At 74.3% G+C, this 42,593-nt stretch carries 34 protein-coding genes; 17 read left to right on the top strand and 17 right to left on the bottom strand.

The window, feature by feature from the left end; translation table 11 throughout:
* Positions 1–33: 33 nt before the first annotated feature.
* The 3 genes from ACSNOB_RS18055 to ACSNOB_RS18045 all read left to right on the top strand — a co-directional run bounded on the left by ACSNOB_RS18055 (position 34) and on the right by ACSNOB_RS18045 (position 2,853).
* Positions 34–1,671 carry an ABC-F family ATP-binding cassette domain-containing protein gene (locus ACSNOB_RS18055; protein ID WP_436687715.1) on the top strand — a complete coding sequence of 546 codons (1,638 nt, stop codon included), beginning with the start codon at positions 34–36 and terminating at the stop codon, positions 1,669–1,671.
* Between the two features lie 38 nt (positions 1,672–1,709).
* Positions 1,710–2,024: a hypothetical protein gene (locus tag ACSNOB_RS18050; protein WP_393105842.1), complete on the top strand. Its 315-nt coding sequence runs from the start codon at positions 1,710–1,712 to the stop codon at positions 2,022–2,024.
* 103 nt (positions 2,025–2,127) lie between these two features.
* Positions 2,128–2,853, top strand: a complete 726-nt coding sequence (locus tag ACSNOB_RS18045) for a methyltransferase domain-containing protein (protein ID WP_436687714.1) — start codon at positions 2,128–2,130, stop codon at positions 2,851–2,853.
* Positions 2,854–2,980: 127 nt separating this feature from the next.
* On the opposite strand, the gene ACSNOB_RS18040 is transcribed toward ACSNOB_RS18045, so the two are convergent.
* On the bottom strand, positions 2,981–3,988 hold the full coding sequence (locus tag ACSNOB_RS18040) for a LacI family DNA-binding transcriptional regulator (RefSeq protein WP_436687713.1): 1,008 nt from the start codon (positions 3,986–3,988) through the stop codon (positions 2,981–2,983).
* 138 nt (positions 3,989–4,126) lie between these two features.
* Between ACSNOB_RS18040 and ACSNOB_RS18035 the strand changes: the two genes are divergently transcribed.
* Genes ACSNOB_RS18035 through ACSNOB_RS18015 form a run of 5 tightly spaced genes read left to right on the top strand, consistent with a single transcriptional unit; the run spans position 4,127 to position 9,914 of the window.
* The gene (locus ACSNOB_RS18035) at positions 4,127–5,641 is read left to right on the top strand and encodes an alpha-N-arabinofuranosidase (protein WP_436687712.1); all 1,515 of its coding nucleotides are present in this window, start codon (positions 4,127–4,129) and stop codon (positions 5,639–5,641) included.
* A gap of 58 nt (positions 5,642–5,699) precedes the next feature.
* Entirely contained in the window at positions 5,700–7,028 is a 1,329-nt protein-coding gene (locus tag ACSNOB_RS18030; RefSeq protein WP_436687711.1) for an ABC transporter substrate-binding protein, read from the top strand.
* A 6-nt stretch (positions 7,029–7,034) separates the two neighbouring features.
* On the top strand, positions 7,035–8,000 hold the full coding sequence (locus ACSNOB_RS18025) for a carbohydrate ABC transporter permease (RefSeq protein ID WP_393105851.1): 966 nt from the start codon (positions 7,035–7,037) through the stop codon (positions 7,998–8,000).
* Positions 8,001–8,010: 10 nt separating this feature from the next.
* On the top strand, positions 8,011–8,901 hold the full coding sequence (locus ACSNOB_RS18020) for a carbohydrate ABC transporter permease (RefSeq protein ID WP_436687710.1): 891 nt from the start codon (positions 8,011–8,013) through the stop codon (positions 8,899–8,901).
* The gene (locus ACSNOB_RS18015) at positions 8,898–9,914 is read left to right on the top strand and encodes a glycoside hydrolase family 43 protein (protein ID WP_436687709.1); all 1,017 of its coding nucleotides are present in this window, start codon (positions 8,898–8,900) and stop codon (positions 9,912–9,914) included. The genes ACSNOB_RS18020 and ACSNOB_RS18015 overlap by 4 nt, the downstream gene beginning before the upstream one ends.
* A gap of 133 nt (positions 9,915–10,047) precedes the next feature.
* Here ACSNOB_RS18015 and ACSNOB_RS18010 read toward each other — a convergent pair whose 3' ends face one another.
* Positions 10,048–11,541: an amino acid permease gene (locus ACSNOB_RS18010; RefSeq protein ID WP_436687717.1), complete on the bottom strand. Its 1,494-nt coding sequence runs from the start codon at positions 11,539–11,541 to the stop codon at positions 10,048–10,050.
* A 332-nt stretch (positions 11,542–11,873) separates the two neighbouring features.
* Here ACSNOB_RS18010 and ACSNOB_RS18005 point away from each other — a divergent pair, with 332 nt between their 5' ends.
* The gene (locus ACSNOB_RS18005) at positions 11,874–13,535 is read left to right on the top strand and encodes a glycoside hydrolase family 10 protein (RefSeq protein ID WP_436687708.1); all 1,662 of its coding nucleotides are present in this window, start codon (positions 11,874–11,876) and stop codon (positions 13,533–13,535) included.
* 117 nt (positions 13,536–13,652) lie between these two features.
* Here ACSNOB_RS18005 and ACSNOB_RS18000 read toward each other — a convergent pair whose 3' ends face one another.
* Together ACSNOB_RS18000 and ACSNOB_RS17995 are read right to left on the bottom strand one after the other, a co-directional pair.
* Positions 13,653–16,481 carry an ATP-binding protein gene (locus ACSNOB_RS18000; RefSeq protein ID WP_436687707.1) on the bottom strand — a complete coding sequence of 943 codons (2,829 nt, stop codon included), beginning with the start codon at positions 16,479–16,481 and terminating at the stop codon, positions 13,653–13,655.
* Between the two features lie 154 nt (positions 16,482–16,635).
* A complete protein-coding gene (locus ACSNOB_RS17995; protein WP_436687706.1) occupies positions 16,636–16,863 on the bottom strand; it encodes an FmdB family zinc ribbon protein in 228 nt (75 codons plus the stop codon).
* 38 nt (positions 16,864–16,901) lie between these two features.
* Between ACSNOB_RS17995 and ACSNOB_RS17990 the strand changes: the two genes are divergently transcribed.
* The 3 genes from ACSNOB_RS17990 to ACSNOB_RS17980 all read left to right on the top strand — a co-directional run bounded on the left by ACSNOB_RS17990 (position 16,902) and on the right by ACSNOB_RS17980 (position 22,956).
* The gene (locus tag ACSNOB_RS17990; protein WP_436687705.1) at positions 16,902–18,491 is read left to right on the top strand and encodes a lytic murein transglycosylase; all 1,590 of its coding nucleotides are present in this window, start codon (positions 16,902–16,904) and stop codon (positions 18,489–18,491) included.
* A 72-nt stretch (positions 18,492–18,563) separates the two neighbouring features.
* Positions 18,564–19,580 (top strand): GNAT family N-acetyltransferase, encoded by a 1,017-nt coding sequence (locus ACSNOB_RS17985; protein ID WP_393106260.1) that lies wholly within the window; start codon positions 18,564–18,566, stop codon positions 19,578–19,580.
* Between the two features lie 97 nt (positions 19,581–19,677).
* The gene (locus tag ACSNOB_RS17980) at positions 19,678–22,956 is read left to right on the top strand and encodes a lamin tail domain-containing protein (RefSeq protein ID WP_436687704.1); all 3,279 of its coding nucleotides are present in this window, start codon (positions 19,678–19,680) and stop codon (positions 22,954–22,956) included.
* A 194-nt stretch (positions 22,957–23,150) separates the two neighbouring features.
* Here ACSNOB_RS17980 and hemB read toward each other — a convergent pair whose 3' ends face one another.
* From hemB to ACSNOB_RS17955, 5 genes are read right to left on the bottom strand one after another with little or no spacing between them, the layout of a single operon-like run.
* Complete coding sequence (hemB, locus tag ACSNOB_RS17975) at positions 23,151–24,134, bottom strand: porphobilinogen synthase (protein WP_436687703.1); 984 nt, start codon at positions 24,132–24,134, stop codon at positions 23,151–23,153.
* Positions 24,135–24,156: 22 nt separating this feature from the next.
* The gene (locus tag ACSNOB_RS17970) at positions 24,157–25,737 is read right to left on the bottom strand and encodes a uroporphyrinogen-III synthase (RefSeq protein ID WP_436687702.1); all 1,581 of its coding nucleotides are present in this window, start codon (positions 25,735–25,737) and stop codon (positions 24,157–24,159) included.
* Entirely contained in the window at positions 25,734–26,702 is a 969-nt protein-coding gene (gene hemC, locus ACSNOB_RS17965; protein WP_393105872.1) for a hydroxymethylbilane synthase, read from the bottom strand. Before hemC ends, ACSNOB_RS17970 begins: the two co-directional genes overlap by 4 nt.
* Complete coding sequence (locus tag ACSNOB_RS17960; RefSeq protein WP_393105874.1) at positions 26,699–28,093, bottom strand: glutamyl-tRNA reductase; 1,395 nt, start codon at positions 28,091–28,093, stop codon at positions 26,699–26,701. Before ACSNOB_RS17960 ends, hemC begins: the two co-directional genes overlap by 4 nt.
* On the bottom strand, positions 28,090–28,860 hold the full coding sequence (locus ACSNOB_RS17955) for a redox-sensing transcriptional repressor Rex (protein ID WP_436687701.1): 771 nt from the start codon (positions 28,858–28,860) through the stop codon (positions 28,090–28,092). Before ACSNOB_RS17955 ends, ACSNOB_RS17960 begins: the two co-directional genes overlap by 4 nt.
* Positions 28,861–29,304: 444 nt before the next feature.
* Between ACSNOB_RS17955 and ACSNOB_RS17950 the strand changes: the two genes are divergently transcribed.
* Together ACSNOB_RS17950 and ACSNOB_RS17945 are read left to right on the top strand one after the other, a co-directional pair.
* Positions 29,305–30,603 (top strand): sensor histidine kinase, encoded by a 1,299-nt coding sequence (locus tag ACSNOB_RS17950; RefSeq protein WP_436687700.1) that lies wholly within the window; start codon positions 29,305–29,307, stop codon positions 30,601–30,603.
* 24 nt (positions 30,604–30,627) lie between these two features.
* Positions 30,628–31,281, top strand: a complete 654-nt coding sequence (locus ACSNOB_RS17945) for a response regulator transcription factor (protein WP_436687699.1) — start codon at positions 30,628–30,630, stop codon at positions 31,279–31,281.
* Here ACSNOB_RS17945 and ACSNOB_RS17940 read toward each other — a convergent pair.
* From ACSNOB_RS17940 to ACSNOB_RS17930, 3 genes are read right to left on the bottom strand one after another with little or no spacing between them, the layout of a single operon-like run.
* Positions 31,266–31,943 carry an HAD family hydrolase gene (locus tag ACSNOB_RS17940; protein ID WP_436687698.1) on the bottom strand — a complete coding sequence of 226 codons (678 nt, stop codon included), beginning with the start codon at positions 31,941–31,943 and terminating at the stop codon, positions 31,266–31,268. The two genes, ACSNOB_RS17945 and ACSNOB_RS17940, sit on opposite strands and share 16 nt — an antisense overlap.
* 20 nt (positions 31,944–31,963) lie before the next feature.
* Complete coding sequence (locus ACSNOB_RS17935) at positions 31,964–32,215, bottom strand: glutaredoxin family protein (protein ID WP_350707036.1); 252 nt, start codon at positions 32,213–32,215, stop codon at positions 31,964–31,966.
* Entirely contained in the window at positions 32,208–33,908 is a 1,701-nt protein-coding gene (locus tag ACSNOB_RS17930) for an AMP-binding protein (RefSeq protein WP_436687697.1), read from the bottom strand. Before ACSNOB_RS17930 ends, ACSNOB_RS17935 begins: the two co-directional genes overlap by 8 nt.
* A 600-nt stretch (positions 33,909–34,508) precedes the next feature.
* On the opposite strand from ACSNOB_RS17930, the gene ACSNOB_RS17925 reads away from it, so the two are divergent.
* The 3 genes from ACSNOB_RS17925 (at position 34,509) to ACSNOB_RS17915 (ending at position 37,622) form a co-directional block, all read left to right on the top strand.
* Positions 34,509–35,465, top strand: a complete 957-nt coding sequence (locus ACSNOB_RS17925; RefSeq protein WP_436687696.1) for an ECF subfamily RNA polymerase sigma factor, BldN family — start codon at positions 34,509–34,511, stop codon at positions 35,463–35,465.
* 288 nt (positions 35,466–35,753) lie between these two features.
* Positions 35,754–36,626: a DUF5667 domain-containing protein gene (locus tag ACSNOB_RS17920; protein ID WP_393105887.1), complete on the top strand. Its 873-nt coding sequence runs from the start codon at positions 35,754–35,756 to the stop codon at positions 36,624–36,626.
* Between the two features lie 120 nt (positions 36,627–36,746).
* Entirely contained in the window at positions 36,747–37,622 is an 876-nt protein-coding gene (locus ACSNOB_RS17915) for an HAD family hydrolase (RefSeq protein ID WP_436687695.1), read from the top strand.
* 21 nt (positions 37,623–37,643) lie between these two features.
* On the opposite strand, the gene ACSNOB_RS17910 is transcribed toward ACSNOB_RS17915, so the two are convergent.
* From ACSNOB_RS17910 to ACSNOB_RS17890, 5 genes are all read right to left on the bottom strand, one after another.
* On the bottom strand, positions 37,644–38,525 hold the full coding sequence (locus ACSNOB_RS17910) for a lysophospholipid acyltransferase family protein (RefSeq protein ID WP_436687716.1): 882 nt from the start codon (positions 38,523–38,525) through the stop codon (positions 37,644–37,646).
* Positions 38,526–38,812: 287 nt separating this feature from the next.
* Complete coding sequence (locus ACSNOB_RS17905) at positions 38,813–39,886, bottom strand: NAD-dependent epimerase/dehydratase family protein (RefSeq protein ID WP_436687694.1); 1,074 nt, start codon at positions 39,884–39,886, stop codon at positions 38,813–38,815.
* Positions 39,887–40,006: 120 nt separating this feature from the next.
* Positions 40,007–40,108: a 30S ribosomal protein bS22 gene (locus ACSNOB_RS17900; RefSeq protein ID WP_007465623.1), complete on the bottom strand. Its 102-nt coding sequence runs from the start codon at positions 40,106–40,108 to the stop codon at positions 40,007–40,009.
* 218 nt (positions 40,109–40,326) lie between these two features.
* Complete coding sequence (locus tag ACSNOB_RS17895; RefSeq protein WP_007465625.1) at positions 40,327–40,536, bottom strand: helix-turn-helix domain-containing protein; 210 nt, start codon at positions 40,534–40,536, stop codon at positions 40,327–40,329.
* A 552-nt stretch (positions 40,537–41,088) separates the two neighbouring features.
* A partial coding sequence (locus ACSNOB_RS17890) for a hypothetical protein (protein WP_436687693.1) occupies positions 41,089–42,593 on the bottom strand: 1,505 nt, incomplete at its 5' end.

Below are 42,593 nucleotides of genomic sequence, written 5' to 3'. Positions count from 1 at the left end.
CGTGGGGGCTGGGCGGGATAGGGTCGGGGGTTGATGAGCGCGACGATGATCGTCAAGGGGCTGGCCGCGGGGCACGGGGACCGGGCGCTGTTCGCCGGGCTGGACCTGGTGGTCGCGCCCGGGGACGTGGTGGGGCTGGTCGGGCCGAACGGCGCCGGCAAGTCGACGCTGCTGCGTACCCTCGCCGGGTTGCTGCCGGTGGAGGCCGGGAGCATCGCGCTCAGCCCGCCCACGGCGAGCGTCGGGCACCTGCCGCAGGAGCCCGAGCGACGCGCCGGCGAGACCGTCCGGGACTTCCTGGCCCGGCGCACCGGGGTCACCGCCGCGCAGGCCGCCCTCGACGCGGCGACCACCGCGCTCACCGACGGCAGGCCCGGCGCGGACGACGACTACGCCGACGCGCTGGAGCGCTGGCTCGGCCTGGGCGGGGCGGACCTGGAGGAGCGCGCCGAGCAGGTCGCCGCCGAACTGGGTCTCACGGTCGACCTGGACCACCCGATGACCGGGCTCTCCGGCGGCCAGGCAGCCCGGGCCGGGCTCGCCTCGCTGCTGCTCAGCCGCTACGACGTCTTCCTCCTCGACGAGCCGACCAACGACCTGGACCTGGCCGGGCTGGCGCGGCTGGAGGAGTTCGTCACCGGGCTGCGCGCCGGCACGGTGCTGGTCAGCCACGACCGCGAGTTCCTCGCCCGCACGGTGACCCGGGTGCTGGAGCTGGACCTGCACCAGCAGCAGGTCCGGCACTACGGCGGCGGCTACGCGGGCTACCTGGAGGAGCGCGAGGTGGCCCGCCGGCACGCCCGCGAGGAGTACGAGGAGTACGCCGACACCCGGTCGGCGCTGGAGGCGCGCGCCCGCACCCAGCGGGCCTGGATGGAGAAGGGCGTCAAGAACGCCCGCCGCAAGGCCACCGACAACGACAAGATCGGCCGCAAGTTCCGCGCCGAGGCGACCGAGAAGCAGGCGGCCAAGGCCAAGCAGACCGAGCGGCTGATCGAGCGGCTGGAGGTGGTCGAGGAGCCGCGCAAGGAGTGGGAGCTGCGGATGGAGATCGCCGCCGCGCCCCGCGCCGGCGCCGTCGTGGCCTCGCTGCGGGACGCAGTCGTACGCCGGGGCGGCTTCACCCTCGGCCCGGTGACCCTCCAGGTCGACTGGGCGGACCGGGTGGCGGTGACCGGGGCGAACGGCTCCGGCAAGTCCACCCTGCTCGCCGCCCTGCTGGGCCGGCTTCCCCTCGACTCCGGGCACGCCGCGCTCGGCCCGGGCGTGGTGGTCGGCGAGGTGGACCAGGCCCGCGGGCTCTTCCTCGGCGACGTGCCCCTGATCGACGCGTTCCGCGCCGCCGTACCGGACCTGCCGCCGGCGGACGCGCGGACGCTGCTGGCCAAGTTCGGCCTGCGCGCGGCGCACGTGCTGCGGCCGGCGGCGACCCTGTCGCCGGGCGAGCGGACCCGGGCCGCGCTCGCGCTGCTCCAGGGGCGCGGGGTGAACCTGCTGGTGCTGGACGAACCGACGAACCACCTGGACCTGCCGGCCATCGAGCAGCTCGAGTCGGCCCTGGCGAGCTACCCGGGCACGCTGCTGCTGGTCACCCACGACCGGCGGATGCTCGACGCGGTGGCGACCAACCGGCGGCTGCGCGTCGACGCCGGACGGATCGCCGAGGATTGATCCGTGCCGACCCGCTCGCGGCGGGTGACAATGACTCCATGCTCAAGTGGGAGTACGCGCTGCTGGTCCGCCGCCGCCAGGCGGCCACCAACGACATCGGCTGGGAGGTCGTCTTCGTCTGGTACGGCCCGGACGGCTCCATGGTCGACGTGACGCCCTACGGCGACACCGCGCTGGCCCACCTGAACCGGGCCGGTGACCAGGGCTGGGAGTTGGTCGCGATGAGCGAGGACCCGTCCCTGCCCGGCAACAACGAACTGCACCGCTACCACCTGAAGCGGCCCAAGCCGGCCGCCCCGCCGCCCCGGCAGCGGATGCGCGGCGGTCGCCCCCGGCGGACGATCAGCGGCTGACCGCCGTCCCGGCGCCACCCGCGACGGGCAGCGCCGGCTCGCGGTACGGCGCGGGGCATACCGGGCGCGGATCCGGGTATCGGCCCGCGGGAGGTGGGCCCGGATGGTCGCGCTGGCACAGACCCCGCCCTCGGCCGAGCGGCTGCGGGCGATCGACGTATTCCTCGCCGAGGCGTGGGCCGACGAGGCCCGGCACGACGACCGACTGCGCGACCTCGCGGTGGAGGTGCGCTTCGACCGGGGGGTCGCCCACCTGAGCGGCGAGGTCGCCGAGCAGTCCGACCTGCGCCTGGTCCGGGACCGGGTGGGCCGGCTCGCCGGGGTGTTCGGCGTCTGGTGCCGGGTACGCGTCGCCGGGCGCGACCCGGTGGTGGTCGACCTGGGCTGCGGCGCCACCAAGCAGTGGCCGGGCAACCTGGGGCTGGACATCTTCCCCGCCCCCGGGGTGGACGCCGTGGCGGACCTCTCCGGCTCGCTGCCGCTGGCCGACGACTCGGTGGACGTGCTCTTCGCGGTGCACATCCTGGAGCACCTGGTCGACTTCCTGCCGCTGGTCGACGAGTGCCACCGGGTGCTCCGGCCGGGCGGCGTGCTGCACGTGATGAGCCCGTGGTGGCGGCACGTGAACGCGGTCGCCGATCCCACCCACGTCCGGCTGCTCGACGTGCAGACGGTCAAGGGGATCTGCCTCCAGCGCCCGCCGGGCACCCCGCGCTGGTATCCGCTGCACGTCGGCTGCGACGGGGCCTCGATCTTCGCCGACCTCACCCCGCTCGCCCCGGACGCGGACGGCCCCGCCCCCGCCCACCTGGCCCGCTTCTTCGACTGACCCGTCCCACCCGGCGGAACGCGCGTCCGGGCGAGCACGTGCGCCGGCCGGTGACGCTCCTCGGCGCAGCCGGGCGTCCGGGGTACGCACGTCCGCCGGCCGGTGACGCTTACGGAGCCGGCGGGCGTCAGCGACCCAGGGTGCTCTCGCGGGGCGTCAGGCGCCAGGGGGCGGAGAGTTCCCGGGGCGGCGCGGCGCGGTCGCCGTCGATGCGGCCGGCCAGCAGTTCCACGGCCAGCCGGGCGATGCGTTCCTTGTCGGGGGCGATGGTGCTCAGCGTCGGCACGGAGAAGCGGCCGTCCTCGATGTCGTCGAAGCCGGCCACCGCGACGTCCTCGGGGACCCGCAGGCCCGCCTCGTGCAGGGCGCGCAGGGCGCCCAGGGCGAGGGTGTCGTTGAAGCAGAAGACCGCGTCGGGGCGTACGCCGGAGGCCAGCAGCGCGCGCATCGCGGCGGCGCCGTCCGCGCGGTGCCAGGCCGACGCGGGCGCCACCAGCCGCTCGTCGTAGGCGATGCCGGCGTCGGCGAGCGCGGCGGTGTAGCCGGCGAGCCGGAGCCGGGCGCTGGCCCCCTCCGGGGTGCGCTGCGAGCCGACGGCGGCGATCCGGCGGCGGCCGAGCCCGAGCAGGTGGGCGGTGAGTTCCCGGGCGGCGCCCACGTTGTCGATGCCGACGTGGTCGGCGGGGCCGTGGTCGACCCGCTCGCCGAGCAGCACCATCGGGGTGCCGTCGAGCCCGGTCAGGTCCTCCGCGGTGAGCGCCAGCGGGCTGAAGATCAACCCGTCGATGAGGTGCTCGGTGATGCCGGAGGCGACCACCCGCTCCTGCTCGTGGCCGCCGCCGGTCTGGTCGATGAGCACCGTCCAGCCCAGCTCGGCCGCGGCCGTGACGACGTGCCGGGCCAGCTCGGCGAAGTAGGGGATGTCCAGCTCGGGCACGGCCAGCGCGATCACGCCGGTGCGCCCCTTGCGCAGGTTGCGGGCGGAGAGGTTGGGCCGGTAGTTCAGCTCGGCGATGGCCTCCTCGACCCGGGCCCGGGTGTCGGGGCGGACGTGCACGTAGCCGTTGACCACGTTGGAGACGGTCTTGACCGAGACGCCGGCCCGCTCCGCCACGTCCTTGAGTCTGTGTCGCACCGCGCCACCTCCCCCCATGACTGCGCACTTTACCGCGTGGCCAGGTCTTTACAACGTTGCTTACAACGTTGTAGAAACCAGGGATACCGGGTGACCACGGTCACTCGGTCACCGGTGACGAGGAAAGGTGGCACCCCCTTGCGGACCGCGCAGCTCACGATCGACCCGGCCTTCGCGATCGGACCGGCCGACCGGCGCCTCTTCGGCTCGTTCGTCGAGCACATGGGCCGCTGCGTCTACGGCGGGATCTACGAGCCCGGGCACCCGAGCGCGGATCCGCGCGGGCTGCGCGGGGACGTGCTGGAGCTGACCCGGGAGCTGGGCGTGTCGGTCGTCCGCTACCCCGGCGGCAACTTCGTCTCCGGCTATCGCTGGGAGGACGGCGTCGGCCCGGTCGGCGACCGTCCCCGCCGCCTCGACCTGGCCTGGAAGACGATCGAGACCAACGCCTTCGGGCTGGACGAGTTCATGACCTGGGCCGCCACGGCCGGGGTGGAGCCGATGATGGCCGTCAACCTCGGCACCCGGGGCGTGCAGGAGGCCTGCGACCTGCTCGAATACACCAACCACCCGGGCGGGACCCAACTGTCCGACCTGCGCCGCAAGCACGGCGCCGAGGAGCCGTACGGGGTGCGGCTCTGGTGCCTGGGCAACGAGTTGGACGGCCCGTGGCAGGTCGGCCACAAGACCGCCGACGAGTACGGCCGGCTGGCCGCCGAGACCGCCCGCGCGATGAAGATGATCGACCCCTCGATCAGCCTGGTCGCCTGCGGCAGCTCCAACCGGCGGATGCCCACGTTCGCCTCCTGGGAGGCGACCGTCCTGGAGCACACCTACGAGCACGTCGACTACATCTCCGCGCACACCTACTACGACCCGTCCGACGGCGACCAGGCCAGCATCCTGGCCTCCGCCGTCGACATGGACAACTTCATCCGGGACGTGGTCGCCACGGCCGACCACGTGGCGGCGAAGCGGCGGGACCGACGCAAGCTCAAGATCTCCTTCGACGAGTGGAACGTCTGGTACGAGTCCCGGCTGAAGGCCGACCTGGACCGGCGCGGCTGGGTGGAGGCCCCGGCGCTGATCGAGGACGACTTCACCGCGGTCGACGCGGTGGTGGTGGGCGACCTGCTGATCACCCTGCTCCGGCACGCCGACCGGGTCGGCGTGGCCTGTCAGGCGCAGCTCGCCAACGTGATCGCCCCGATCCGCACCCGCACCGGCGGGCCGGCCTGGCGGCAGAGCATCTTCCACCCGTTCGCGCTGACCGCCCGGCACGCCCGGGGCACGGTGCTGCGCACGGAGCCGGTCGGCCCCAGCTACGAGACGAAGAGGTACGGCGAGGTCCCGGTGCTCGACACGGTCGCCGTGCACGACGAGGAGACGGGCGAGCTGACGGTCTTCGCGGTCAACCGGGGCTCGGACGACCTGGCGCTGGGGCTCGACCTGCGCGGCCTGGCAGGACTGTCCGGTCAATCCCACCTGAGCCTCGCCGCCGGGGACGACCCGACGGCGACGAACACCGAGGCCGAGCCCGACCGGGTGACGCCCCGGCAGTTGCCCACCCCCACCACCGACGGCGGCCGGTGCTCCGTGCGCCTGCCGGCCGTCTCCTGGAACGTGCTGCGCTTCTCCCCCGTCGGTGGCTGACACCGCACCGGCCCTGGGCAGGCACAATTCATCCCGTCCCCCAAGGAGTGAAATCCGCATGATGCAGAACGAAATGAGCCGGCGGCGCCTGCTCGGCCTCGGCCTCGGGCTCGGCGCCGCGGCCTCGCTGACCCTGGCCGGTTGCGGCGGCGACGACGACAGCTCGGGCCCGGCGGCCGGCAACGGCGGCAAGGACTACACCGGCCCGAAGGTGGACCTGAAGCTGTGGAACGGGTTCACCGGCGGCGACGGCGACATCTTCAAGGCGCTGGTGAACCAGTTCAACACCGAGCACCAGAACATCGCCGTCTCGATCGCCACGTACCAGTGGGAGGACTACTACAACAAGCTCCCCGGCGCCGCCTCCAGCGGCAGCGGCCCGGACATCGCGGTCATGCACATGGACCAGCTCGCCACCTTCGCCGCCCGCGGCGTGATCACGGAGCTGGACGACGTGGCCAAGGCCCTGGAGCTCTCCGAGGGCGACTTCGCCCCCACCGTCTGGAAGGGCGGGCTCTACAACTCCAAGCGGTACGGCATCCCGCTGGACATGCACCCCCTCGGCTTCTACTACAACAAGGGGGTCATGCAGAAGGCCGGGCTCGACCCGAACAAGCCGCCGACGACGAAGGACGAGTACACCGCCGCGCTGACCGAGCTGAAGAAGTCCGGGGTGCAGGGCTTCTGGGTCAGCCCGTTCCAGTTCACCGGCGGCATGACCTTCTACTCCCTGCTGCACCAGTGGGGCGGCAGCGTGTTCGACGCCGAGGCCACCAAGGCCACCTTCAACTCGGACCAGGCCGTCGAGGCGTGCACCTGGCTGACCGACCTGATCAAGCAGGGCCACTCCCCGGCCAACGTCGGCCAGGACGCCGACTACCTGGCCTTCAAGAGCGGCAAGAACGCCTTCAACTGGAACGGCATCTGGCAGGTCAACGACCTGAAGAAGAGCCCGGAGGTCCAGTGGGGTGTCGCGCCGTTGCCGCAGATCGGCAGCCAGCCGGCCGCCTGGGCCAACTCGCACAACTTCACCATCGTCAAGCAGCGGGCCAACGACGCCAACAAGGTCTCGGCGGCGAAGGTCTTCATCAACTGGCTCAGCCAGCACTCGCTGGACTGGGCCAAGGGCGGCCAGGTGCCGGCCCGCAAGACGGTCCGGGAGAGCGCCGAGTTCAAGGCGCTGGCCGAGGTCAACGCGCTCGCCCCGGAGCTGGAGTACGCCGCCTTCCCGCCGGCGGCCCCCGGCCTCGGCGAGGTCATGACGACGTTCTACAACTCGTTCAACGAGGCGGCGCTGGGCAAGAAGTCGCCGAAGCAGGCGCTGGACGACGGGGTGGCCAAGGCCAACAAGCAGCTGGAGGACAACCGCAAGAAGTACGGGAGCTGAGTTCCCGTGGCGGACGTGATCGAGGTCGGGGCGGCGCGCGGTGACGCGCCGCCCCCGGCGGCCGGCGCTGCCCGCCGGGGCACCTCGGCGGGCCGGACGGGGCGGCTGACGCCGTACCTCTTCCTGGCCCCGTACCTGGTCCTGTTCGGGGTCTTCGGCCTGCTGCCGATCCTGCTCGGGCTCTGGCTCAGCGTGCACCAGTGGGACTTCCAGTTGCCCAACCGGCCCTTCGTCGGGCTGGACAACTACCAGGAGCTGTTCTCCAGCGACTCGGCCGTCTACGGCGACTGGTGGCAGAGCGTCCGGGCGACGGCGATCTTCACCGTCTTCTCGGTGCCGCTGCTGGTGGTCGTCCCGCTCGGGCTGGCGCTGCTGCTGAACCGCTCGTTCCCCGGCCGGACCTTCTTCCGGGCGATCTACTTCGCGCCGTACGTGCTGGGTGTCGCGGTGATCGGCCTGCTCTGGCGCTTCCTGCTCGACGCCAACCTGGGCCTGGTGAACCGGCTCGCCGGCATGGTCGGGCTGCCGGCCGACACCCCGTGGGTGACGGACGTGCCGTGGGCCTGGGTGTCGCTGGTCGGGGTGACCGTCTGGTGGACCTCCGGCTTCAACGCCGTGATCTACCTGGCCGGGCTCCAGGACATCCCGCAGGAGCTGTACGAGGCGGCCAAGGTGGACGGCGCGACCGCCTGGGAACGGTTCCGGCACGTCACGCTCCCCGGGCTGCGTCCGGTGCTGCTGTTCGTGATCACCACGACCGTGCTCGCCTCCGCGAACGTGTTCGGACAGTCGTTCCTGATCACCCAGGGCGCGCCGGGCACGGAGACCCGCACGGTGGTCTGGTTCATCGTCGAGGAGGGGCTGCGGGACAACGACGCCGGCCGCGCCGCCGCGATGAGCATCGTGTTCGCCCTGATGCTGGCGGTGGTGAGCATCGCCAACTTCCGCCTCTTCCGCTACCGGGAAGACTGAGGGGACCGCCATGACGACGCCCACGCGCACCCCCGCGCCGACCCGCGCCGGCGCCCCGGCCGCCCGCCGCGGCCCGGCCACCGGGCTGCGCCGGACCGCGCTCTACGCCACCCTGGTCGCCCTCTCCCTGGTCTTCCTGATGCCGCTGGTGTGGATGGTCATCACCTCGCTGAAGACCTACACCGGGGCCCAGCAGATCCCGCCGACCTGGCTGCCGGATCCGATCTCCGGGTACGGCTACGAACAGATCCTGAACAACTCGGCCAACCCCGTGCTGCGCTGGTTCACCAACAGCATGCTGGCCGCCACGGCGCACGCGCTGCTGGTGCTGGCGACCGCCTCGATGGCCGCGTACGCCCTGGCGCGGATGCGGTTCCGCGGCCGCGGGGTGCTCTTCGCGCTGATCGTCGGGACGCTGTTCATCCCGCCGACCTCGCTGATCATCCCGAACTTCCTGATCGTCGACGAGCTGAACTGGATCGACACCCTGGCCGTGGTGATCGTTCCCGGTGCGGCGAGCGCGTTCGGGGTGTTCTTCCTGCGGCAGTTCTTCCTCTCCCTGCCCCGGGAGCTGGAGGAGGCCGCGGTGCTGGACGGCGCCAACCAGTGGCAGATCTTCTGGAAGGTGGTGCTGCCGCTGTCCAGGCCGGCGCTGGCCACCCTGGCGGTGCTGTCGTTCCTGACCAACTGGAACGACTTCCTCTGGCCGATCTTCGTGCTGTTCAGCCCGGAGACGCTCACCCTGCCGCCGGGCCTGGGCCTGCTCCAGGGCTCCTACGTCACCGACTACCCGGTGATCATGGCGGGGGCGGTGTTGGCCAGCGTGCCGGTGCTGATCCTCTTCGTGCTCGCCCAGCGGCACATCATCCAGGGCGTCTCCCGCAGCGGCCTGAAGGGATGACGGCCGGGACGACCCGGCGACGAGGCGCGGCGGCGGTGCTCGCCGCCGCGCTGCTCGCCGCCGGTTGCGGTGGTGGCGAAGACCCTTCGAGCACGGGAGACGACGCGAGCATGTTCACCAACCCGGTCGTACGCACCGACGCGCCCGACCCGCAGGCCATCCGGGTCGGCGACACCTGGTACCTCTTCCACACCAACGCCGGTGGCCGCAACGTCCCGGTGCTCACCTCCCCCGACCTGGTCGACTGGACGCCGGTCGGCGACGCGCTGCCGGAGCTGCCGGCGTGGGCGGAGGCCGGGAAGAACTGGGCGCCGGAGGTGATCGAGCTGGCCCCGGACCGGTTCCTGCTCTACTACACCGTCGCGGGGCGGGAGTCCGGGCGGCAGTGCGTCGGCCGGGCGGTCGCCGACGCCCCGCAGGGGCCGTACCGGGACGACTCGACCGCCCCGCTGATCTGCCAGGCGGAACTGGGCGGGGCGATCGACGCCAGCCCCTTCCGGGACACCGACGGCAGCCTCTGGCTGCTGTGGAAGAACGACGGCAACGCCATCGGGGTGGACACCTGGATCTGGTCGCAGCGCCTCTCCGACGACGGGCTGCGTCTGGTCGGCGAGCCGACGAAGCTGCTGAAGCAGACCGAGCCGTGGGAGGGCGTTCTCGTCGAGGGGCCGTTCTTCCACCGGCACGACGGGAAGCTGTTCCTGTTCTTCGCCGCCAACGCCTACGACCGCGCCGAGTACGCCGAGGGCTACGCGGTCTGCGAGTCGCCGACCGGGCCGTGCGTGAAGGCCCCGGAGAACCCGATCCTGAAGACCAACGAGGTGGCCTCGGGGCCGGGGCACGCCTCGATGGTGGTCAAGGACGGACGCACCTGGCTGCTCTACCACGCCTGGCCGCCCGGCCAGGAGGGCACCGTCGACCCGGGCCGCCAGGTCTGGCTCGACGAGGTCGTCTGGACCGACGGCAGGCCGGTGGTCAAGGGCCCGACGGGGAAGCCCCAGCCCCGCCCCTGACGCGGGGCTCCGAGCCGGAAGCGCCGACGACGCGGCACCCGCCGACGGGTGCCGCGTCGTCGCGTACCCGGGAACGAAGCCGGACCGGGTCGCGGCGGGCGACCGCCCGGGTTCCGGGGAGCCCGCCCCGAGATCAGACGGAAGCAGGCTCGGCAGCCCGCTCCTCGACCGACGGGGAACGCTGGGCGAGACGGTTCTTCCGGTAGCCGTAGCCGAAGTAGATCAGCACGCCGACCAGCATCCACGCGCCGAACCGCAGCCAGGTCTCCACCGACAGGTTCAGCATCAGGTAGAGGCAGGCCAGCGCCGACACGATCGGCAGCACCGGGGAGAACGGCACCCGGAACGGCCGGTCCAGGTCCGGGCGCCTGCGCCGCAGGATCGGCACCGCGACCGAGACCAGCACGAACGCCGCGAGCGTGCCGATGCTGACCAGATCGGCCAGCGCCGACAGCGGCAGGAATCCCGCGAGCAGCGCGACCGCCACCGTCATGACCGCCGAGATCCGGTACGGGGTGCCCCAGCGCGGGTGCACCCTGGCGATCGACGGCGGGATCAGCCCGTCCCGGCTGATGGCGAAGCCGATCCGGCCCATGGCCACCAGGTCGACGAGGATCACGCTGGTCAGGCCGGCGACGGCGGCGATGGAGACCAGGACGCCGGCCCAGTCCGCGCCGGCCGCCTCGAACGCCGCCGCGATGGGGGCGCCCCGGTCGATCTCGTTGTACGGCACCATGCCCACCACGACCAGCGAGACGCCGACGTACAGCACGGTGGAGATCAGCAGCGTGCCGAGCAGGCCGAGGGTGAGGTCCCGGCGGGGCCGCTTCGTCTCCTCGCCGAGGTTGGCCACCGCCTCGAAGCCGGTGTACGCGAAGAAGACCACCGCTGCGGCGCTGAGCACCCCGACGAAGCCGAAGACCGAGGGCTCCAGCCCGAAGAGGGCCTGTGTGACGGGCTGCTTGATGCCGTCCTCGCCGCCGTCGGCGGGCTGCGCCGGCGGGATGAACGGGGTGAGGTTCGCCGCCTTCACGAGGAACAGGCCGGCGATCACGATGAAGACGCAGATGGCGACCTTGACCAGCACCAGCAGGTTGGTGACCCGGGCGGACTCGCGGATGCCCACGATCGCCACGACGCCGAGCAGCAGCACGATGCCGATGGCCCCGACGTTGACGACGCTGCCCTCCTCGCCGAACCAGGCGGTGGGCAGGCCGACGAGTTCGGCGAGGTAGCCGGACCAGCCGCGGGCCACCACCGCCGCGCCGAGGGCGAACTCCAGCAGCAGGTCCCAGCCGATGATCCAGGCGGCGATCTCGCCCATGGTCGCGTACGCGTAGGTGTAGGCGCTGCCGGCGGTCGGCACGCTGGACGCCAGTTCGGCGTAGCAGAGGGCGGCGAGCAGGGCGACCAGGCCGGCGATGCCGAACGAGATCACCACGCCCGGCCCGGCGCTGTCCCGGGCCTCGATGCCCGTGAGGGTGAAGATGCCGGTGCCGATCACGATGCCGATGCCGAAGCCGGTGAGGTCGCGGGCGCCGAGTCGCCGCTTCAGGCCGGGGCCGCCGTCGGTGCCGTCCGCCGCGCCCTGGGCTATCACTTCCTTGATCGGCTTGGTACGCAGCATGGACACCGCGCGCTCACCCCTCCCACCGCCCGGACCGCCCCCGCGGCGGCCGGTGACCGGCGATGCTACCCAGGGCGGACCCTCCCCAACCGCCACTTCTCCGCCCATTAGGGTCACGACCCGGCGTGTGCGTACGGTCACTGTCGGCGCGGGTGAGCCCGGCCACACGGCGGAGCCGAACCCGACGGACGGACCGATCCCGCGCAGACCCTTGCGCCGGACCCGGGAGGTGTGAAAATTTCCTACCAAGCGGCAGATAGCCGACGGCGAATCTTGCCGGTAGCGCCGCGATGAACCCCTGACACGGGAGCCCCAACGAAGGGACACACCGCATGAAGGCAACTCGGCTCGGAGCCGCCGGGCTGGCCGCCGCACTGCTCGGCGCACTCGTCGCCGCCACCCCCGCGAGCGCGGCGCCCGACGCGGCCACCACCGCCTCCACCACCACCTGCGTCACCGACCCGGCCACGCCGAAGCGGCAGTTCCGGGCCATGTGGATCTCCTCGGTCGTCAACATCGACTGGCCGACCAAGGCGTCCCAGACCGCACCCGACCGCATCGCCACGCAGAAGGCCGAATACCGTTCGCTGCTCGGCCTCGCCGAGCGGCTCAACCACAACGCCGTGGTCGTCCAGGTCCGGCCGACCGCCGACGCGTTCTGGCCGTCGCCGCACGAGCCCTGGTCGGAGTACCTGACCGGGGTCCGGGGCGAGAACCCGGGCTGGGACCCGCTGGCCTTCCTGGTCGCCGAGGCCCACGAGCGGAACCTGGAGTTCCACGCCTGGTTCAACCCGTACCGCATCTCCATGCCCGCCCCGGGCGGCGCCGGCGCCGACATCAGCAAGCTGGCGCCCAACCACCCGGCGCGGGAGCACCCGGAGTGGACCTTCGCGTACCCGCCGGCCGGCGTCGCCGGCAGCCGGCTCTACTACAACCCCGGCGTCCCCGAGGTCCGCGAGTTCGTCCAGACCGCGATGATGGACGCGGTCAAGCGGTACGACGTCGACGGCGTGCACTTCGACGACTACTTCTACCCCTACCCGAGCGGCACCCACCAGGTGCCCGACGACGCCACCTTCGCGGCGCACAACCGGGGCTTCACCAACAAGGCCGACTGGCGGCGGGACAACATCAACCTGCTGATCCAGGAGATGAACGCCAAGATCAAGGCCGAGAAGCCGTGGGTGAAGTTCGGGGTCAGCCCGTTCGGCATCTGGCGCAACCAGTCGGTCGACCCGCTGGGCTCGGACACCACCGGCAGCCAGTCGTACGACATCATCTCCGCCGACACCCGCAAGTGGGTCAAGGAGGAGTGGATCGACTACATCGTGCCGCAGCTCTACTGGTACATCGGCCAGTACCCGGCCGCCGACTACGCCCGGCTGGTGCCGTGGTGGGCGGACGTGGTCAAGGGCACCCGGGTGCAGCTCTACATCGGGCAGGCCGACTACAAGAGCGGTGATCCGGCCTACGGCTCGTTCTGGATGGACCCGCGCGAGCTGTCCGACCACCTGACGCTCAACCGGGCGCACCCCGAGGTGCTGGGCAACGTCCACTTCTCGGCCGTGCAGGTCCGGGCCAACCGGCTCGGCGCGACCGACATCTACGCCGCCGAGCACTACTCGCGGCCGGCGCTGATCCCGACCATGCCGCACCTGCCGTCGAAGCCGCTGCTCATGCCGGTGGTCACCAAGGCCGCGCGGCAGGACGACGGGGTCCGGCTGAACTGGCTCCAGCCGGCCGACGGCGCGGGCCCGCTCGGCACCGCCACGTCGTACGCGATCTACCGCTTCGACGGGGTCGGCCTGGCCGACCGGTGCGACTTCGCCGACGCGGCGCACCTGGTCGACACGGTCCGCGCCGACGCCGACAACCGGACCCAGTCCTGGGTGGACACCACGGCCGAGGCCGGCAAGCGGTACACCTACTACGTGACCGCGCTCGACCGGCTCGCGAACGAGAGCCCGGCCAGCCCGCCGGCGTTCGTCCGCTGACGTCCCACCGGATGCCCCGGGTGCCGCTGGCACCCGGGGCATCCGTCTGTTTCCACGCCTGTCACCAAACGTCGGCTCCCCCCGCAGCTCCACGCGCGGCCGTCGATCGAAACCGGGTCAGGCGTGCTCGGTGTGGCGGTCCGGCGTGACCGGCCGGCGCGGGGCGGGGCGGGCCGGATCCCCGCCGAACCGGGTCGAATCCGCCGCCAGGTCCGGGTGCTCGACGCCGAGCGCCAGGGCCGCCGCCTCCTCCAGCCCCAGCTCCGCCCCCTCGCCGTACGCGGCGTCGAAGGCCGCGTCGCCCAGCGCCCGGCGCAGCTCCCCCTGCCGCTGCGCCCAGTACGCCCCGTAGATGCCCGGGGTGCACCGCATGCTGGCCCGGATCGCGCCCGCCGCGCCGAAGAGCCGGGCGGCCGTCAACCCGTCGCCGCCGGCGGCGCAGCGCACCGCGAGCGCGTGAAGAGTGTCGCAGGCCCGGCCGTGGAAGCCGTGGCTCATCCGGGACCGGAGCGCCACCTGGAGGTGCTCGTGCGCGGCGATCAGGTCGCCGCGGGCCAGGGCCACCATCCCGAGCAGCATGTCGACCGAGCGCCGCCCCCGCTCGACCGGGCGGGCCGCCTCCACCGGGCGGGCCGCGCCCAGCAGCTCGGCGGCCTCGTCCAGGGCGCCCCGCCGCCAGAGCAGCTCGGCCAGGCTGAACACGGCGAACAGCGCGTCGCCCACCACGTCCTCGTCGTGCGCCCAGTCGATGACCTCCCGGCAGACCCGCTCGGCCTCCGCGAACTGTCCCATGTCGACCAGCGGGGCCGCCCGCCCCGCGAGCACCCGGGCGAGCAGGGCCGCGTCGCCGGCCTGCCGGGCCGCCGCCTCCGCCCGCTGGGAGAAACGCAGCTCCTCGGCGAACTCGCCGTCCGCGCCGGCGTGCAGCGAGTGCATGTGGTACGCCGCCGCCAGCTCGGCCTCCGGGATCCGCTCCCCGGTCTCGGCGATCCGACCGTACAGCCGGAACAGCCAGAGCCGCCCCTCCCGGGCCAGGCCCCGCTCCCGCCACCACTGGTCCAGGCCACCGGCCAGCCGCAGCCCCGCCCGGGCGCTGCCACCGGTCGCGCACCAGCGCAGCGCGGCGCGCAGCTCGCCGGCGAGCGGGTCCAGGGCGTAGAGCGAGAGCGTGACCGGCCGCCCGTCCGGGCCGAGGTGCGCCCGCTCCAGCGCGTGCGCCGACCAGGCCACGTGCCGGTCCCGGGCGGCCTGCTCCTCCCCCGCCTCCGCCAGCCGCCGGGCCGCGTACGCCCGGATCGGGTCCAGCATCCGGTAGGTGCTGCCCGAGGCGTGCGGCTCGGCCAGCACCATCGACTTGTCGACCAGCACGGAGAGCGGGTCGAGCGGATCGGTGCCGAGCAGCCACTCCACCGCCGCCAGGTCCACCGGGCCGGCGAAGACCGCCAGCCAGCGCAGCAACCGGGCGGCGCGCGGCCCCAGCGTCCGGTACGACCAGGTGACCGTGGCCTGCATGGTGAGGTGCCGTTCGGTGGCGGACCGCTGCACCGCCCGGGTCGCCGGGGTCGGCGGCGACACCCCGACGGCCGCGGCGACCAGGTCCACCGTGTCCTGCTGGTTGCCCGACCAGCCCCGCTCCACCGGCGGCGGCTCCAGGTCCGCCCGGCCCGCGTCCAGCGTGCCCAGCACGTCGTCGAGGCGCTCGGCGAGCTGACCGACCGAGAGCACCCGCAGCCGGGCCGCCGCCAGCTCGATGGCGAGCGGCAGCCCGTCCAACCGCCGGACCACCCGGCGCAGGTCGGCCGACTCGGCCGGATCCGGCTGCCGGCCGCCCCGGGCCGCCGCCGTCCGGTCCAGCAGCAGCGCGACCGCGTCGCTCTCCGCCCCGTCCACCGGCGGGTCGACCGACAGCGGCGGGATCCGCCAGACCACCTCGCCGGGCAGGCCGAACGACTCCCGGCTGGTGGCGAGCACCTGCACGCCCACCCCGCCGGCGAGCAGCCGGGAGATCACGTCGGCGGAGGCGGCCGGCTGGGCGTCGCAGGTGTCCAGGACGACCAGCATCCGGCGCGCGGCCGCGTACTCCACCAGGGTCTCGACCATCGGGCGGCCGGGCTCGGGGCGCAGGCCGAGCACGGCGGCGACCGCGAACGCCACCAGACCCGGGTCGGTGACCGCGGCGATGTCGACGAACCAGACGCCGTCCGGGTACGCCTCCACCAGGTCGGCGGCGAGCTCCACGGCGAGCCGGGTCTTGCCGGCGCCACCCGCGCCGAGCACGGTGACCAGCCGGTGCGCCTCCACCAGCCGGCGCAGCTCGGCGCGCTCGGCCTGCCGGCCGACGAACGAGGTGATCTGGGTGGGCAGGTTGTGCGCGACCGCGTCGGCGGTACGCGGCCGTGGGAACTGCCGCTCCAGGCCGGGCGCGACCAGTTGGAAGAGGCGTTCCCGGTCGTCGAAGCCGCGCAGCCGGTGCAGACCCAGGTCCAGCAGGGACGCGCCGGCCGGCAGCGGGTCGGCGTGCCGCGCGGTCGACGCCGAGCAGAGCACCTGCCCGCCGTGCGCGGCGGCGGCGACCCGGGCCGCGCGGTGCACCTCGGGGCTGGCGTACTCGCCGTCACGCGGCTCGGCCCGGCCGGTGTGCAGACCCATCCGGACCCGGGGCACGGCGTCCGGCGTGGGCCAGTCGTGGTTGGCCAGGGCCCGCTGCGCGGTCAGGCACGCGGTCAGGGCGGCGGTCGCGTCACCGAAGGCGAGGAAGAACGAGTCGCCCTCGGTCAACAGCTCCGCGCCCTCGGTGGCGGCTATCGTCCGGCGCAGCAGGCGGCGGTGCTCCCGCAGCACCGGCCGGTAGTCCGGGCCGAGCATCTGCGCCAGCCGGGTCGAGCCCTCGATGTCGGTGAACACGAAGGTCACCCACCCGCTCGGGAGGTGGATCCGTGGCGACATGCGTGGGACCTCCCCCGTGACGTCGACTCATGCTGCCTGATACCCGACCGTCACGCATCGTGAGAACGGCCCGGCCGGGTTCGGACTCGAAGGTGCCCGGCGACCTCGGCGCGGACGGACGGGGCCGGCCCGACGGTCGGCGGACGCCGACGCGTCAGCAGCCGCAGGCGCCGCCGCAGCAGCCACCACCACCACCGGCGGCGGGAGCGGCCGCGCCGCCGACCGCGCCGCGACCCTGGCCGGTGACGGCGACCGTGGAGAGGAGCTTGACGGTGTCCGTGTGTCCCCACGGGCAGGGCGCCGGCTCGCCGGCCTGCGCCATCGGACGGTTGACCTCGAAGGTGTCGCCGCACGCGCGGCAACGGAACTCGTACCGGGGCATGACACCAGGGTACGGCCGGGCCTGACTCCCGAGGAGACATGGGTGATACTCAACTTGTGGTGGACGGCGAGGACAGATCGACCCTTCGGCCCCTGCGACCGGCCGTGCCGCCCGACGGGCCACCCGCCGGCTCCGGGGCCGCCGCCGGGTCGCCGCCGCGGCCGCCCCGTCCCCGCCGCCCGTGGCTGAGATCCGAGACCACGGCCGACGCCCCGCCGGCCCCTCCCGCCGCACCGTCCAGCCCGGACGCTCCGCCAGCCGGGTCGGCACCCGCAGCCACGCGGAGGCAGGGCGACGACACGGCCGACGCGAAGCCCGGCGACGGCGCGCCCGCCGCCGAGCCGGTCGACGCCACGAACCGGCCGGTCGCCACCGCGAAGCCGACCGACACGCCCGACACCCCCGCCGACGCGAAGCCCGCGGGCCCGCCGGCCGCCGCCGCGAAGCCGGCCGGCCCGCCCGCCGCCGACGCGAAGCCCGACGGCGGTCCGGCCGACGCGGGGAAGCCCGGCGACGCCGGCCCGCCCGCCGACGCGAGATCCGCCGGCACGCCCGCCCCGGGGGCGATGCCCGGCGACGCCGCCGGCGCGAAGGCCGGTGGCGCCGGGGCCGGCGCCGCGGGCGGCTCCGCCGGGTCGACGCCGGAGGGAAAGAACGACCTGGCGGCGACGAAGGTCGACGTGCTCACCAACGGGCCGGCCACGCGAGCCCGCCGACACCGGGTGCCGTTCGCGCACGCCGTACGCCTGCCGCCGCCGCGCCGGGCGGCGGCGATCGCGGTCCGGGCCACCCGGGACTGGTCGCGGCGACCCAGCGGACGGCTCACCCTGCCCGGGGTGTTCCTGCTCGCCCTGGTCGCTGCCACCGCCGCCGCGGGCGCGCTGCTGGTGCCCGCGACGGTCCGGGCGCCCCGCCCGGTCGCCGACGCCGCCTCCGTCGCGCCGACGGCGGCCCCGCAGCAGCCGCTGCCCGGCGGGCTGCCGCTGCCCACCCAGACGGTGCCGCCACTCGGCACGCTGCCGACCGGCCCGGCCGTCGGCGGGGTGCCCACCGGCCGGCCCGCGGACGCGCTCGCCGGTTGGGCCGCGGAGGTCGGCCCGAAGGTGGGCATCTCGCCGGTGGCGATGCAGGCGTACGGCTACGCCGAGCTGGTGCTCGCCCAGACCAACCGCAGTTGCGGCCTGAGCTGGACCACGCTGGCCGCCATCGGCTTCGTCGAGTCCGGGCACGGCCAGGCCAACAACGCCCGGCTCGGCCAGGACGGCAGGGCGCTTCCCGAGATCATCGGCCTGCCGCTGGACGGGCAGGGTAACCGGATGCGGATCGCCGACACCGACGGCGGGCGGCTGGACAAGGACACCACCTTCGACCGGGCGATCGGGCCCATGCAGTTCATCCCGACCACCTGGCAGGAGATCGGGGCGGACGCCGACAACGACGGGGTCAAGGACCCGCACGACCTGGACGACGCCGCCCTCGCCGCCGGCAACTACCTCTGCAAGGGCAGCCGGAACCTCACCATCCCGGCCGACTGGTGGAACGCGATCCTGTCGTACAACGACGTCCGCCAGTACGCCCAGGACGTCTTCGACACCGCCAACCGGTACGGACAGGCCAGCCGCACGTGAAGTGATCGTCCGCATACATTGGAGAACTGGACACTTCCGCCGGGCAGCCGTTAGCGGCAAGCTAGACAGGTGATGGTGCGCGAGTGGGACCCCAGGACCGCGTCGTCCGCCGAGATCGCGTCGCTGCTGGACACGCTGAACGCGGTCCTGGCGGCCGATCTGCCGCAGGATCCGCCGTGGCGGGAGGGTTCCCTGCGGGAATACCTCTCCGAGGTCATGCCCGGGGAGCGGCGGATCTCCTGGGTCGCCCAGGCGGAACCGGCCGCCGGCGGGGCGCCGGGAGCGATCCTCGGCCAGGTGAACGTGCTCCTGCTCGGCGACATCGGCGTGCTGGAGGTGCTGGTGCACCCCTCGCAGCGGCGCAACGGGCTCGGCCGCGACCTGGTCCTGGTCGCCGCCCGCCGGGTCTACCAGGAGGGCTTCCAGTCGATCGGGGTGGAGGTGGTCGGCGACACCCCGGCCGTCGCCTTCTACGAGTCGCTCGGCTTCGCCAAGGAATACGTCGAGACGCGCAGCGTGCTCGACCTGTCCGGGGTGGACTGGGCCGAGCTGGCCGGGATGGCCACCGGCATCGGCGCGGGTTACCACCTGGAGTTCTGCCCCGGCGGGCCGCCGGACGACCTGATCGACGCGTACGCCCGGGCGAAGGCGGAGGTGCGCGACGTCGAGGACGGCGAGCTGCGCCCCAGCTCGTACGACCCGCAGCGGCTGCGGGACAGCCTGGACTGCCTGCACCGGCGGGGCATGAAGCCCTACATCGTGCTGGCCCGCCACGAGCAGACCGGGGAGGTGGCCGGCCTGACCGAGGTGGTGGTGCCCGCCCAGCACCCCACCCGCGCCGACCAGTACGACACCATCGTCGTGCAGGATCACCGGGGCTACGGCATCGACCGGGCGATCAAGGCACGGATGCTGCTGGAGCTGCGCTCGGCGGAGCCGGAGCTGACCGAGGTGCAGACCTGGAACGCGCAGGCCAACGAGGCCATGCTGAAGGTCAACGCCGAGCTGGGCTACCGCCCGGACCGCGAGTGGTGCGAATACAGCGTCGACGTGGCCGAGCTGGTGCACCGTCTCGACGCCGGACGCTGACCGGAGAGTTCACGAAACCGTCCGGTGGGGGATGGACGGCGGTCAGCAGCGCCCCTTAACGTGCGTTAGTTCCCCGTCCACCCATCGTGGAGGCCTCATGCGCCCGCGCCGCACTCTTGCCGCGCTCGCGACCGCCACCGCCGCCGTAACCGTGGCGGCCCTCGGCGTCGCACCCACCGCGGCCAGCGCCGCGCCCACCGACCTGTTCATCTCCGAGTACGTCGAAGGCTCGTCGAACAACAAGGCGATCGAGCTGTTCAACGGCACCGGCGCCGCCGTCGACCTGACCGCCGGCGGCTACCAGCTCCAGTTGCACTTCAACGGCTCCACCACCCCGACGAACCTGGCGCTGAGCGGGACCGTCGCGGCCGGCGACGTCTTCGTGCTCGCGTCCGCCTCGGCCGCGCCCGCGATCCTCGACCGGGCCGACCAGACCACGACCGCCAGCCTGTTCAACGGCGACGACGCGATCGTGCTGCGCCGGGGCGGCACCGTGCTCGACTCGATCGGTCAGGTCGGCGTCGACCCGGGCGCCGAGTGGGGCGCCGGCGCCACCAGCACCGCCGACAACACGCTGCGCCGGTCGGCCGCCGTCACCGCCGGCGACACCGACCCCGCCGACGCGTTCGACCCGGCCGCCCAGTGGGCCGGGTTCCCGGTCGACACGTTCGACGGACTCGGCACGCACACCGTCGACGGGGGCGGCCCGATCGACGCGCCGGCGACGCTCACCTGCGGCCCGGCGCTGGTGACCCCGGCCGGCACGGCGGCCACCCGCGAGGTCACCGCCACCGACGCCGACGATCGGATCGTGGACCTGGCGGTCACCTCGGTCAGCCCGACCCCGGCCACCGGCTCCATCAGCCGCACGGCCGGCACCCCGGCCGACGCGGTCGGCGGCACCGCCCGCGCGACCGTCGGCGCGAGCGCCGACCTGGCCGCCGGGGCGTACACCGTGGTGCTGACCGCGACCGACGCGGACGGCGGCACCGCCACCTGCGCCCTGGCGGTGCAGGTCACCCGCGAGCTGACCGTCGGTGAGGTGCAGGGCCCGACCGCCGACGGCGAGTCCGGCCCGGCCGACCGGTCCCCGCTCGCGCCGGCGTCCGGCAACGGCACCAGCAGCACGCTGTACGACGTGCGCGGCGTGATCACCCAGCTGACCCTGGCCCGCGACTCGTCCGGCCGGGACCAGCGCGGCTTCTTCCTGCAGAGCCGGTCCGGCGCGACCGACGGCGACCCGACCAGCTCGGACGGCGTCTTTGTCTTCATGGGCTCGTTCACCTCGCTGATCGGCGGCTACGTGCCGACTGTCGGCGACGAGGTGGTGCTCCGGGCGCGGGTCTCCGAGTACTTCAACTTCACCCAGCTCTCCGGCGCCTCGCTGGTCCGCAAGCTCGCCTCCGGCGTCGACGTGAACGCCGAGGTCGAGGTGGCCGACGCGGTGCCGCCGGTCGAGGTGGCCGACGCGCAGCGGTTCTGGGAGCGGCACGAGGGCGCCCGGCTGCGGGTGCGGGCCGGCTCCGGCGCGGTGAGCGGGCGGAACGTCTTCGCCTCCACCGCCGACGGCGAGATCTTCGTGATCGACCGGGACGACCCGCTGCTGGACCGCGCCGACCCGTACGCCCGCCGGGTGTTCCGGGACGCGCACCCGCTCGACAACGACCCGAGCCGCCGCTTCGACGACGGCAACGGCCAGCGCATCCTGCTCGGCAGCATGGGGGTCAAGGGCGCCACGGGCGACAGCGGCGCGCTGCTCCCGCCCGCGCACACCTTCGACACGCTGACCGCCGACGCGGTGGGCGGGCTCTACTACTCGTTCGAGAAGTACGGCGTGCAGGTCGAGCAGGCCGCGTTCACCGGCGGAACCGACCCGTCGACGAACAACCCGCCGAAGCCGGCCAACCGGTCGGAGGAAATCGCGGTCGCGACCTACAACGTCGAGAACCTGTACGACTACCGCGACGACCCGTTCGACGGCTGCGACTTCGCCGGCAACGCCGGCTGCACCGGGGTGCGCCCGCCGTTCGACTACGTCCCGGGCAGCGAGCAGGAGTACCGCGAGCAGCTCGCCGCGCTGGCCGACCAGATCACCACCGACCTGCACTCCCCGGACCTGATCCTGGTGCAGGAGGCGGAGGACCAGGACATCTGCGCGGTCTCCGGCGGCGAGCTGGTGTGCGGCGCCACCGACAACGCGGACGGCGCGCCGGACAGCCTCCAGGACCTGGCGCTGACCATCGCGGCGAACGGTGGCCCGGCCTACGCCGCCGCGTACGACCGGAGCGGCGCGGACGCGCGGGGCATCACCGCGGCGTTCCTGTACCGCACCGACCGCGTGTCGCTGGCCGAGGCGACCGCCGGCGACCCGCTGCTGGGCTCGACGCCGACGGTGACGTACCGGGGCGCACCGCTGCCGGGCAACGCGGACGTGCAGAACCCGAAGGCGCTCAACGCGATGCTCCCCGCCGACGTGGACACGTCCACCGGCAAAGACGGCAACAACGTCTTCACCCGCGCCCCGCAGCTCGGCAAGTTCACCGTCGCCGCCACGCCCGGCTCCGCCGAGCGGTACACGCTGTGGGCCGCCAGCAACCACTACTCGTCCGGGCCGGACAGCCGGGTCGGGCAGCGCCGGGAGCAGGCCGCGTACGGCGCCGCGATCGTCACCGCGATCGAGGCGTCGGACCCGCACGCGCGGGTGGTGTACGGCGGGGACCTGAACGTCTTCCCCCGCCCCGACGACCCGATCGCCACGGCGGCGGAGCCGACCCCGTCGGACCAGCTCGCCCCGCTGTACGAGGCCGGCATGCGCAACCTGTGGGACGACCTGCTCGCCGACGCGCCGTCGTCCGCCTACTCGTACAGCTTCGAGGGGCAGGCGCAGACGCTGGACCACCTGTTCGTCAACGGCGCGCTGCACCGGGACCTGGTGGAGATGCGGGCCGCGCACATCAACGCCGACTGGCCGGCCGAGCACGCCGGTGACGGCACGCGCGGCTCCAGCGACCACGACCCGCAGGTGGCCCGGTTCCGCTCGCGGGCCTCGTTGAGCGTCGCCGACGTGTCGGTTGTCGAGGGCGACAAGGGTGCCCGGCAGCTCACCTTCACCGCCACCGTGTCCCGGCCGCTGTCCCAGCCGGTGGTGCTCTGCGCCACCACGTACGGCACCACGGCCCGGGCCGGCGCCGACTACGACCCGTACGTCGGCTGCAAGATCCTGGCCGCCGGGCAGACCTCGCTGGCCTTCCCGGTGACCGTGCACGGTGACCGGAAGCGGGAGGCCGACGAGAAGCTGACGCTGCTGGTGGCCGGCGTACCGGGGCTGCGCCTCGCCGACCCGGTCGCGGTGGGCACCATCACCGACGACGACTGACGTCGTTCGACGGCCCGTTTCGACGGCCCGCCGGCCAGGGGGTTCCCTGGCCGGCGGCCCGTCTCTGGTTCGGCGGGAGCGTCGGTCATGCCGTCACCGTCCCGGTCGGCGCGCCCCGCCCGCAATCGCCCTTCTGACCAGCACACCTGCCGGCCCACGCGAGGCGGGGGCGGGACTCTCCGCGTCGGGAGCGGTCAGTAGCGCTGGCGGAGGAGCTGGGCGGCCTCGACCGCCCAGTAGGTGAGGATGATCTGCGCGCCGGCCCGCCGGATCGAGGTCAGCGTCTCCAGCATGACCCGCTCCCGGTCGATCCAGCCGTTCGCGGCGGCCGCCTCCACCATCGCGTACTCGCCGGAGACCTGGTAGGCGGCGACCGGAACGTCGACCGCCGCGCGGACCGCCGACACCACGTCGAGGTACGGCAGCGCCGGCTTGACCATCACCAGGTCGGCGCCCTCGGCGACGTCCAGCTCGACCTCGCGCAGTGACTCCCGAAGGTTGGCCGGGTCCTGCTGGTAGGTGCGCCGGTCGCCCTCCAGGGCCGACTCCACCGCGTCGCGGAACGGGCCGAAGAAGGCCGAGGCGTACTTGACGGCGTACGCCAGCACGGCCACGTCCTGGTGGCCCGCGGCGTCGAGGGCCCGGCGTACCACGCCGACCTGGCCGTCCATCATCCCCGACGGCCCGACCATCCCGACCCCGGCGGCGGCCTGGGCGACCGCCATCTCGGCGTACGCCTCCAGGGTGGCGTCGTTGTCGACGTCGCCGTCGGGGGCGAGCAGGCCGCAGTGGCCGTGCGAGGTGAACTCGTCCAGGCAGAGGTCGCTCATCACCACCGTGGCGTCGCCCACCTCGGCGACGACGTCGCGGATCGCGACGTTGAGGATGCCGTCCGGGTCGATCCCGCCGGACCCGGTGGCGTCGCGCCGCTCGGGCACGCCGAAGAGCATGATCCCGCCGACGCCCGCCTGGACCGCCTCGGCGGCGGCCTTGCGGAGCGACTCCCGGGAGTGCTGGAGCACCCCCGGGAGCGATGCGATCGGCCGCGGTTCCGTCAGCCCCTCCTTGACGAACATCGGCACGACCAGCTCGGCCGGGTCGACGCGGGTCTCGGCCACCAGCCGCCGGACGGCCGCGTTGCGGCGCAGCCGGCGTGGCCGGATCTCGGGGTACGGCATCACGGGCCTCCTGCTACGACGACTACCGGAACCTCAGGGCGGTCGGCCCCTGCACCTTCGAGCCGCGGCGCTGCTTCGCCGGCATGGCGGCGAGCTTCTCGCGCAGCTCGACGGCGTAGGCGGCGAGCGCCTCCACCAGGTCGGGGACCGAGGCGTGGGGCGGCTGGACGTCGACCCGCAGGCCGAACTCCGTCGCCGTCTCCGCCGTCTTGGGCCCGATGACTGCAACAACGGTACGGGCGTGCGGCTTCCCGGCGATGCCGACCAGGTTCCGCACCGTGGAGGACGAGGTGAAGAGCACCGCGTCGAAGCCGCCGGACTTGATCGCGTCCCGGATCTCGGCGGGCGGCGGGGCGGCCCGGACGGTCCGGTACGCGGTCACGTCGTCGACCTCCCAGCCCCGCTCGGTGAGCCCGGCGGCGAGGGTCTCGGTGGCGATGTCGGCGCGCGGCAGCAACACCCGGCCGACCGGGTCGAGGATCTCGTCGTGCGGCGAGAACTCGGCCAGCAGCCCCTCGGAGGACTGCTCCCCCGCCGGGATCAGCTCGGGCTGGATGCCGAACGCGCGGACGGCGTCGGCCGTCGCCTCGCCGATGCAGGCGATCTTGACGCCGCCGAAGTGCCGGGCGTCCAGGCCGTGCTCGGCGAACTTCTCCCAGACCGCGCGGACGGCGTTGACCGAGGTGAAGATCACCCAGGCGTACCGGCCGTCGACGAGGCCCTTGACCGCCCGCTCCATCTGCGCCGGGGTCCGCGGCGGCTCGACCGCGATCGTCGGCACCTCGCAGGGGATGGCCCCGTACGCGCGCAGCCGCGCGCTCATCACGCCGGCCTGCTCCTTGGTGCGGGGCACGAGGACCTTCCAGCCGTACAGCGGCCGGTTCTCCCACCAGCTCAGCTTGTCCCGCTGGCCGACGCCCTCGCCGACGGTGAGCACCACGCGGCCGGTGAAGCCGAGCGCCGCCGCCACGAAGGAGTCCACGGTCGACGTGGTGGTGTACTGCGTCTCGCCGGTGCCGTCGCCGGTCACCCCCACGCTGGTGGCGCCGTCCACCCCGGCGGCGAGCAGCCCGTCGCGGATCGCGGCGAGGTCACCGGCGTCCACGGCCAGGGCCAGCGAGCCCCGGCCGACGGCCGCGGCCAGCGCGTCGAAGTCCAGCGTGCTGACGTCCTCGACGTCGGCCGCCGTGCGTACGCCCGGCAGCGGCACGCCGGCGTAGGTCGCCACACCCTCGGCCTGCCCGACACCCGGGACCACCTCGAAGTGCGCGGCGGTACGCGCCACCGCCTGCACCTCCCGGACCACCGACTCGTGGCCGAACGGGTCGCCGGCGACCAGGTGCACCGCGTTCAGCCCGGACCGGGCCGCCGAGATCAGCACCTTCGCCACGTCACCGGGCGCGCCCTCCGCCGGGGTGAACTGGGCGTCGGACCTGGCCTGGGCGCGGACGGCGTCGAGCAGCGACTCGGGGACTCCCCGGTCGTACACCACCTGGTCCGCGTCGACCAGGGCGTCGTGCGCCCGGCGGGTCAGCAGGCCCGGGTCGCCGGGACCGGCCCCGACGAACGCGATACGGCCTACGGGCTTACGGGTGCGGGTCATTCTGTGCTCCCAAATTGCTGGGTCCCCGGGCCGGCGTGTCCTTCTTGGCCGAGGATCGAGTCGGCGCCGAGGTCGAGGAGTTCGGCGGCGAGTGCCTTGCCGATCTCCGCCGCGTCGGCGGGCGTTCCGGTGCGGGACAGCCGGAGGTCTCTCGTGCCGTCCGGGCTGATCACCGCTCCGCGCAGGTAGATCTCCTCACCGGCGTCGCCCTCGGCGAGTTCGGCGTAGGCGGCGACCGGAGCGGAGCATCCGGCCTCCAGGGTGGCCAACAGCGCCCGCTCCGCGACGACCGCGGCGCGGGACGGTGCGTGGTCGAGCACCGCGAGCAGCTCGACCAGGTCCGTGTCGTCGATCCGGCACTCCACCGCCAGCGCGCCCTGGGCGGGCGCCGGCAGCATCAGCATCGGGTCGAGCGTCTCGGTGATCACGTCGGTCCGCCCGAGCCGGGCCAGCCCGGCCCGGGCCAGGACGACGGCGTCCAGGTCCGCCGCCGGGCCGAGCACCCGTGCGAGGCGGCTGTCGACGTTGCCCCGGATCGGGGTGACCTCCAACTGCATCCCGAGCGCGTGCAGCTGGGCGATGCGGCGCAGCGCACCGGTGCCGACGGTCGCGCCGGTCGACAGCTCGGTGAGCGTCCGGCCGTCGCGGGCGACCAGCGCGTCCCGTGGGTCCTGCCGGGTCGGCACCGCCGCGATGTGCAGCCCGGGCGCCGCCGCGGTGGGCAGGTCCTTGTAGGAGTGCACCGCGAAGTCGATCTCGCCGGCGGTCAGCGCGTCGCGCAGCGCGGAGACGAAGACGCCGACGCCGAGCCGGTGCACCGGCGCGGAGGAGCGATCGCCCGCGGTGACCACCTCGACCAGCTCGACCGGGCGCCCGGTGGCGGCCGTCAGGGCCTCGGCGACGTGGCCGGACTGGGCCATCGCGAGTGCGCTGCCCCGGGTACCGAGGCGCAGGGGCGTGCTCATCGCTCACCTCCGGTGGGCGGAACGTCGGCGGGGCCGGACGACGGCGGGACGTCGGCGAGGCCGAACAGCGGTACGACGTCGCTGTCGACGACGTCGGGGACGGTGTCGACCGGGGACGTCTGCGGCACCTGGAGGTCGAACAGCTCGCGCAGCAGGGCCGCGTACTGGTCGCCGCCGGGCTCCGCGGCGAGCTGGCGGACCCGCACGGTGGGCTGGTGCAGCAGCCGCTGGACCACCCGGTGCACCGTCCGGGCGACCTCGGCGCGCTGGTCGTCGGTGAGGTCCGGGCGGCGCTGGGCGAGCCGGCGCAGCTCGGCGGTGACCACGTCGTCGGCGCGGCCGCGCAGGGCGGCCACGGTGGGCGCCACGTCGGCACCGCGCAGCCAGGTGAGGAAGGCGTCGACCTCGCCGGCCACGATCCGCTCGACGGCGGCGGCGTCGGCGGCGACGGGCCCGTCGGCGAGCAGCCCCGCCATCCGGTCGATGTCGATCACCTCGACGCCGGGCAGCTCGGCGACGCCGGGCTCGACGTCGCGGGGCACGGCCAGGTCGAGCAGGACCAGCGGTCCCCGCCCGCGGTCACGCCCGGCGAGCGCCCGGGTGACCACCTCGCGGGTGAGGACCGCTTCGGTGGCCGCGGTGGCGGCCACTACGATGTCCACTGTGGAGAGCGCGGTGGTCAGCTCCGCCATCGGCGTCGCGCTGGCCCCGTACGCCTCGGCCAGCCGGACGGCCCGGTCGGCCCCCCGGTTGGTCACGGTGATCGGCCCGGCGCCGAGCCGGGACAGCGTGGCCACGCCCAGCGAGCCCATCGCGCCCGCCCCGACCACCAGCGCCGGCCGGCCGGCGAGGTCGCCGTCGAGGTGCCCGGCGGCCAGCTCCAGCGCGGCGGTCACCACGCTCTGGCCGGCCCGGTCGATGCCGGTCTCCGCGTGGGCCCGCTTGCCGACCCGCAGCGCCTGCTGCATCAGCTCGTGCAGCAGCCGGCCGGCGGTGTCGGCCCCGGTCGCCGAGTGGTACGCGTCGCGGAGCTGGCCGAGGATCTGGGCCTCGCCCACCACCATCGAGTCGAGCCCGGCGGCGACCCGGAAGACGTGCTCCACGGCGGCGGCGTCGAAGTGCACGTAGAGGTGGTTGGCGAGCGCGGCCGGCTGGGACCCGGCGTGGTCGGCCAGCACCGCGCAGATGTCGCCGAGACCGCCGTGGAAACCGGACACGGCGGCGTAGACCTCCACCCGGTTGCAGGTGGAGACGAGGACGGCCTCGGTCACGTACGGCTGCGCGACCAGGCGGTCCAGGGTGCGGGTGAGATCGGCGGGGGCGACCGCGAGCTGCTCCAGCGTGGCGACGGGAGCGGTGCGGTACGACGCACCGACGACGAGCAGTTTCACGTGCCGATCGCCTCCTGGGTGTCGGTGACCGCGAGTCCGCCCGGCAGGGCGGTGAGGGCGGACCCGCCGGTGGCGGGGAGCGCGGTCAGCGATGCCTTGCGGTGCTCGTGGAAGGACAGGATCTGCAGCTCGATGGCAAGGTCGACCTTGCGCACGTCGACCCCCTCCGGAACCGAGAGTACGCACGGGGCGAAGTTCAGGATGCTCGTCACACCGACGGCCACGAGCTGGTCGGCGACCGCCTGGGCGGCCGGGGCCGGGGTGGCGATCACGCCGATGGCGATGGACTCCTCGGCGGCGACCCGCGGCAGCTCGTCGACGTGCCGGACGACCAGCCCGTTGATCTCCTCGCCGACGCGTCCCGGGTCGGCGTCGAAGAGCGCGGCGATCCGGAAGCCGCGGCTGGCGAAGCCGTCGTAGCCGGCCAGGGCGTGACCGAGATTACCCACGCCGACGAGGGCGACCGCCCGGCGCTGGGTGAGCCCGAGCACGAACTCGATCTGGTCGATCAGCAGCGCCACGTCGTAGCCGACACCCCGGGTGCCGTACGAGCCGAGGTGCGAGAGGTCCTTGCGCAGCTTGGCGGAGTTCACGCCCGCGGCGCTGGCCAGCCCCTCGCTGGACACCGTCTCGTGACCGGTCTCGGCGAGGTTGTGCAGGGCACGGAGGTATTCGGGGAGCCGCGCGACGGTCGCCTCGGGCAGGTCCGGGAGCGCCGGTACGGCACCGGCGCGACCGGGCGCGCCAGGGTGACGGTGCTGACTCATGAGACTCCGTGCGGTGCGATCCTCGGCCAGCTCCAGCGGCCGGCCGTTTCGGGACTCCCGCTGGCGACCGAGATTGCCGGCTGTGCTAGCAGGGCGCGTCGGAATCACAGAGTAGGCGCTTGTGAAGGCGTGCACAAATCGCGATCTTGAAAGCTCGCGACGCGGCTTCACCTGGCCCTCCATTCCGCAAGATCGATCCGGCGGCCTCCGCCGGCGCCGCTCGGCGATTATTGCTCAATTACGACTTCTCTGACCAATCGCGCGAGCGCGGCTCGCCGCCGATTACGTCACGCCGGACCGACCCGGCCCCCGCCGGCGCCCGCGCGGCGCGGCTCGACGCTTTCGGCCCGGCACGCCGGCGCGCCGTCACGGTAGGGACAGCCCTACGCCGGAGAGGGGGTCGGCGGGATGGGTCCGGCGCCCCGCGCTGCCTAGCCTCGTGGCATGACCGCCGTACCCGCCGCCGAACAGCCCGCGCCGGCACCGACCATCTCCCGCCAGCTCCTCCTGGACTCCGGCTACGTGCTGCTGGGCCTCCCACTGGCCCTCGCCAGCTTCGTGGTCCTGCTGGTGGGCCTCGCGGCCGGCCTCGGGCTCGTGGTGACGGTGATCGGCCTGCCCATCCTCAGCGGCACCCTCTACGCCGCCCGAGGGCTGGCCGACATCGAGCGGCTCCGCCTCCCCGCCGTCCTGCACCAGTCCCGGATCCGCCCGCAGTACCGGCTCGCCGAGCCCGGCGCGAGCGCCTGGCGGCGGATCTTCGTGCCGATGGGGGACGCGCAGTCCTGGCTCGACCTGGCGCACGGCATCCTCAAGTTGATCGTGGCCATCGTCACCTTCGCGGTCACGCTGCTCTGGTGGGCCGGCGCCGTCGCCGGCACGCTCTACTGGGCGTACGACTGGGCGCTGCCGCACGGCGACCCGGAGGACGTCGGCCTCCCCCAGCTCCTGGGCCTGGGCACCTCGACCGTCGCCCGGATCGGCCTGCACACCGCGATCGGGCTGTTCTTCCTGATCACCCTGCCGATCGTGGCCCGGGGCTGCGCGCTGCTCCAGGCCGGCTTCGGCCGGGCCCTGCTCACCGGCGTGGCCGAGATGCGCAACCGGATCACCGTGCTGGAGGAGCAGAAGCGGGCCGCCGTGTCGGCCGAGGCGAGCGCGCTGCGCCGGCTGGAGCGGGACATCCACGACGGCCCCCAACAGCGGCTGGTCCGGCTCGCCATGGACCTCAGCCGGGCCCGTCAGCAGCTCGCCTCCGACCCGGAGGCCGCCGGGCGCACCCTGGACGAGGCGGTCACCCAGACCCGGGAGACGCTCGCCGAGCTGCGCGCCCTCTCCCGGGGCATCGCGCCGCCGGTCCTGGTCGACCGGGGCCTGCCCAGCGCCCTGGCGGCGCTGGCCGGGCGCGGCCTGATCCCGATCGAGCTGCGGGTGGACCCGGAGCTGGCCAGCCCCGCCGGCCGGCTCGACCCGGCGGTGGAGAGCACCGCGTACTTCGTGGTGGCCGAGGCGCTGACGAACGTCGCCAAGCACAGCCGGGCGACCGAGTGCCAGGTCACCGTGGCCCGTCGCGACGGGCGGCTGGAGGTCGGTGTCGGCGACGACGGCCAGGGCGGCGCCCACCTGGCCAAGGGGCACGGGCTGGTCGGCATCGCCGACCGGGTTCGCGCCGCCGGCGGCCGGCTCTCGGTGACCAGCCCGGCCGGCGGACCCACCGAGATCCGCGCGGAACTCCCGCTGTGACGCGGACGTGATAGACAACGCACCATGCGGATCGTGATCGCGGATGACGCCGTGCTGCTCCGGGAAGGGCTCGTACGCCTGCTCAGCGAGCGCGGGCACGAGGTGGTGGCCGCGGTCGCCGACGGCGAGGCGCTGGTGCAGGCGGTGGTCGCGCACCGGCCGGACGTGTCGATCGTCGACGTCCGGATGCCGCCCTCGCACACCGACGAGGGGCTGCGCGCGGCGGTGGAAGCCCGGCGGTTGGTGCCCCGCACCCCGATCCTGGTCCTCTCCCAGTACGTCGAGGTGTCGTACGCCGACGACCTGCTCGCCACGACCGGCGGCGGCGGGGGCGGGATCGGCTATCTGCTGAAGGACCGGGTGGCCGCGATCGACGAGTTCCTCGACGCGCTGGACCGGGTGGCCGCCGGCGGGACGGTGCTCGACCCGGAGGTGGTCGGCCAGCTCTTCGCCCGGCGCCGCCGCGACGACCCGCTGCGCGAGCTCACCCCGCGCGAACGCGAGGTGCTCGGCCTGATGGCCGAGGGCCGCTCGAACACGGCGATCGCCCGGACCCTGGTCGTCAGCGACGGCGCCGTCGAGAAGCACGTGCGGAACATCTTCACCAAGCTCCAGCTCCCGCCCGACACGGAGCAGCACCGCCGCGTGCTGGCCGTCCTGGCCTACCTGCGCAACTGATCGGCCGCCGGTTCGGACAGGGCGGCCGCCAGGGTCACCGCCTCGGTGAGGGTGTCCGCGACCGGGTGGCCGGAGGCGCGCAGGCGGGCCGGGTCGGTGAACCCGCCGGTGTAGAGGACGGCACGGCCGCCCACGGACAGGGCGGCGTCGGCGTCGTCGATGGAGTCGCCGATCAGCACCACGTCCCGGCCGTCCACGCCCAGCCCGGCCAGGTGCGCCCGCAGCGACTCGGCCTTGCGGTCGCCGCCGACGCTCGCGCGCAGCCCGTCCACCCGGACGAAGTGCCCGCTGAGCCCGTACGTGTGCACGGCCGGCACCAGCTCCTCGTGGAACCACATCGACAGCAGGGACTGGGTCCCCGGCCACGCCGCCATCGCGACCGTGGCGTCGTGCGCCAGCTCGCAGGTGGTCAGCCCGGTCCGGTACGCGTCGTGGAAGATCCGGTCCAGCCGGCCGAACTCGTCGTCGTCGACCGCCTGGCCGAGCACCTCGGCGTAGTAGTCGGCGATCGGGCGGCGGAACCGGACGCGGTGCTCGTCGGCGGTCACGGCGGGCCCGCCGACGCTGGCGAAGGCGACGTTGGTGGAGGCGACCACCAGGTCCAGGTCGTTGAGCAGGGTGCCGTTCCAGTCCCAGACCAGGTGGGGGCGCGCAGCGGTCATCGCAGCACCATAACGGCGAGCTACAGCTGCGGGGTGGTCAGGTCCCGCAGCAGCCGCTCCTCCTCCACCCGCCAGTAGCCGTGCTCCTTGCCGTCGAGCAGCACCACCGGCAGGCGGTCGCCGTACTCGCGTTCCAGCTCGATGTCGTCGGTGACGTCCTTCTCGGTCCACCGGTCCCCGGTGACCGCCACCACCCGGTCCAGCGCCGCCTTCGCGTCCTCGCAGAGGTGGCAGCCGGGTCGGGTGATCAGGGTGAGTCGGGGCTCACGCATCGGTCTCCTCCGTCGTGCTGGTGCCGGCCGGGGCCGGCGGGCGGGTCTCCGGCGACGCCGCCGGGGACGGCACCGGAGCCGCCGGGGACGACGCCGGCCGGAGCAGGGTCTTGCGTACCTTGCCGATCACCGAGTGCGGCAGCTCGTCGACGAACTCGACGGCCGTCGGGCACTTGAACCGGGCCAGGTTGCGGGCGCAGTGGGCGAGCAGTTCCTCGCCGCTGACCGGACGCCCCGGCGCCGGCACCACGTACGCCCGGACAGTCTCGCCGGTCCGCGGGTGCGGCACACCCAGTACGGCCGACTCGGCCACGCCCGGGTGGGCGGAGAGCACCAGTTCGACCTCGCGCGGGTACACGTTGAACCCGTTGACCAGGATCAGCTCGCCGATCCGGTCGACCAGGAAGAGGTCGCCGTCGGAGTCGGCGTACCCGACGTCGCCGGTGGCCCACCAGCCGTCCGCGTCGGGGCCGCCCCGGCCGTCCGGCCAGTACCCGGAGAAGAGGTTCGCCCCGCGTACCACGATCTGGCCGGGGTCGGTGCCCGGCGCGAGGTCGGCGAGGTCCAGCTCGTCGGCGTCGTCGTCCGGCTCGGCCACGCCGTCGCGCCACAGGTCGGCCCCGTCCGTCCCCACCAGGCGCAGCTCGACGCCGGGCAGCGGGCGGCCGATCGAGCCGGGCTTCGGCTCGCCGCCGACCAGGGTGGAGGTGAGCACCGGCGCGGTCTCGGTGAGGCCGTACCCGACGTGCACCGGGCGACCGGCGACCTCGGCGAAGCGCGCCGCGACGGCGGGCTCCAGCGGCGCCGCGCCGCAGACCACGACCCGCACCGACGCCATCGCCGCGGCGACCGCGTCGGCGCCCGACGCGGACCAGGCGGCCACCATCGACGGTACGCCGACCAGCACGCTGGCCCGGCGTCGGGCGATCTCGGCCAGCCCGGCGTCGGGGCCGGGTTCGTCGACCAGCAGCCCGGTCGCGCCATGTTGGACGACCGCGCCCAGCCCCGAGTTCAGCCCGTACGCGTGGAACAGCGGCAGCGCCAGCAGCACGGTGTCGTCCGGGCCGACGACCGGCGGGTCGATGCGGTCCACCTGCTCGTGGTTGGCCGCCAGCGCCCGGTGCGTGAGCATCGCGCCCTTCGGCCGCCCCTCGGTGCCGGAGGTGTAGAGCAGCACCGCCAGGTCGTCGCCGCCCCGCACGGGGAACGGTCCCCCGCCGTCGGCCGTCGGCGGGGCGCCGTGCACGGCGGTGAGCGCGGGCAGTTCCCCGGCGACGCCCGCGACGAGGTCCCGCACGCGCGGGGTGCCGATCAGCACCGAGGCGCCGGAATCGGCCAGCACGTGCCGCAGCTCGGGCGCGGTGAGGGCGGGGTTGACCGGCACCGCCACCAGCCCGGCGCGCAGGGCGGCCAGGTAACCCACCACGAAGTCCGGCGAGTTGCCCAGCGCGATCGCGACCCGGGGCGGGTGCCGGTCGGCGGCGACGGACCGGGCGGCCGGGGCCTCGGCGGTCGCGGCCGTGCCGGTCAGCTCCGCCAGGGCCCGGGCCGCGGCCGTCACCGACGCGTCCAGTTCGGACCAGTTCAGGGTCCGTTCGCGCCAGTGCAGCGCGGGTCGGTCGCCGTGGGCGACGGCCGCCCGGCGGAGCCGGTCGGCGAGGTTCGACGCGGTGCTGTCGGATGCGTCCTGCACGGTGGCTGAGTCTGGCACAGCGCCGGGTCGCGGGCCATGCCCACGCCGGCCCGTGCGGCACCGGGGGCCGTCGGGGGGGGGGGGTCGGCCGCGCGGAGTCCCGTCAGCGGGACGCCCCGCGGGCGCGGGCGAGACGGGTCAGGTCTCGTCAACGGGACACGCCGGGCCGCTCCCGGACCCGTCCGACGGTCCTCAGTCGACCCCCGCCCACGGGCCCGCCCCGCGTCGGCCGCGGGCCCGCTGACCTGGAAATCCGTTCGCAACCACGCCCCGATGCGAAAGTCAACCGCCCACGACGGACAACGGGTCCGCCATCTGTGCGACACAGCGGGAAATACTTCCGCCCTGTGTAACGGACTTGCCACGCGCGGGTGACGTTGGCCCTATCATCACTCGGGTCGGCTCACCCCATTTGCCGTGAGTCGACACCCCTCAGCCCGAGGAGGCCCCCGTGCCTGTGAGCGCATTGGACCAGCACCTCAAGGGGATCTGCCGCCCGTCGGCACACCCCGAGCCAGCCCTGCCCGACCGTCCGGGTGGGGGCGCGGCACCGACGCGCCGACCCGCGCGGTCGGCGGCCGGCGGGACGGAGGCGGCGCGGTGACCACCTTCGGTTACGCGGAACGGCCGCTCGGCCTGACCAGCCCGGTGACCCGCGCCCCGGTCAACGAACGACCCGCCGCCCGGGGTCCGCTGGACGACACGGGCAGCCTCGCGCTCCGCGGCGAGGGCGCGTCGAGCCGGATCCGCCACCGGCCGCACCACAACGAGCCGCCGCCGCGCCCCGCGACACCGGGGGGCAACGCGATGCCGACCGGCGGCCGGGTCGCCGTGCCGGCCCGGCCCACCATGCCGGCGCAGGGCCGCCGCACGGCGGAACCGTCGACGGCCGCCGAGGAGTCGGCCGCCGAGACGGCGGTGCTCCCGGCGGTCCCGGCGACCGCCGTCCCCGCCACCCCGACGGGTTTCCCCAGCCGGCCGGACCCGTCCGACCCGGCGACGGAGGTCTGGGCCCTGGTCGAGCGCGCCCAGGCCGGCGAGTCCGAGGCGTTCGGGCTGATCTACGACCGGTACGTCGACACGGTCTTCCGGTTCGTCTACTTCCGGGTCGGCAACCGTCAACTCGCCGAGGACCTCACCTCCGACACCTTCCTGCGCGCCCTCAAGCGGATCGGCAGCTTCACCTGGCAGGGCCGGGACCTCGGCGCGTGGCTGGTCACCATCGCACGCAACCTGGTGGCCGACCACTTCAAGTCCGGCCGCTACCGCCTGGAGGTGACCACCGGCGACGTCCTGGACGCCGACCGCGAGGACCGGGGGCCGGAGGGCAGCCCGGAGGCGGCGGTCGTCGAGCACATCACCAACGTGGCCCTGCTCAGCGCCGTCAAGCAGCTCAACCCCGAACAGCAGGAGTGCATCGTGCTCCGCTTCCTGCAGGGGTTCTCCGTGGCCGAGACGGCCCGCGCGATGGGCAAGAACGAGGGCGCGATCAAGGCGTTGCAGTACCGGGCGGTACGAGCGCTGGCGCGGCTGCTGCCGGACGGCTTTCAACCGTAGTCCCGTGGATCGGACCGACGAGCCTCGATCGGAGTACGCGCAGCTCAGCGCCGTTCTCACGCCGTGACGACCATCACTTTCCGTGATTTCGGCCCCGCCGGGCCCGTAACCCATGCCCGGTGCGGACCGTTTCTCCGGGTGCGACCGGTGGTAGCCCCGGCATCCCCCCGGGCCCCAGAGGTCCGGCAGCGTGGCCGGCCACGACGTTCGTCCGTGTGTCATGCCGTCACCGGTCGCTGGCGATGACAGCGGCCGACCGGCCGTGACCAGCGAGAGGAGGTGCCTGCGGTGGACAGCGACCTCTTCTCCCGTCGGCGCGCGGAGCGCTTCGCGCAGCTTCTCGACGAGGCCAACGGCGGCCGGCGGCACCACGTCCGATCCCGGGCAGACGACCAGCTCGCCGGGCTCGTCGCCGTGGGGCAGCGGCTGAGCGCCGCCCCGCCGGCCGTCGAGGTGGACCCGGAGTTCCGCACCGGGCTGCGGGCCATGCTGCTCGCCACGGCCGAACGCGAGGGCATCGGCTCACCGGCCGCCGCCGCACCGGAGCCGGCCGTCGCCGACACCGGCCGCAGCCGGCTGCTGCCCGCGGCCACCGCCCGCCGGGCCCGCGCCCGCGGGGCGATCCTGGTCGGCATCGCGGCCGGCGCGGTCGCCCTCTCCGGCATCTCCGCCGCCAGCGAGAACGCGGTCCCCGGCGACGCGCTGTACGGCATGAAGCGCTCGACGGAACGGGCCCAGCTCGCCCTGGCCAGCTCGGACATCAGCCGGGGCCAGCTCTTCCTGGACTTCGCCCGCACCCGGCTGGCCGAGGCGGCCGCGCTGCGCGGGGACCGGGACGGCTACAGCGCCGTGCTGGACGACATGGACGCGGACACCCGCCAGGGCGTACGCCTGCTGACCACCGCCGCGGTGCAGCGCTCCGACCCGGCGGCGCTGGACGCGGTCAACTCCTTCCTCACCGGGCAGCGCCGGGCGGTCGGCGGTCTCCTCGACGACGGCACCCGGGCCGACCGCGAGCGCACCCGCCGCTCGCTGGCCCTGCTGGACGCGGTCCGCAAGCGCTCCGACGCGCTCCGCGCGGCCATCGCGTGCGGCCTGCCGGCCCCCGCCGGCAGCGACACCCTCGGCCCGGCCCCGGCCACCTGCCCCGGCGCGCGCTGACCCGGCCGGCGAGCCGTCCACGCCACAGTTCACCCGCCGGGCGACCGTCGGCAACCCGCGTCCGGCTACCCTCGCGGAGAGGCAGGCACACGTCGCGCCGGCCCAGTGGAGGGAGGTCGCGTGGCCCGCAGCCGAAAGGTGACGGTCAGCACCGACGCCCACGGTCACACCGCCGGCTGGGCGGAGACCGACCTGGCGCCGTTGGCCCCGCCGGAGCCGGATCCGACCGCGGCGGCCTTCTTCGACGTCGACAACACGATGATGCAGGGCGCCTCGATCTACTGGTTCGCCCGGGGCCTCGCCGCGCGCAACTACTTCACCACCACCGACCTGGCCCGCTTCGCCTGGCAGCAACTGCGCTTCCGGGTGCTGGCCACCGAGCACGCCGGGGACATGTCGCAGGCCAAGGAGGCCGCGCTCGCGTTCATCGAGGGCTGGCGGGTGGACGACGTGGAGCGTCTCGCCGAGGAGATCTTCGACGAGCTGATGGCGCCCCGGATCTGGGGCGGCACCCGCCGCCTGGCCCAGCAGCACCTGGACGCCGGCGAACGGGTCTGGCTGGTCAGCGCGGCGCCGGTGGAGATCGGCCGGGTGATCGCCGCGCGGCTGGGCCTGACCGGCGCGATCGGCACCGTCGCCGAGGTCGTCGACGGGGCGTACACGGGCCGGCTGGTCGGCGACCTGATGCACGGCCCGGCCAAGGCCGAGGCGGTCACCCAGCTCGCCGCGGTGGAAGGGCTCGACCTCGGCCGCTGCACCGCCTACAGCGACTCCTGCAACGACCTGCCGATGCTCTCGACGGTGGGCCGACAGGTGGCGGTCAACCCGGACGCCGCCCTGCTCAGGGAGGCCCGGCAGCGCGGCTGGCAGGTACGCGACTTCCGCACCGGCCGGCGCGCCGTCAAGATCGCTGTGCCGTCCACCGCCGCCGCCGGGCTGCTGGCCGGGGCGGTCACGGCCGGGATGGCGCTGCACCGGCGCCGCCGCGGCGGCTGACCCCCGCCGGCCGTCCGCGCGTCACGGGCCGAACGGGTCCGGGCGGCGTTCGAGCAACTTGTGCAGGGTCTGCTGGATGGTCTCCCGCACCTGGTCGGCCAGGTTGAACACCACCAGCGGATCGTCGGCGGAGTCCGTCAGGTGCGCGGTGGGGATCGGCGGGCAGAACTCGATCAGCCACTTGCTCGGCAGCGGCACCATGCCCAGCGGCCCCAGCCACGGGAAGGTCGGCGTCACCGGGAAGTAGGGCAGCTTGAGCAGCCGCGCCAGGGGCTTGATGTCGGCGAGCATCGGATAGATCTCCTCGCCGCCGACGATGGCGACCGGCACGATCGGGGTGCCGGTGCGCAGCGCCGCCGAGACGAAGCCGCCCCGGCCGAAGCGTTGCAGCTTGTAGCGCTCGGAGTAGAGCTTGCCGATGCCCTTGAAGCCCTCCGGGAAGACGCCGACCAGCTCACCGTTGCCGAGCAGCCGCTCGGCGTCCGGGTTGCAGGCGACCGTGCCGCCCGTCTTGCGGGCGATCTCCGAGACCACCGGCATCCGGAAGACCAGGTCGGCGCCGAGCAGCCGCAGGTAGCGGTGCGTCGGGTGCTGGTCGTGCAGGGCGGCCGAGAGGATCAGCGCGTCCAGCGCCACGGTGCCGGAGTGGTTGCCGACCACGAGGCCCGCGCCGTCGGCGGGTACGTGCTCCAGGCCGGTGACCTCGGTGCGGAACCAGTCCCGGTAGAGCACCCGCAGCAGCGGGTGGAAGACCGCCTCGGTGATGTCGGGGTCGAAGCCGAACTCGTCGACCTCGTAGTCGCCGGAGAGCCGGCGACGCAGGAACGCCAGCCCCTTGGCGACCTTGCGGTCCCAGTGGTCGCCCGGTCGGTCCGGCACCGCCGGCCCGGCCGTCGCCGGCACGTCCCCGGCTCCGTCCGGCCGGTCGGCCTCCGTCGCGGCCGACTCGTCGGGCTCGTCCGCGGGGCGGGGCGCGGCCGTGACCGGCTCGTCGGTGGCGGCCGTGACCGGCTCGTCGGTGGCGGCCGTGTCCGGCTCGTCGGCCGCGACCGGCGCGTCGCCGGTGGCGGTGTCCGGCGCGTCGGTCGTGGCGGCCCGGCGGTGTCCGTTCGCCCGCGCGGGCTCCGCGCTCGGCGCGCCGACGGTCAGCGGTACGTCGTACCGGCCGTCGCGCCGCTCTCCCGGCCCGCTCACAAGCGCTCCCGCACGGCGGCCCGGACCTGCCGGATCCCCTCCAGCACGAGTCGCTCCGCGGCGGCCAGCTGGTCCCGGGTCACCACGACGCCGCCGTGGTGCGCGCGGATGAAGTCGTCGAAGGCGGCGGCGGTGGAGCGGGGCGTGAAGCCGTACTCCTGCTCCAGGCGGGTGGTGTCGACGACCCGGCCGTGCACGAAGAGGTCGACCTGGTCCAGGCCGTAGCGGCCGAAGCCGAGGTTGCGGGCGAACGCGACCGCCCCGGAGAGGCCGGGCTCCAGCACCGGCACGGCGACCCGGCCGGCCCGGCGGATCGCCTGGGAGAGGGAGAGCACCCCGGGACCGGCCACGTTGTACGTCCCCGGATGGTCCTCGACGATCGACCGGTGCAGCACCTCCAGCGCGTCGTCGAAGTGCAGGAACTGCAACCGGGGGTCGCGGCCGAAGACGGTGGGCACCACCGGCTGGGAGAAGTAGCGGGTGAGCGTGGTGTCGGCGGTCGAGCCGATGAACGGCGCGAAGCGCAGCACGGTGGCGGTGACGTCGGGCCGGCGGCGCCGGAAGCCGCGGACGTACCCCTCGATGTCGAGGATGTCGCGGCCGAAGCCGCCGCGCGGCACCTCGCGCGGCTCGGTCTCCTCGGTGAAGACCGCCGGGTCGCGGAACGACGCCCCGTACGCGGCCGTCGAGGAGCGGACCACGAGCTTGCGCAGCCGGGGCGCGCGCTGGCAGGCGGCGAGGAGCTGCATCGTGCCGATGACGTTCTGCTCCTTCATCGCCGCGCGACCGCCGTGCTGCTGATCCGGGGCGGTGACCAGGGCGAGGTGGACCACGGCGTCGACGTCGAGATCGGCGAGGAGGCCGCCGAGCGAGCCGGCGTCGACGCGGACGCGCTCGACGCGGTCGAGCAGGTCCGTGAACTCGGCGCCCGGCTCCGGCGGATCGACACCGATGACGCGCTCGATGTGCGGGTCGGCGGCGAGCCGGGCGGCGACGTGCGCGCCGAGGTAGCGGCTGACCCCGGTCACGACGACGACCCCCGGGGCACCTGGGGTGCCGCCGGGGGTCATGTCGCGCACCTCCCCCGGCAGGCGGGATCGAGCCGGGACATCCGCGGCCTGATCACCTGAGCCTCCGGGGGTCGACAGTTGGCAAGTGACGAGGGGTGGCGGGCAACGGCCCGGCACCGGTCACTTGCCGAGACGGCGACGCTGGACGCGGGTCTTGCGCAGCAGCTTGCGGTGCTTCTTCTTAGCCATGCGCTTGCGGCGCTTCTTGACCACCGAGCCCATACGACAGCCTTTCGATGCAACATGCGGGGCGACCGGATGACACCACAACCGGGTGGCGTCGACGACCGCGTGCGGACAACGGACCGGGCCAGCGGGGAATGCGGCGGGGCGCACCTGCGGTCACGGTCGGGTCCAGGGTAGCCGGAGAGCCTCAGCAGGGCCAACGCGCCCCCGTCGATGCCCGTTACGTCGCACTCGGCGGGGGGCCCGCGGGCGGCTCAGGCGGTCTCCTGAAAGGCGCCCCGCAGGTATTCGTGCACGGCGTGTTCGGGCACCCGGAACGACCGGCCGACCCGGACCGCGGTGAGCTCACCGCTGTGCACCAGGCGGTAGACGGTCATCTTCGACACCCGCATCACCGTCGCCACCTCGGCGACGGTGAGGAACTTGACCTCCGACAGCCGACCGTCGGACTGCGACCCGGCCATGGCTCACCGACCCATCCCATGCCCGGCGCGTGCCACCGGACGGGATCCTCCCGCCCGGACCGGCGACGCGCGTGTTACCAGTACGGTAGCGGGGCGGCTGTGACCGGCGCGATCCCTTCGTACAACTGATCATGGTTCGGGCGGTTGTCCACCCGACCGGTTACGTCGTTGTCGAACCTGTTGCGCCCGTCGTCCGATCGGTCCTCGTCCCGCCCGCGGCGCGGCCGCCGGGTCCAGGGGCCCGGCCCGCCGTGCGAGGCACCCGGAGACGCCACCCGGCGCGCCTCGGCCGCCATCACGAGCACCTCCGCAGCGCGGAAGGCGCCCGGTGGTTCCGGCGGCGCCACCGGAACCACCGGGCGGGTGCCCCGGACCGCTTCCGGACGCGGACCGGGGCTCCGCGCTGGGAGCGTGCACCAGTGTGTCAGGTCGCCGGACGGCGCCCGACAGCGGTCGATCATGAACGCCCCGGGCTGCGCCGTCGTCCACCACCACGCCGTCGCGCGGCGCGCCGGGTCCGGTGCGTGGCCCGCCGGCGGGCCGGGATGCCGCTCAGCCGACCACGGCGCGGACGTACGCGACGCACTCGTCGTGCAGGGCGTTCCACGGCTCACCGAAGGTCGCCTCGGCGGCGTCGGCCAACGGGCGGCGCTCGTGCACCACGGCCGCGAAGAAGGCCAGCATCCGCTCCGGGCCGAACCGGTCGACCAGGTGCCGGACGGCCAGGTAGGAGATGCCGTAGCTGCCGCTGACCCGGTCGGCCGGGGCGTCGGCGGCGGGGGTGAGGCTGTCGAGCCGGCCGTCCCAGCCGCCGCCCGCCAGCCGCCGCACCTCGGCCAGTCCCTCGTACCGGTCGACGGGCTGGCCGTCCGCGCCGGCGTGTTCGGCCAGTCCCTCGACCAGCCACCAGGTGCCCTTGCCCGGGTAGCCCCGCTCGGGCAGCGAGGCGGCGTGGGTCAGCTCGTGCCGGAGCAGGTCGTCCACCCCGCTGGACACCAGCCCGTCGGCGTTGAGCACCACCTCGTGGTGGCCGCCGCCGACGGTGACCGCGTACCCGCCGGTCCACTTCGGACGACCGCCGCCGTACCAGCGCCGCCACTCGGCGGGACCGGCGTAGAAGATCCGGTACCGGTCCGGCTTGCGGTCGCCGACGGCGTACGTGTCGGCGACCGTGGCGGCCGCCTCCGCCTGGGCGAGCAGGCCGGGCAGCTTCCCGCGCAGGGCGGGGGTGGTGGCCACGAGGGTGCGCGGACCGACGGCGGCGGCCAGCTCGCTGACCTCCCAGGGCCGGGTGCCGGTCTCCGCCGACCGGGACGGCTCGACGGCGAGCAGCCGGGGCCGCTCCCCCGCCCGCCAGCGGGTGCCGGTCAGCACCGGGCTGGTGCGGCAGTCCGGCACGACGAAGCAGTACCGGTACTCGACCAGCAGGCGCCACTCGCCGGGCCGGCCCTCGACCGGGGTGGGCAGGCCGGTCGCCTCGGCCTGCCACGTGGTCACCCGCAGCGCCCGCAGCGCGGCGTACCGGCGGCGCAGGTCCGGGTGGGCGACGGGCTCGGCGGCGGCCAGGAACCCGGCCCGGTCCCCGCCGAGCAGGGCGGCCGACTGCCGCGCCAGCTCCGCCTTCATCCGCTCGCCGAGCTGGCGGGCGGCCCGCGTGGCGGGGTCGTCGGCCGCGGTGGAGGAGCGCCCCGGCAGGGGCCCGGTGTTGTCGCGCGCCAGGTTGGCCAGCAACGCCGTGGGCAGGCCGCAGGCGAGCATCACCACGACCGCCGCGAGCGCCGCCCAGAGCGGCCGGAGCCGCCGCGACGCCCGCCCGGGACGGGCCGCCCGCACGACGTCGGGGCCGGCCGGCCCGGTCGCGGCGGGGTGGGCGGTCGACAGCCCCGGCCCGGCCTGCTCCGCCGACGGGGCCAGCTCCGCTCCGGCGGGCGCGACCGGCACGACCGGTGCGGCCGGCACGACCGGCACGACGGGCGCGGCCGGCGGATCCGACTCGACGGACGTGGGCGACTCGACGGGCGGATCCGGGTCGGGCGGCGCGGCGGGCGGGCTCGGGT

Source organism: Micromonospora sp. URMC 106, assembly GCF_051386395.1.
Classification (GTDB): Bacteria; Actinomycetota; Actinomycetes; order Mycobacteriales; family Micromonosporaceae; genus Micromonospora.
This window is presented reverse-complemented; position numbering and strand designations above follow the sequence as displayed.

Bases quoted from the DNA above. Each gene is read 5' to 3' on its own strand.
- ACSNOB_RS18020 (WP_436687710.1), top strand. From the start codon at position 8,011: ATGACGACGCCCACGCGCACCCCCGCGCCGACCCGCGCCGGCGCCCCG.
- ACSNOB_RS18030 (WP_436687711.1), top strand. From the start codon at position 5,700: ATGATGCAGAACGAAATGAGCCGGCGGCGCCTGCTCGGCCTCGGCCTC.
- hemC (WP_393105872.1), bottom strand. From the start codon at position 26,702: ATGAGCACGCCCCTGCGCCTCGGTACCCGGGGCAGCGCACTCGCGATG.
- ACSNOB_RS17985 (WP_393106260.1), top strand. From the start codon at position 18,564: ATGGTGCGCGAGTGGGACCCCAGGACCGCGTCGTCCGCCGAGATCGCG.
- ACSNOB_RS17940 (WP_436687698.1), bottom strand. From the start codon at position 31,943: ATGACCGCTGCGCGCCCCCACCTGGTCTGGGACTGGAACGGCACCCTG.
- ACSNOB_RS17990 (WP_436687705.1), top strand. From the start codon at position 16,902: ATGGGTGATACTCAACTTGTGGTGGACGGCGAGGACAGATCGACCCTT.
- ACSNOB_RS17950 (WP_436687700.1), top strand. From the start codon at position 29,305: ATGACCGCCGTACCCGCCGCCGAACAGCCCGCGCCGGCACCGACCATC.
- ACSNOB_RS17970 (WP_436687702.1), bottom strand. From the start codon at position 25,737: ATGACCCGCACCCGTAAGCCCGTAGGCCGTATCGCGTTCGTCGGGGCC.
- ACSNOB_RS17945 (WP_436687699.1), top strand. From the start codon at position 30,628: ATGCGGATCGTGATCGCGGATGACGCCGTGCTGCTCCGGGAAGGGCTC.
- ACSNOB_RS18010 (WP_436687717.1), bottom strand. From the start codon at position 11,541: ATGCTGCGTACCAAGCCGATCAAGGAAGTGATAGCCCAGGGCGCGGCG.
- ACSNOB_RS17895 (WP_007465625.1), bottom strand. From the start codon at position 40,536: ATGGCCGGGTCGCAGTCCGACGGTCGGCTGTCGGAGGTCAAGTTCCTC.
- ACSNOB_RS18015 (WP_436687709.1), top strand. From the start codon at position 8,898: ATGACGGCCGGGACGACCCGGCGACGAGGCGCGGCGGCGGTGCTCGCC.
- ACSNOB_RS17980 (WP_436687704.1), top strand. From the start codon at position 19,678: ATGCGCCCGCGCCGCACTCTTGCCGCGCTCGCGACCGCCACCGCCGCC.
- ACSNOB_RS18055 (WP_436687715.1), top strand. From the start codon at position 34: ATGAGCGCGACGATGATCGTCAAGGGGCTGGCCGCGGGGCACGGGGAC.
- ACSNOB_RS18045 (WP_436687714.1), top strand. From the start codon at position 2,128: ATGGTCGCGCTGGCACAGACCCCGCCCTCGGCCGAGCGGCTGCGGGCG.
- ACSNOB_RS17935 (WP_350707036.1), bottom strand. From the start codon at position 32,215: ATGCGTGAGCCCCGACTCACCCTGATCACCCGACCCGGCTGCCACCTC.
- ACSNOB_RS17905 (WP_436687694.1), bottom strand. From the start codon at position 39,886: ATGACCCCCGGCGGCACCCCAGGTGCCCCGGGGGTCGTCGTCGTGACC.
- ACSNOB_RS17995 (WP_436687706.1), bottom strand. From the start codon at position 16,863: ATGCCCCGGTACGAGTTCCGTTGCCGCGCGTGCGGCGACACCTTCGAG.
- ACSNOB_RS17955 (WP_436687701.1), bottom strand. From the start codon at position 28,860: ATGAGTCAGCACCGTCACCCTGGCGCGCCCGGTCGCGCCGGTGCCGTA.
- ACSNOB_RS18050 (WP_393105842.1), top strand. From the start codon at position 1,710: ATGCTCAAGTGGGAGTACGCGCTGCTGGTCCGCCGCCGCCAGGCGGCC.
- hemB (WP_436687703.1), bottom strand. From the start codon at position 24,134: ATGCCGTACCCCGAGATCCGGCCACGCCGGCTGCGCCGCAACGCGGCC.
- ACSNOB_RS17900 (WP_007465623.1), bottom strand. From the start codon at position 40,108: ATGGGCTCGGTGGTCAAGAAGCGCCGCAAGCGCATGGCTAAGAAGAAG.
- ACSNOB_RS18005 (WP_436687708.1), top strand. From the start codon at position 11,874: ATGAAGGCAACTCGGCTCGGAGCCGCCGGGCTGGCCGCCGCACTGCTC.
- ACSNOB_RS18000 (WP_436687707.1), bottom strand. From the start codon at position 16,481: ATGTCGCCACGGATCCACCTCCCGAGCGGGTGGGTGACCTTCGTGTTC.